Origin of the sequence: Psittacicella melopsittaci, from assembly GCF_003585925.1 — a bacterium.
Classification (GTDB): domain Bacteria; phylum Pseudomonadota; class Gammaproteobacteria; order Enterobacterales; family Psittacicellaceae; genus Psittacicella; species Psittacicella melopsittaci.
In genome coordinates this window covers 1-52,090 of sequence record NZ_NRJH01000031.1, presented here as the reverse complement: position 1 = coordinate 52,090, position 52,090 = coordinate 1, and the positions used below count along the sequence as shown (strand labels likewise).

General features: G+C 36.8%; 43 protein-coding genes and 3 pseudogenes. 22 read left to right on the top strand and 24 right to left on the bottom strand.

Features of this window, described 5'->3' with window-relative positions:
* Positions 1–746 precede the first annotated feature (746 nt).
* From CJP74_RS04085 to CJP74_RS04080, 3 genes and pseudogenes are all read right to left on the bottom strand, one after another.
* On the bottom strand, positions 747–2,210 hold the full coding sequence (locus CJP74_RS04085; protein WP_119496992.1) for a glycoside hydrolase family 32 protein: 1,464 nt from the start codon (positions 2,208–2,210) through the stop codon (positions 747–749).
* A 92-nt stretch (positions 2,211–2,302) separates the two neighbouring features.
* A pseudogene (locus CJP74_RS08235) lies at positions 2,303–2,752 on the bottom strand (PTS sugar transporter subunit IIA); the annotation flags it as partial.
* A 141-nt stretch (positions 2,753–2,893) separates the two neighbouring features.
* Positions 2,894–4,300: pseudogene (locus CJP74_RS04080) on the bottom strand (sucrose-specific PTS transporter subunit IIBC); the annotation flags it as partial.
* Positions 4,301–4,782: 482 nt separating this feature from the next.
* Here CJP74_RS04080 and CJP74_RS04075 point away from each other — a divergent pair.
* The 5 genes from CJP74_RS04075 to CJP74_RS04055 all read left to right on the top strand — a co-directional run bounded on the left by CJP74_RS04075 (position 4,783) and on the right by CJP74_RS04055 (position 9,671).
* Positions 4,783–5,892 (top strand): FAD:protein FMN transferase, encoded by a 1,110-nt coding sequence (locus CJP74_RS04075; RefSeq protein WP_119496990.1) that lies wholly within the window; start codon positions 4,783–4,785, stop codon positions 5,890–5,892.
* Positions 5,893–6,332: 440 nt separating this feature from the next.
* The gene (gene nqrM / locus CJP74_RS04070) at positions 6,333–6,632 is read left to right on the top strand and encodes a (Na+)-NQR maturation NqrM (protein ID WP_119496989.1); all 300 of its coding nucleotides are present in this window, start codon (positions 6,333–6,335) and stop codon (positions 6,630–6,632) included.
* 62 nt (positions 6,633–6,694) lie between these two features.
* Positions 6,695–7,870: a tRNA 2-thiouridine(34) synthase MnmA gene (mnmA, locus tag CJP74_RS04065; RefSeq protein WP_119496988.1), complete on the top strand. Its 1,176-nt coding sequence runs from the start codon at positions 6,695–6,697 to the stop codon at positions 7,868–7,870.
* A gap of 87 nt (positions 7,871–7,957) precedes the next feature.
* Entirely contained in the window at positions 7,958–8,848 is an 891-nt protein-coding gene (rapZ, locus tag CJP74_RS04060; protein WP_119496987.1) for an RNase adapter RapZ, read from the top strand.
* A gap of 112 nt (positions 8,849–8,960) precedes the next feature.
* Entirely contained in the window at positions 8,961–9,671 is a 711-nt protein-coding gene (locus CJP74_RS04055; RefSeq protein WP_119496986.1) for a LysE family translocator, read from the top strand.
* 111 nt (positions 9,672–9,782) lie between these two features.
* Here CJP74_RS04055 and CJP74_RS04050 read toward each other — a convergent pair whose 3' ends face one another.
* The 4 genes from CJP74_RS04050 to CJP74_RS04035 form a co-directional block, all read right to left on the bottom strand.
* Complete coding sequence (locus tag CJP74_RS04050) at positions 9,783–10,382, bottom strand: outer-membrane lipoprotein carrier protein LolA (protein WP_119496985.1); 600 nt, start codon at positions 10,380–10,382, stop codon at positions 9,783–9,785.
* A 10-nt stretch (positions 10,383–10,392) separates the two neighbouring features.
* The gene (gene bamD, locus CJP74_RS04045; protein ID WP_222986903.1) at positions 10,393–11,214 is read right to left on the bottom strand and encodes an outer membrane protein assembly factor BamD; all 822 of its coding nucleotides are present in this window, start codon (positions 11,212–11,214) and stop codon (positions 10,393–10,395) included.
* A 154-nt stretch (positions 11,215–11,368) separates the two neighbouring features.
* Positions 11,369–12,214 (bottom strand): metallophosphoesterase, encoded by an 846-nt coding sequence (locus CJP74_RS04040; protein ID WP_119496983.1) that lies wholly within the window; start codon positions 12,212–12,214, stop codon positions 11,369–11,371.
* 189 nt (positions 12,215–12,403) lie between these two features.
* Positions 12,404–13,270: a ribonuclease HII gene (locus CJP74_RS04035; protein ID WP_119496982.1), complete on the bottom strand. Its 867-nt coding sequence runs from the start codon at positions 13,268–13,270 to the stop codon at positions 12,404–12,406.
* Between the two features lie 139 nt (positions 13,271–13,409).
* Here CJP74_RS04035 and CJP74_RS04030 point away from each other — a divergent pair, with 139 nt between their 5' ends.
* The 5 genes from CJP74_RS04030 to CJP74_RS04010 all read left to right on the top strand — a co-directional run bounded on the left by CJP74_RS04030 (position 13,410) and on the right by CJP74_RS04010 (position 20,565).
* Positions 13,410–14,711 (top strand): glycosyltransferase family 8 protein, encoded by a 1,302-nt coding sequence (locus CJP74_RS04030; protein WP_119496981.1) that lies wholly within the window; start codon positions 13,410–13,412, stop codon positions 14,709–14,711.
* Positions 14,699–15,967: a glycosyltransferase family 8 protein gene (locus CJP74_RS04025; RefSeq protein WP_119496980.1), complete on the top strand. Its 1,269-nt coding sequence runs from the start codon at positions 14,699–14,701 to the stop codon at positions 15,965–15,967. The genes CJP74_RS04030 and CJP74_RS04025 overlap by 13 nt, the downstream gene beginning before the upstream one ends.
* 694 nt (positions 15,968–16,661) lie before the next feature.
* Entirely contained in the window at positions 16,662–17,873 is a 1,212-nt protein-coding gene (gene fruB, locus CJP74_RS04020) for a fused PTS fructose transporter subunit IIA/HPr protein (RefSeq protein ID WP_119496979.1), read from the top strand.
* A 19-nt stretch (positions 17,874–17,892) separates the two neighbouring features.
* Positions 17,893–18,831, top strand: coding sequence for a 1-phosphofructokinase (fruK, locus tag CJP74_RS04015; protein ID WP_119496978.1), 939 nt, complete (start codon positions 17,893–17,895; stop codon positions 18,829–18,831).
* Positions 18,832–18,900: 69 nt separating this feature from the next.
* On the top strand, positions 18,901–20,565 hold the full coding sequence (locus tag CJP74_RS04010; RefSeq protein ID WP_119496977.1) for a fructose-specific PTS transporter subunit EIIC: 1,665 nt from the start codon (positions 18,901–18,903) through the stop codon (positions 20,563–20,565).
* A gap of 189 nt (positions 20,566–20,754) precedes the next feature.
* Here the strand turns inward: CJP74_RS04010 and CJP74_RS04005 are convergent, their stop codons facing one another.
* Positions 20,755–22,101, bottom strand: a complete 1,347-nt coding sequence (locus CJP74_RS04005; protein ID WP_119496976.1) for a GntP family permease — start codon at positions 22,099–22,101, stop codon at positions 20,755–20,757.
* Positions 22,102–22,408: 307 nt separating this feature from the next.
* On the opposite strand from CJP74_RS04005, the gene CJP74_RS04000 reads away from it, so the two are divergent.
* Positions 22,409–22,972 carry a gluconokinase gene (locus CJP74_RS04000; RefSeq protein ID WP_119496975.1) on the top strand — a complete coding sequence of 188 codons (564 nt, stop codon included), beginning with the start codon at positions 22,409–22,411 and terminating at the stop codon, positions 22,970–22,972.
* A gap of 195 nt (positions 22,973–23,167) precedes the next feature.
* Here the strand turns inward: CJP74_RS04000 and tehB are convergent, their stop codons facing one another.
* The 6 genes from tehB to aspS form a co-directional block, all read right to left on the bottom strand.
* Positions 23,168–24,031: an SAM-dependent methyltransferase TehB gene (gene tehB, locus CJP74_RS03995; RefSeq protein ID WP_222986907.1), complete on the bottom strand. Its 864-nt coding sequence runs from the start codon at positions 24,029–24,031 to the stop codon at positions 23,168–23,170.
* Between the two features lie 133 nt (positions 24,032–24,164).
* Complete coding sequence (locus tag CJP74_RS03990; protein WP_119496973.1) at positions 24,165–24,878, bottom strand: hypothetical protein; 714 nt, start codon at positions 24,876–24,878, stop codon at positions 24,165–24,167.
* Between the two features lie 143 nt (positions 24,879–25,021).
* On the bottom strand, positions 25,022–25,774 hold the full coding sequence (ruvC, locus tag CJP74_RS03985; RefSeq protein WP_119496972.1) for a crossover junction endodeoxyribonuclease RuvC: 753 nt from the start codon (positions 25,772–25,774) through the stop codon (positions 25,022–25,024).
* Positions 25,775–25,832: 58 nt separating this feature from the next.
* Positions 25,833–26,489, bottom strand: a complete 657-nt coding sequence (locus CJP74_RS03980; RefSeq protein WP_119496971.1) for a hypothetical protein — start codon at positions 26,487–26,489, stop codon at positions 25,833–25,835.
* Positions 26,490–26,639: 150 nt separating this feature from the next.
* Positions 26,640–27,383 (bottom strand): YebC/PmpR family DNA-binding transcriptional regulator, encoded by a 744-nt coding sequence (locus tag CJP74_RS03975; RefSeq protein ID WP_119496970.1) that lies wholly within the window; start codon positions 27,381–27,383, stop codon positions 26,640–26,642.
* 25 nt (positions 27,384–27,408) lie between these two features.
* Positions 27,409–29,193, bottom strand: coding sequence for an aspartate--tRNA ligase (gene aspS / locus CJP74_RS03970; RefSeq protein WP_222986905.1), 1,785 nt, complete (start codon positions 29,191–29,193; stop codon positions 27,409–27,411).
* A 147-nt stretch (positions 29,194–29,340) separates the two neighbouring features.
* On the opposite strand from aspS, the gene cmoA reads away from it, so the two are divergent.
* The 4 genes from cmoA to CJP74_RS03945 all read left to right on the top strand — a co-directional run bounded on the left by cmoA (position 29,341) and on the right by CJP74_RS03945 (position 34,011).
* Complete coding sequence (cmoA, locus tag CJP74_RS03965) at positions 29,341–30,087, top strand: carboxy-S-adenosyl-L-methionine synthase CmoA (protein WP_119496968.1); 747 nt, start codon at positions 29,341–29,343, stop codon at positions 30,085–30,087.
* A gap of 551 nt (positions 30,088–30,638) precedes the next feature.
* Entirely contained in the window at positions 30,639–31,163 is a 525-nt protein-coding gene (locus tag CJP74_RS03960; RefSeq protein WP_119496967.1) for a DUF1440 domain-containing protein, read from the top strand.
* 445 nt (positions 31,164–31,608) lie between these two features.
* Positions 31,609–32,130 carry a DUF1440 domain-containing protein gene (locus CJP74_RS03955; protein ID WP_119496966.1) on the top strand — a complete coding sequence of 174 codons (522 nt, stop codon included), beginning with the start codon at positions 31,609–31,611 and terminating at the stop codon, positions 32,128–32,130.
* A 522-nt stretch (positions 32,131–32,652) separates the two neighbouring features.
* Positions 32,653–34,011 (top strand): MFS transporter, encoded by a 1,359-nt coding sequence (locus CJP74_RS03945; RefSeq protein WP_119496965.1) that lies wholly within the window; start codon positions 32,653–32,655, stop codon positions 34,009–34,011.
* Positions 34,012–34,351: 340 nt separating this feature from the next.
* On the opposite strand, the pseudogene bioB reads toward CJP74_RS03945, so the two are convergent.
* Both bioB and CJP74_RS03935 read right to left on the bottom strand, forming a co-directional pair.
* Positions 34,352–35,323 (bottom strand): annotated as a pseudogene (gene bioB / locus CJP74_RS03940) (biotin synthase BioB); the annotation flags it as partial.
* A 167-nt stretch (positions 35,324–35,490) separates the two neighbouring features.
* Positions 35,491–36,864: an L-serine ammonia-lyase gene (locus tag CJP74_RS03935; protein ID WP_119496963.1), complete on the bottom strand. Its 1,374-nt coding sequence runs from the start codon at positions 36,862–36,864 to the stop codon at positions 35,491–35,493.
* A 214-nt stretch (positions 36,865–37,078) separates the two neighbouring features.
* Here CJP74_RS03935 and CJP74_RS03930 point away from each other — a divergent pair, with 214 nt between their 5' ends.
* Positions 37,079–37,426: a zinc ribbon domain-containing protein YjdM gene (locus CJP74_RS03930; RefSeq protein WP_119496962.1), complete on the top strand. Its 348-nt coding sequence runs from the start codon at positions 37,079–37,081 to the stop codon at positions 37,424–37,426.
* A 197-nt stretch (positions 37,427–37,623) separates the two neighbouring features.
* Positions 37,624–38,226, top strand: a complete 603-nt coding sequence (locus CJP74_RS03925) for a GAF domain-containing protein (RefSeq protein WP_119496961.1) — start codon at positions 37,624–37,626, stop codon at positions 38,224–38,226.
* Between the two features lie 39 nt (positions 38,227–38,265).
* Here the strand turns inward: CJP74_RS03925 and CJP74_RS03920 are convergent, their stop codons facing one another.
* On the bottom strand, positions 38,266–38,874 hold the full coding sequence (locus CJP74_RS03920; protein ID WP_119496960.1) for a flavin reductase family protein: 609 nt from the start codon (positions 38,872–38,874) through the stop codon (positions 38,266–38,268).
* A 115-nt stretch (positions 38,875–38,989) separates the two neighbouring features.
* A complete protein-coding gene (locus tag CJP74_RS03915; RefSeq protein WP_119496959.1) occupies positions 38,990–39,568 on the bottom strand; it encodes a flavin reductase family protein in 579 nt (192 codons plus the stop codon).
* Between the two features lie 436 nt (positions 39,569–40,004).
* Between CJP74_RS03915 and CJP74_RS03910 the strand changes: the two genes are divergently transcribed.
* Positions 40,005–40,502, top strand: a complete 498-nt coding sequence (locus CJP74_RS03910) for a hypothetical protein (protein ID WP_119496958.1) — start codon at positions 40,005–40,007, stop codon at positions 40,500–40,502.
* A 557-nt stretch (positions 40,503–41,059) separates the two neighbouring features.
* Here the strand turns inward: CJP74_RS03910 and dksA are convergent.
* Complete coding sequence (gene dksA / locus CJP74_RS08315) at positions 41,060–42,028, bottom strand: RNA polymerase-binding protein DksA (RefSeq protein WP_345788751.1); 969 nt, start codon at positions 42,026–42,028, stop codon at positions 41,060–41,062.
* Between the two features lie 731 nt (positions 42,029–42,759).
* Here dksA and CJP74_RS03900 point away from each other — a divergent pair.
* Both CJP74_RS03900 and CJP74_RS03895 read left to right on the top strand, forming a co-directional pair.
* Positions 42,760–43,728 carry a TIGR03571 family LLM class oxidoreductase gene (locus CJP74_RS03900; protein WP_119496957.1) on the top strand — a complete coding sequence of 323 codons (969 nt, stop codon included), beginning with the start codon at positions 42,760–42,762 and terminating at the stop codon, positions 43,726–43,728.
* Between the two features lie 320 nt (positions 43,729–44,048).
* On the top strand, positions 44,049–45,017 hold the full coding sequence (locus tag CJP74_RS03895) for a TIGR03571 family LLM class oxidoreductase (RefSeq protein WP_119496956.1): 969 nt from the start codon (positions 44,049–44,051) through the stop codon (positions 45,015–45,017).
* Positions 45,018–45,082: 65 nt separating this feature from the next.
* Here CJP74_RS03895 and CJP74_RS03890 read toward each other — a convergent pair whose 3' ends face one another.
* The 5 genes from CJP74_RS03890 to CJP74_RS03870 form a co-directional block, all read right to left on the bottom strand.
* The gene (locus CJP74_RS03890; protein ID WP_119496955.1) at positions 45,083–46,045 is read right to left on the bottom strand and encodes a LysR family transcriptional regulator; all 963 of its coding nucleotides are present in this window, start codon (positions 46,043–46,045) and stop codon (positions 45,083–45,085) included.
* Positions 46,035–46,943, bottom strand: coding sequence for a tRNA (N6-threonylcarbamoyladenosine(37)-N6)-methyltransferase TrmO (gene tsaA, locus CJP74_RS03885; RefSeq protein WP_119496954.1), 909 nt, complete (start codon positions 46,941–46,943; stop codon positions 46,035–46,037). Before tsaA ends, CJP74_RS03890 begins: the two co-directional genes overlap by 11 nt.
* A 65-nt stretch (positions 46,944–47,008) precedes the next feature.
* Entirely contained in the window at positions 47,009–47,716 is a 708-nt protein-coding gene (locus CJP74_RS03880; protein WP_222986901.1) for a tetratricopeptide repeat protein, read from the bottom strand.
* A 623-nt stretch (positions 47,717–48,339) separates the two neighbouring features.
* Complete coding sequence (locus tag CJP74_RS03875) at positions 48,340–48,774, bottom strand: tetratricopeptide repeat protein (protein ID WP_119496952.1); 435 nt, start codon at positions 48,772–48,774, stop codon at positions 48,340–48,342.
* 13 nt (positions 48,775–48,787) lie between these two features.
* Entirely contained in the window at positions 48,788–49,213 is a 426-nt protein-coding gene (locus CJP74_RS03870; RefSeq protein ID WP_119496951.1) for a tetratricopeptide repeat protein, read from the bottom strand.
* A gap of 192 nt (positions 49,214–49,405) precedes the next feature.
* Between CJP74_RS03870 and CJP74_RS03865 the strand changes: the two genes are divergently transcribed.
* The gene (locus CJP74_RS03865) at positions 49,406–50,317 is read left to right on the top strand and encodes an ABC transporter substrate-binding protein (protein ID WP_119496950.1); all 912 of its coding nucleotides are present in this window, start codon (positions 49,406–49,408) and stop codon (positions 50,315–50,317) included.
* A gap of 72 nt (positions 50,318–50,389) precedes the next feature.
* A complete protein-coding gene (locus tag CJP74_RS03860; protein ID WP_119496949.1) occupies positions 50,390–51,334 on the top strand; it encodes an ABC transporter substrate-binding protein in 945 nt (314 codons plus the stop codon).
* Positions 51,335–52,090 lie beyond the last annotated feature (756 nt).

Here is a 52,090-nt window from a genome sequence, read left to right as displayed (position 1 = left end):
TGTGACGTAGATCACACTTTTTCTTACCTAAGCATTTACTCAAAAAACACTTTACTATTTTATCTCTAAAAATCAATTCTTTAAGCATTAATTAGGTGATAATTTGCCCTCAATAACCTTACTGCTGACTAGGTATTTTTAGCCTATATCTGCCATTTTTGATCAAAAATGATCAAAACCAGAGATTTTAGCCTTAAGACTCTAAATAAAAATATATTTTTTAGGAATTTTTTTGGTTTTTACTTAAATTAATGAAAAATAAATTAAATATTAGCCCCAGAAAATTAAATATTAGCCTGAGAAAAGAATAAAAATCTGTATTTCTGAGAATAGGAATAATAAAAAGGAAAGACAAAGAGGAAGGTAAAAGGCAAAGAGAAAGACGAAGGGAAAGGAAAAGAGGAAAAGACAAAGGAACAAGAGGAAGAAAAAACTAAAGTAAAGGAAAAGACAAAAGCAAAGGAACAAGAGGAAGAAAAAACTAAAGTAAAGGAAAAGACAAAAGCAAAGGAACAAAAGGAAGAAAAAACTAAAGTAAAGGAAAAGACAAAAGCAAAGGAACAAAAGGAAGAAAAAACTAAAGTAAAGGAAAAGATAAAAGCAAAGGAAACAAGAAAAAGAAAACTAAAGTAAAGGAGAAGAAATAAGAGTAGTAAAAATGATGAGAAAAGAGAAGAAAAGCCAAGACAAAAAAAAGAAATTCTCCGAATTTTAAATTAAAATTCGGAGAATACTAAATTAAAGTACTATTTTTCTTTTGTTACTTTAATATTACCTAATTGGTAAAGCTCAGCTTTTACAAAGTCACTTGAAAGAAGTTGTACACGTTGATTTTCTGCACTTGAGTATACACGGGTATTAAATACCACTTCCCCTGTATTAACAAAGATTTCAAGAGATGAAGTATCACTAAATACGTGTAAACGTTGCAGTTGTTTATCTAGCACCACTTTACGTTGTTCACGTCCTGCTCCAGCTTGTTCGCCCATATTTAAAGTTAGGGTTAAAGTTGCAGCATCATACTCTAAAGTTACATCGCTACGTAAAGCAAGACGAAGATCGCTTCCTTCTTGTGGAATTAGATCTAACTCATATACTGCAGTTGCAAAACCTTGGTGGAATTTAGCAGGAGTTAACGCTGCTTCTACAATAGAGGTTTGACGTAAGTTTTGTAACTCAGGTAAAGGACGTTGATCTAATACCCCATTGTTATTGTATAACACACGTGGGATAGATAGACAGTGTTGCCAACCTGCTTCTACTGTTGGGTTAGTATAAGGAATATCTGGTAAACCAAACCAACCGATTAGAATACGACGACCTTGCTCATCAACAAAAGTTTGTGGAGCATAGAAATCAAAACCAGCATCTAGCTCAATGAAATCACTAGTAAACTTGTAAGTTTTACCTTCTAAATCTATATCTAGAGTTTGATAACCACATTGGTAAATGTTGTTAAAACGCCAATCTTCGGCTTCCATGCCTTGTGGACAAGAGATTAAGAACCATTGACCGTCTAACTCAAAGAGATCTGGACATTCAAGCATATAGCCTAGTTTATGATCTACGTTAATACGCATGTGGAAATCCCAGTGCGTTAAATCGTCAGAAACATAAATTAAAGCTAAACCATGATTATTTACATCACGGGCGCCAAGGATCATATAGTAACGTCCTTGGTATTCCCATACTTTAGGATCACGCACATGACAAGTCATGTCTTCAGGATAGTCGGTGTTACGTAAAAGTACTTGCTTGCTAGTAAACTCTTTACCATCGCGTGAAGTTACGAGAATAGTATTGTGTTCACGACCAGCATAAATATAGTCATAGTCTTGGTCGCGGTGTTTTACATTCCCGGTGTAATAGAAGTAACCTACACCGTCTTTAACAAATGCCGAACCAGAATAAACACCGTCAGCATCTGCTGGGTTATCTGGATATAAAGCTGGCTCATATTCTTTAAAGTTGAGATAGTCTTTGGTAGAAACATGTCCCCAAAGTTTTTCACCCCCTTTGGCATTAAACGGACTATATTGGAAATAAATATGTACTTGTCCGTCTAAAACGCATAAACCATTAGGGTCATTTACCCAACCTTGTTCAGGTTGAATATGATAGTGTAAACGGTATGGATCTTGGGCTACGCTTTGACGCACCGCAAGAGACTCTTGGCTAGAATATTTTTGTAGGTAGTCTTTTTTCTGCATATTGTGTTTCTACGGGTTAATTTCGTATATTTTACCACAAACAAAAGAAAAGCCTAAGGAAAGTCATTTCCTCAGGCTTTTATAAAATTAAATTATTTTGCTAAAACCGTGAATGCAGGTTGATTCGCAGCACGTTGCCCTGTAGACACTTCTGTTACAGAGTACACTTGATCACCGTCATCATTTTCAAAGTTTGCAACTACCACTGGAGTTTCAGTTGATAGACCTTGAGATTTAATGAATGCTAAGTCAGCTTCTAATAAGAGTTGACCAGCTTTTACTTGATCACCTGTTTTAACATGAGCGGTAAAGCCTTTACCATTTAGAGAAACAGTATCAATACCTAAGTGTACAAGTAATTGAATACCATTATCTAATTCTAAAATGAGTGCATGTTTAGAAGGGAAGAGGCTTTGTACTTTACCTGCACGTGGTGCATATACTTTACCATCAGTTGGTTCTACTACTACCCCAGGACCCATAGCTAATGAAGCAAAACCTGGATCGCTAGCTTGGTCTAAAGGTTTAACATTACCTGCTAATGGAGAGTTAAGTACTACGTTTTCACCAGCTTTTAAAGCTACAGCTGCTGCTTTAACTACACGAGCTTGAGTTTCAGCTTGTTTAACTAAATCTACAGTTGCTTTCGCTTCTTCTTGTGCAGCTTGTTCTGCAGCTGCTTCTTTAGCTTCAGCACGTTTACCTAAAACTAAAGTTACTACAAATGCTACAACAATTGAAATTGCGATTGCTGTGAAGTATGAACCCCAATCTTGTGGTCTTACAGATACAAAGCCCACTAAACCAGCTGCCCCTAAAGCTACAGCTAAAGTTTTAGTAAATGCCATGAATGCAGAACCTAAAGCAGCACCACATAGAGCACCGATGAATGGGTATTTTAATTTAATGTTCACCCCGAACATTGCTGGTTCAGTAATACCTAGTAACGCTGAGATACCAGCTGAAGTACATAGAGATTTAACTTTAGTGTTACGGCTTGTAAATAATACCGCTAAAGTTGCAGCACCTTGTGCTACGTTTGAACATGCAGCAGTTACGAAAATGAATGTACCACCAGTAACAGCTACGTTAGCAATTAATTGAGTTTCTACTGCCACAAATGATTGGTGAAGACCAGTAATTACTAATGGAGCGTAGATAGCACCAAATAGACCACCACCAACAAAACCAAGTGAGTTATATAACCATGCTAAGCCAGCAGCTAAGTAGTCACCTGCATCACGTAGAACTGGACCTACGATAATGAAAGTAATTGCTGAAGTTACAATAATTGCAATTAATGGTGTAGTTAAGTTATCTAACCAGCTTGGCGTAATTGAACGTAAGAAGTTTTCAATTTTTGCAAGAATGTAAGTAACAGCAAGAATTGGTAATACTGTACCTTGGTAACCAACTTTATCAATGTGGAAACCAAAAATATCCCAGTAAGGAATAGCGTCAGCTGCAGTTTGACCTACTACATAAGCGTTTAGTAGATCTGGGTGCACCATGATCATACCCATAGCAGCACCTAAGAATGGGTTACCACCAAAAATACGGCTTGCTGAGAAAGCAATTAGTACTGGTAAGAAGATAAATGGCGCATTGGCAAAGCTGTTAATCATTGAAGCTATGCCGTCAATTCCTGGGTAACGAGATAATAACGAACTACCGTCAGCAAAGAATGAAGCTGTTAGTACGTTATATAACCCCATTAAAAGACCCCCAGCCACGATCGCTGGGATAATTGGTACGAAGATATCAGAAAGAACTTTTACAAAGCGTAATAATAAGTTCTTAGGTTGTTGTGCATCTTCGTCTACAGTAACATTGTTTTCTGAAAGACCAAGAATTTGTTGCATTTCCGCACATACAACGTTTACTGTACCTGCACCGATAATAATTTGGAATTGACCTTTAGCATTGAATGTACCTTTTACTAAGTCAATTTTATCTAATGCTTTTTCGTCAGCTAAGTCAGGATTTTTTAACACCATTCTTAAACGAGTTGCACAGTGAACTACCGAGATAATATTCTCTTTGCCACCTACTCCCGCAATTATGGCTTTAATATCTTTTTCATATTTCATGAAATACTTCCTAGAAACTAGAATTCTTTTAACTTCCCCGAGACAAATTCAATACCTGAATTTGAGAGAAAAATTAACTCCAAAAAAATTTCGGATGATCTATTAATTTTTGCCAATTAACTTTTCTCTAAAAAGTAGAATTTAAAAGCGGTTAAATTAACGTTAAAATGCAGAATTTTAACGCATGGCTTAATACTTAATATTATCTTAGATTTTGCAAAAAATTTCAAAGCTAAAAAGTAACTTTTTTCTACTTTTTTTCCTTTTTGTGACCTAGATCACATAAAAACAAATTTAGACCCCTAACTTAGCTAAGTTTTTCATAAATGGGCACAATTAAAGCAAATTTTTTGTTAAAAACTTAAGTTACGTTCTCTTTGGCGTTGATTTTTAGTAACAAAAGGAAATATTTTTTCTCTTAATTTGCCATTTGGGCTATAATAAAAAAAATTTTTTCCTCGCTAACTAGTTATCCAACAATTATGTCAAATCGTAAACGCATTATTGCCATTATTGTCTTTTTTATCTTTGCTGTAACGATAAAAAATCTCTTTTTTAGTAACTCTGAAACTGCACCTGCAACTAGCCCAGCAACAGCTGAGCAAGCTGAAAAAGTTACAGCAATCCAAATTTCAGGTAATGTTTTTGGTACTTCATACCACATTACTTTTAGACCAAATGAAGTAAATGAAACTCCAGAACAAATTCAAGAAGGCTTAACTAAATTCTTTAGCCAGTTTAATTCTGAGTTTTCAACTTATGATCCTAATTCTTTAATTTCGCGTTTTAATAAATTCGATCAAGCTGAACGCCCATTTCCAATCACTGCTGACTTTGCAGCCGTAATTAAAGCTGCCGATCGCATTCGCGAACAAACGCTAGGCTATGAAGAAATTACAGTTTACTCTTTAGTAAAAGCTTGGGGCTTTGGTCCAGGGCAAGCTCAAGAAAACCTTAGTGATGCTGATGTTAAACAAATGCTGCAACACGTAGGTCCAGACAAGTATAGCCTCATTGAAAATAGTAATAATACTTACGCTTTAGTAAAACATGACCCTAAAGTAGAAATTGACCTTTCTTCAATTGCCAAAGGTTATGCCGTTGACCTTGCTGCTAAATACCTTGCTGATCGTGGGGCAACTAACTTCCTTGTAGAAATTGGTGGGGAAATAGTTACTCGCGGAAACAATCCATCTAACAAACCTTGGCAAGTAGCTATAGAGCAACCTCGCGAAGATGCAGCTAACTCAGCAAATACTATTATCTCGCTAACTAATAAAGCTCTAGCAACTTCAGGGCACTACCGTAATTTCCGTTATGTTGACGGTAAACGTATTACCCATGAAATAGATCCATTTACTGGCTATTCTGTAACCCACGATACGGTTAGCCTCACGGTTATTGCCGATGACTGTATGACTGCCGATGGCTTTTCTACTGGCTTATATGTAATGGGAGCAGATAAGGCTCTTGAAGTAGCAGAGAAATTAAATCTAGCTATCTTTGTTATTCAGTATCAAGACGGTAAATTCATTACCCGTCAATCTTCGGCCTTTGCTAAAATGGTTGAAAGTGAAAAAACTGTGCAATAGCATAATTAAAAATCCTCATGTTTAACATGGGGATTTTTTTTATGGCAAAAAAAGTAAAAAGCTTATTAGTTAATTTTTGCGCATTTGATTTTTTTGTAGAAGAGGCGGATATATATTTTACTTTTACCTTTGAGATTTTGCTTTTGTGTTTGAGCTTTTGTGTTTGATCTTTTGCTTTTGAGCAATATCTCTTTTTCCTTTATTGTTAGTTATACCTTTCTCGGTTTTTCTTGTTCTTTGATTGTTCTTTGGTTGCCCTTTTTCTTAACTTAAATACCTAGCTTTTCTCGCTAACTAATACCTCAAACTAGGGATAAATAGTTTTTATAGTAAATCTTAAGAAAATAACGTATAATATACAGAGATCTATCCTATAAAAATTTGCTTAGAGGATATGTCTTTGCCATCTTATTATTAACATGATATAAAAAGAGGTATTCATGCTAGCAACCTTTGTTTTAACCCTAGTAATTCTCTTAGTTGTAGTTGCAGGGGCTTCAATTGGCGTTATGTTTAAGCGTAAACCAATTAAAGGCTCTTGTGGTGGCTTGGATGCTCTAGGTATAGCTAAAGCTTGTTCTTGTAAAGAACCTTGTTCAACCGCTCGTGAAGAGTTAGCTCGTAAAGCTTACAAAAATGACCCAGAGCGTCGTGAGCAAGTGCGTCAACAAGCACAAACTCAAGCTGACAGTGATTATGCTTCTGACCGTACAGGTGAGGGAGTATTTAAGGCAAAATAACCAACAGGGCAACTTAAAGTTGCCCTGTTGCCACTTTTTATATCGCAATTTTTTGACAAATTATGACAGAGATTAATAGTTTAATCGCGCATTTAAAAGCGCAAGCTAAACCAGAAAATGCCAACACTAAAGTAATTGTGGGTATGTCTGGTGGTGTAGACTCTTCGGTATCTGCTTATATCCTGCAACTGCAAGGCTATGATGTAGAAGGCGTTTTCATGAAAAACTGGGAAGAAGACGATGGTACCGAATATTGTACGGCAGCAGTCGATCTTGCAGATGCTCAAGCTGTAGCAGATCAACTTGGTATTAAGTTACATAAAATTAACTTTGCTGCTGAGTACTGGGACAATGTTTTTGAAAACTTTTTACAAGAATATGCTGCGGGGCGTACCCCAAACCCAGATATTCTCTGTAATAAAGAAATTAAATTTAAAGCCTTTCTTGACTATGCTCTCGAAGACTTAAATGCAGATCTTATAGCTACAGGTCACTATTGCCGTCGTGGCAGCAACCGTGATGGTAAGGCTACTTTATTACGTGGTCTCGATAATAATAAAGACCAAAGCTACTTCTTATATACTTTATCGCAAGATGTGCTAGCTAAAGTTCTTTTCCCAGTAGGTGAACTTGAAAAACCTCAAGTGCGTCTTATTGCCGAACACTTAAATCTGCGTACTGCCAAGAAAAAAGATTCAACAGGAATTTGTTTTATTGGCGAACGTAAATTTGCCGACTTCCTTTCAACTTATTTACCAGCAAAACGCGGAGAAATTCGTAACCTTGCTGACAACCAAGTGCTAGGTACGCACAATGGGGCTATGTACTATACGATTGGACAAAGAAAAGGTCTAGGCATCGGGGGAATCCAAGGACACCAAGATGCAGGTTGGTATGTAGCTAAAAAAGACGTAACTAATAATATTGTCTATGTGGTTGATTCAGATAAAGATCCAGCCTTATATGCTTCAGGTTGTACGGTAACCCAATTACATAGTACGAGCCTAAGTTATATGGACTTTATTGATCAAGAAACTGGACGCGTAAAAGAAGGTATTACTTGTAAAGTACGTTACCGCTCCCAAGATGTAACTTGTCATTTAAGTTATCTTGATGAGCAAACTCTGCAAGTTACTTTTGATGCCCCACAATGGGCAATTACTCCAGGTCAATCGGCAGTATTCTACTACGGCGAACGTTGCCTCGGTGGTGGAATCATTGACCAAATTATTGCCTAAGATAAGCTTAAGACCCAGCAAGTTTTGCTTGGGTCTTTTGTGTTATAATGAGCTTAATCATAAACTTGTGCATAAGGAACAATAAGAATGGACTTAATTGTTATTAGCGGACGTTCAGGAGCAGGTAAATCTGTAGTCCTTTCGGTACTCGAAGATCAAGGTTACTATTGTATAGACAATATCCCTGTAAAACTTCTCGATACAGTGGTAAACGCCTTAAACGAAACTACGCAAAAAGTAGCCATTAGTTTAGATATTCGTAATTTAAAGAGCCTTGTCTCTTTACAAGATATTAAAAAAGAACTCGACACTTTACGCCAAAAATGCAATACTACGGTGTTGTTTTTAGATTGTAATGCCGATGTTATTGTAAGTCGTTATGCCGATACGCGACGTAACCACCCACTTATGCAATCGGATAATCTTACCCTTGATGAAGCTATAGCACAAGAGTATGAACTCTTACAAGTTATTCGTGAAGGCTCAGATATCCAACTTAATACGACCAACTTAAATGTCCATGGTCTAGCAAGCCGAATTATCAATATTATTGAGCTCACCAGTAGCAATCACAGCCCAAGTGAATTCAAGCTGATTTTTAATAGCTTTGGCTTTAAAAAAGGACCGCCACCTTCAAGTAACTTTGTTTTTGATGTGCGCCATTTACCAAATCCTTACTGGGATAAAAAACTGGCAGTACAAACTGGTGAAGATCCAGATGTGCAAGAGTTTTTCACGCAATACAATGAACCTGCTTTAGAACTCGAACGCATTAAAACCTATTTAAATGGCTGGCTCGAAGCTGTAGATAAGTCTACTTCGCGTCGCTTTGTGACCATTTCTGTAGGCTGTACTGGGGGACAACACCGCAGCGTATATATTGCCGATCAACTGGCACGCTATTACGCTACTAAAGGTTTTGCAACCCAAGTGCACCACTTTTCTTTAGGGGTTACCCATTCGTTCAATTGTGCATAGACTAAAAACCTAGAGGCAAGACCTCTAGGTTTTTCATTTTTTCTTAGTGTTCACTTAATTCCGCAAATTATATAGTATAATCAAAAATACCTATTTGCTTTTTGAGGAATTTATGAGTTATGAAATTCTCGTTGCCTGGATAGTTATTTCCATAGTTGCAATAGCTTTACCAGGTCCAGACTTTGTCTACATAACTTCGGTTTCTTTAAGAAAACGTAGTTATGGCTTTTTTGGGGGCTTAGGCATTCAAGTAGGGATAAGTTTTCATTTACTTTTAACCTATATTGGGGCTATGACCTTTTTTACGCGCTATCCTTTAGTTTTCCGTGGAATCCAAATCCTCGGTGCCTTATTCTTAATTTACCTCGCGTGTAAAATTCTCCTTGGGGCAATACAAGAGTTAAAATATTTACGCACTTTAAAAAATCAAGGCGACCAAGCTGATCCTTCTTTATATAAACTTAGTCGCAAAGAGCAAGTATCTAATGCCGATTGTTTTAAAAAAGGATTTTTGGTTAATATCCTTAACCCTAAAGCTTTAGTATTTATTGTAAGTACCTTGCCTCAATTTCTTAGTACCAAAGCAAGTTTTTCTTTTAGTGAGCAATTTATTATCCTCGCCCTTACCCATATAGCTCTGGGCATTCTTTGGTGGAGCTTTTTGGCTTTAACGGTAAATTACCTTTCACGCCGTTTTGCTACCCCGAGCTTTAGAGCTAAATTAGAATTTGTTTCGGGCTTAATAATTTTACTTTTAGCTTTAGCTCTTTTAGTGCGAGTAGTGAGTGTAATTATTTCTGGGGATTACTCCTCTCTCATTTAAATAATTAATCAACCTAAGCCCTTCGCTTAGATGAGAAAACAAAAAAACCTCCGAATTTATAGTAAATTCGGAGGTTCTCTTTTTAGAGACATAGTCTCATGGCTAATTTTTTTACTTACGTACTACTAGAGTACTACTTGGGTAAGTAAGAGTAAAATCTTTTGCCCCTAGGCTAGTGGTACGATAGTTAGTAAAAGTATAAGTCGCTTTATTGCCATTTAGCTCTTGGTAGCTAAATTCAGTTAAAGCTCCATTGACAATACAAGCTTGTAAATACTTATAGTTTGCTTGCAATTGTGGGTCTACTACCTGGTAGCACGAGCCTTTTTTACTAACTTGAGCTTGTGCCCAAGCTTGCGAGGTATTGTCAAGAAGATAGACAAAAGGCATAGGTTGACTTTGCTCTAACTTCGAAATAGTTACTTGCTCAACAAAAGGATCATAGTAGGTAACTTCACCATTATATACCGTTACATAATTCTCAGTTGGACTGCTTGTATGTAAGTATAAATTAGTTGGTCTTTGTCCTTTAATTTCACCTTGTTGTTGATTTAATACCTTGCCTTTAGGGTCTGTAGCTACAAGCTTAAAGTTAGCCACAAAAGAAGTGTTATTGGCAAGGTAGTTTAATAACTCTTGCTTGGCATCAGCATGTGCCCAAGAACTAAAAGCTGTGAGCACAGCTAAGCCCGCAATTAGGCGTTTAGTCATAGCGACCACCTTATTTTGCTTGCTGTAAGAAGTCAGGTGCGTATGTAGGTAGAGTAGGTACTTTAGTAACTAGAGGACGAGTTTGTACCTCAGCTAAACGAGCTTTAATCGCTTCATACTCTTGTTGGTAACCTAAACCTAACTCTTGAGTTGCTTTATATAAAGTCTCTAGAGCTAAAGGAGCATAATGAGAATCAGCAAAGTTTACTAAAACTACATTAGCACGTTTATAAGCTGCTAGAGGGTTGTTGTATTTTAAGTAGAACTCAGCAATTTTATAGTTAGCTTCGGCAATTTTGTCAGCATAGTAATTGAAAAGTTCTTGCGCAAAATCTTTATATTGTGAATTTGGATAGTAATCGAGTAAGGTTCTTAAATCAGTTAAACCTGTTTCAATATCGGTAGTATCGTTATCCGCAATATTCATGTTAAATAATTTTTGGAAAAAGCCACGGTTAGCTTCAAATGATGATAACGCATGAATTAAAAGCATATAGTCACCGTAAGGCACTCCCGCTTTACTTGGGTAAGACTGGAAGTATTTATCTACTTGTGCCATAGATAAATCATAGTTACTGCGGACAAAATCATTATAAGCTTGTAATACATTTACTTGATTACGATATTGACCGAACGGATATTGTAATGAAAGTTGCGTTAAAACTTGTTCTGCATCTGAGTTTTTATTTCTTTGCAGGTCACTGATTGCTTTGGTGTAAAGTGTTTGTTCATTACCTGTAATGTAATTAACAGTTTGCTCTTTAGAAGCACAAGCTGCTAGAGCTACAGCTAAAACAATGCTTGAAACTAATTTAAGTTTTTTTAAAGCCATGTGATAGGAATTCCTGTTAGTACTAGAGAGGGCTCTAGCCGCAAAAATAATAAGACATACTTGGTACATTATACCATAAATTTATATATGCCAATTAGGGAAAATCAAGAGCAAAAAACCTCTTGCAAGTAAACTTACAAGAGGTTTTTATGCGTTAATATCCAGAAATATGGTTGTATTCTAACACTAGATCCAATCTTTTTAATTCTTGCTCTATGCCTTGGGCAGTTAAAGTCAAAATTCTATAGCCTGGACCTATAGGGTCGAGGGTAAAGTCATCTTGATTTGGTTTAAACTGCACACTAGTGGACGGCACCGAAAGAATTTGTACTTGTTGCTTTGCCTTGACAAAATCTTGATGAATATGACCATGGATAATTGCTTTTAAATTTGGGTAGGCTTGCACGCCTTGCCAGAAGTCGACAATGCCTCTAAATTTATGACTATCGAGCCAAGCACAATTAATTAAGGTCGGATTATGATGCATAACTAAAGCAACATTAACTTGACTGTGCTCTTGCAGATAAGCTTGAAGGGCTTCAAGCTGAGCTGGAGTAATACTCCCACCTACTTTATTTTCATGTTTTGAATTAAGTAAAAGTAAGTGCCAGTGGGCATTTAATACTACTGCCGTGATTCCTTTTTCTGCAATTAAAGCATAAGGGGCGTTAAAATCTAACTGAGAAAATAGAGTTAGATCATCATGATTTCCTGGACAGAGATATAGGGGAGTGTCCGGAAAATAGCGTTCGAGTTGTTGCTTAAAAATTGCATAAGCTTGTGCCATTTGCTCTAGATTGTGGTCAACATCATGCACTATATCACCCGAACAGATAATCCCGTCATACTTGTGTTGGGGTAAAGCTAAACTAGCTTTATAGGCATCCTCCAATACCGCAGCAAAATAATCTCCAGGAACTATCCCAGCAAATTGACTGCGTTGATCACTCAAAAGATGGTGGTCGGAAATATGTAGGAGCCGAAGTTTATCACTTTCCATAGATGTGCCTAAGTAGATTTGACAAGCATCCAATCAATCTCGGCTTCTCTTACGCAGAGTTGGGCAAAAAATTTAATTGAGAGCTTATTATTTGGGTTTTAATTACCTTAAATATAACATAATAGCAAGGAGAAAAAAGGACAAACATTTGATTTTGTGACTTAGGTCACACTTTTTTGCTTTAAAAGCCTAAGCTTTAGCTTTTTGACTCGCTAAACGCACTTGACGATAGTCTTGGCGATGTTGATCCGACGGACCATATTTAAAGAGCAATTCAACATGTTCGGCAGTAACATAGCCCTTGTGTTTGTCAACCTTGTAGTTGGCATATTGTGGCAGTTGACTCATCTCTTGCATTAAGAGATCACGATAATTTTTAGCTAAAATTGAAGCTACAGAAATTTCTCTTACTAGGGCATCACCTTTTACCACCGCCTGCTGAGTTAAGTCACCTAAATCAGGTAATTTTTGGTTACCGTCAATCAGGACAACAATTTGCGAGCGGATTTTGGCAAAATCAATCCCGTATTGCTGACAACGCTCTTCGAGTTGAGCAACTACTTGTAATACCGCACGCGACATGGCTGCCAAAGAAGCATGGAGAATATTCTTTTGGGCTATTTCAGCAACACTGCCCTCTTCTATAGCAAAAAGAATTTTTCCTTCTTGCCCTTGTGAGATAAACTCTTGATAAAGCGAGTGACGTTTTTTCTCGGAAATTTTCTTGGAATCTACCGATTTGGCAGCATAAGTAAGAAGATCTTTAGTGCGAGCTATATCCAGCTGTAACCCTAAGCTCTGGTAATAAGGGTTGATGTGCTCGCCTTGCTCTACTTGACGTTGTTGCTGTTGCATTTGCTGCCAACGCTGTGCCAAAGGTAAGGCTTGGAGTTGGTTAAGCGTAGCATAATCAACAAAGCCAATTAAGGCTGCTGCTGTAACTACTGGACCAAACATGCAACCACGCCCTGCCTCATCGGCACCTATAAGAATATACCCTTGTTGCTCTTGGGTAAATTTAGTTAAATCCTCGTGCTCGAGAGTACTTATAGTCATAAATTTTTTCTCTGTTAATTTTTTTTCTAAAGTTAAATTATAGCACTGCTACCTGAGGCAAAGACTTTTTGTTTTATAATAGAACTATCTTTGACTTTATCTGTCTAAAGAAAAAACTATCCCTTTTATTAAAATAACTATGCAAAGCCTATCTCTAGTTTATATCTGTGATAAAAACTATTACCTCCAACTTGTAACTTCCCTTGCTTCTTTACTAAAGAACAAAAAAAGTACTACAAGTTACACTATTTTTATTTTTTATCAAGATTTTAATCCCCAACAAATTGCTTGGCTCAAACACTTTATCCAAATGCATAACTGCATAGCACGCATGCGTCCTATGCCCCTCGAGCTCTTGCCTGAGCTTAAACTGGCTCGCCATGAGCAAGTATTACTTGCTTTACCGCAAATTTTTGCTCAACTCAATAGCGACCGCATTTTATATCTGGCAACAGATACTCTTGTCCTTGATGACCTGAGCGAGCTAGTAAGTTTAGATTTCCAAGACAAAGTATTTGCGGTAGTAAACGATTATCATATTTACCAAAAATATTTACTGCGTTTAAATGGTAGCCAACACCAAACTGTGCGAGGCTTTCTTGAAATTATTGCTCAAATTAAACAATTGCCTCTGCAAAGTGTTTTAGACTACTTTAATACTGGCGTAATTTTATTAAATCTGGCTAAATTACGTACACTCGAGCAACTAACTTTAGTTCCTCAAGATACCTCGGGGCTAGATTTTATGCAGCCAAGTCGAGCTTTATTAAATGTTTTTGCTCAACAACAAGGGGGAGCTTTATACCTTGCCCCAAGTTATAACTTGCACCAAGACTGTGCATGGCAAGTAAAAGAATTTAAGCCCGCGCGCGATAAATTAATGGTGAATATAAATTCTCTTGCTAGTCGTCTGGGAACTCAAGCTGTACCTGCGTACTTATGGCAAGCTCCAACGCCAAGCTCGCCTCGCCAAGCCAAGGCTTTAGAGGCAAGCAACGCCAGCGAGCAACCGAGTTTAACTTTTGCCCAAGAGCAAAGCCAACAAGATAACTCGCTTTTAGCTCTGCACGCGACAACCTATAATCGCTACCAAAATCAAGAGCTTCCTGCTCGGGCTCAAGCCACCAAGCCAAACTCAGAACAACAGGCAAGAGCTCAAGTAGCTATAGATTTACAAGAAAAAGAGCTTACTTACCAAGACTATACGCCACATTGGCATGAAATTAAAGAACGTTTACTTGCAAGTATTAATTACCGTGCCTATAGAGTGACGCCAAATCTTTTTACTTATCTTGATATGAGTAAAATCGAAGAGGTAAAAATTCTGCATTGCGTTGGCAGTAAGCCTTGGCATAATCCCCAAGCTAATACTTTAGCTACAACTTTATATCAGTTTTATTTAAAATACGCTAACCTTCCTTTAGCTCTATGTCCAAATTAACCATAGTTTTTACTTGTAATGAAAAATTCTTTGTGCATTTAACCACGGTAATTAGTTCTTTGCTGGCTAACCGCAAAAGCACTAAATACGAAATAGTGGTCTTAGGACGTAACTTTACTAAAGCCCAAAGTGATTGGCTAAAAAAGTTTGTTCGTGAACAAAGTCAAGGCGAGTGTTTTCTCAATCTCTTTGAAATGAGCTATGAACTCGACTCGCAAGGCTTAAGAAATATAGTTCTTTCGCGTTACTTTTCGATAGATTGTTTTTCGCGTCTCTATATTCCAAGTATTATTGATTTAAATCTGCTCGGCTCTGATCGCGTTCTCTATCTCGACTGTGATATGCTCGTGCTCGATGATCTGGGCTGTATGAATGAAATAGATTTTGAGGGCAAGTTCTTTGCTGTAGTCGGCGATTTTGATATACGAGATCGCTATCTTAGTATGCTCGTAGGCTGGAATAGTGAAAATGTTAACTACTACCGCAATCACTTTAGACATATTAAGAACCTCGGTCTGGATAGTATGCTCGATTACTTTAACTCAGGGATGGTACTCTTTAACTTAAAGGCTATCCATGAGTCTGGAGTAGATAAAGGCTTTTTAGTCCACTCTATGATCAAACGTCAGTATTTAACTTTCCCTGATCAGGATGTATTAAATATCGAAGGCAAAAGATATGGTGGGGTAAAATACTTACCTCTTCACTTTAATATGCCGCAATTTAAAACCTATTTTCGCCTTGATGATTTTTATAATCCAAACAATGATCACTTGTATTTTCCTCTCAATGACAAGGCATATCGTACCGGAACCGAACCTGTACCAGACTATTTACAATTCTTGCAGCCAGAAGAGCAAGAAATAGATCTAGGCTATGAAACCTTGCATGCGGAAAAACTTAGTGCGGCAGCCTCTTATTATCAAGCTGACTACCAAAGCGAGCTTCCTGAGCAAGTAGATGCTGATTATGTAAACTTCAAAGATCCGCATAATGTAACTATGAACAAAGAAGATTACACTAAGCATCTCGAGCAAATTCGTGAACTTGCTCAAGCTACGCTTGCAAGTTATTGTACTCTGGTACCTAGTGAACTCGAAGCTTTTATTGATCGCAGTAAACTTGAGAAAGTAAAAGTATTACACTTTATTGGTACTAAACCTTGGCAAGAGAAGAACTTTACGATTCCTTACCACCTCTATCACAAATACTTAAAGCAGGCACAAATTCCGCCTGAGTTAATCCCAAAAGATTAAGTCCTGGCTCAGGACTTAATCTTGTTTAATTTGCTTTTACCTTTTTGTTAGCTTGCTTTTTTGTTAGCTTGCTTTTTTGTTAGCTTGCTTTTTTGTTAGCTTGCTTTTTTGTTAGCTTGCTTTTTTGTTAGCTTGCTTTTTTGTTAGCTTGCTTTTTTCCTTGCCTCTAAGCTTGCTAACTTTCTTGAGCTAGATTTGCTATTTTGCCTCTATTTTCCTCTCTTAATTTTTCCTTGAGAAAAACTTTTCTTCCCCATTGCGAGTATCCCGCAAATATTATTTTTTCTTGTTAAAAATTTATTTAATTAATAACCCCTATAGCAACAGGGTCTTTAACCCTTGAGCACCATAAAAAACTGCCCATTTTATCGCATTTTTGCACTTTTATATTCCTTGCTTTTTTTGGGGTAATCTCGCCTTTCTGCTATAATAAGCAATTGTTAAAAGATGAAGTTTAAGGGGAGAAAGAGCTTTCTTAAACTCACCTTACTTTAAATTCTTAAGGTTTATCCGAACCAGCTTTCTCGCTAACCTAAAGTCTTTAGAGTTTTTATACCTTTAGGTAAGCAAAGAATAGAGCTAATAGACACGCTCTCTTTACTTAACTAAATTTGCTAGGTGCTTGGACTATCTCAAGCTTTCTTATTAATCATCTCTGTTCCGAGCAGAGTAATAAAACAACTAGGGATCATTCATGTTAAATATTAATGAAAATGATGTTTTATTAAATCAAAAAGCAGCTACCAAAGAAGAAGCTATTCGCATTGTTGCTAAACTTTTAGCTGATAACGGTCGTGTAGACCCAGGCTATGTTGACGGTATGATTGAACGTGAACAACAAACTTCAACATATCTAGACAATGGAGTGGCAATTCCACACGGTACAACTAAAACACGTAACCTTGTAAAAACTACAGGTGTTGCAGTAGTACAATTCCCTGAAGGGGTAGTATGGAATGACGAAGGTGATAAAACCTACGTTGCTTTTGGTATAGCAGCAAGTTCAAACGAACACTTACCTATTTTAAAAGCAATTACTAATATTATTGGTGAGGAAGAAGAAGCTGCAGCTTTAGCTAAGGCTACAAGTAAAGCTGAGTTAATTAAATTAATTAACGGCGATACTCAAGCTCCTGTAACTAATCTACCAATTACTTCAGCAGCCTTAGTTGATTTAAACGCGCAAGCAACAGAAATTACAGGTTTATTAGCCTTAAACGCAGCTAATCTTTTAGCGCAAGGTTATGCAACCCCAGAATACTTTACCAGTGCCTTTAAATTTGCTCCAATTCACTTAGGTTCGGGCTTATGGTTATCAAGTGCAACACAAGGTGCAAAAGCTAATGGTTTAGCTTTAGTTCGTCCTACTTCAGCAGTAACTTGCAATGGTAAACCAGTAAAAGCTCTAGTTAACCTTGTATTTACAGGGGCAGGTGATGCTAAGGCTCTAGCTACTTTAGTAAACCAAGCTACTACTTTAACTACTGCGGACTTAAATGGCGTTCTTGGCGTATTTGGTCTAAGTGCACCAACTTCAGCAACTCCAGCAGCTTCGCAAGCACCAAGCTTATCTAAAGTTCCAACTGTACCTACAGTTCCTGAAGTTCCAGCAGCACCAGCAGTTGAGCAAAACAGCGTAGTTGGTACTTTTGTAATTCACAATGATAACGGTTTACACGCTCGTCCTTCAACTGAATTAGTACGCGTATGTAAACAATTTAAATCTGAAATTACCGTAGAAAACTTAACTACAGGTTCAGCTCCAGTTAAAGCTAAATCTATGGTACGTGTAACAGGTCTAGGTGCAACTAAAGGTAGCGAACTTCGCTTTGTTGCTACAGGTGAAGACGCAGAACAAGCTATAGCTGCAATTGGTAAAGCTATTGCCGAAGGTTTAGGCGAATAATTTCAGGAGAATTTTTAACATGACTAAAGTAGCAACCATTACTTTAAACCCAGCTATGGACCTTGTAGGTCGTGTAGGGGAAATCGAAGTTGGTGAAGTAAACACTGTAGAAACTTTAGGTTTATACCCAGCTGGTAAAGGAATCAACGTTGCTAAAGTTTTAGCAGATTTAAAAGTACAAAGCACAGTTACTGGTTTTTTAGGTGCAGATAACAAAGGTGACTTTGAAGCTGAATTTGCTAAATATGGCATTGAAGACAAATTTGCTCGTGTTGCGGGGAAAACACGTGTAAATATTAAAGTTACTCAAGAAGACGGCGAAGTAACTGACTTAAACTTCCAAGGTTTTACAGTAACTCCAGCCGATTGGCAAGCTTTTGTGCAACAAACTCTTGAGCAATTAAAAGGCTTTGATTATGTTGCTGTTTGTGGTTCTTTACCACGTGGTGTAGAACTTGCAGATTTTAAAGCTTGGTTAGAACAATTAAATGCTTTAGGTTGCAAAGTTATTTTTGATAGCTCAAATAAAGCATTAGAAGTAGGTTTACAAGCTAACCCTTGGTTAATTAAACCTAACTGGAGAGAATTAGAAGTTTTAACACAAACTAAATTCGACTCTATTGAACAAGTTTTAGCAGCAGCACGCCAATTAAACGCTCAAGGTATTACTAATGTTGTAGTATCTATGGGAGCTAAAGGTTCATTATGGGTAACTAAAGATTTTGTTTACCAAGCTCAACCGCCAAAAATTACTAATGTAGTTTCAACAGTAGGGGCTGGTGACTCTATGGTTGCAGGCTTTATTTATAGCCTCGTAAATAACCTTGACCCTGAGCAAACTTTACGCTTTGCTTCGGCGATCTCTGCTTATGCAGTAACTCAAGGTAATGTTGGGGTAGAAAGCCTAGAAACTCTAGATCCTTTCCTAGCTCAAGTAACAGTAAGCAAAATTGCTTAAAAATTTGTTCCTTTTTTAACCCACCAAATTGCCTAGTTCCTTTAAGGAAGGCGGCAATAAGGAAGTACAATGAATATTTATCTAACAAAATCATCTGCTCTTCCCGTAGCTTACGAACTTCTGGCTAAAACTCTTCTGAGCCAAGCAGGACATCAATTAGTTGATGATGCCTTTGCTGCAGATTTACGTCTTAGCCTGGAAAACCAAGTTACTGACGCAAAAGTTAATGGTCTTGCTGTTGCAGTAGTTGACTTACAAAAACTAGCTGACAATACTCGTGCTACTCTTGAAGCAGCTAAACCTGTAGTAGTTAATACTGTAGAAAACGCTAAAGCTGCTACAGAAACTTCAGGAGTAAAAAATATCGTTGCCGTAACTGCATGTCCTACTGGGGTAGCGCATACTTTTATGTCAGCCGAAGCTATCGAAGCTTACTGTAAAAGTAAAGGCTGGAATATTAAAGTAGAAACTCGTGGACAACAGGGTGTAGGTAACCCATTATCTCCAGAAGAAGTGGCAGCTGCTGACCTAGTATTTGCAGCAACAGATATTGAAGTTGATTTAAGTAAATTTGAAGGTCGTCCTTTCTACCACACTTCAACTAAAGCAGCTCTAAAAAATACAGCGCAAGAATTTGAAAAGGCATTTGCTCAAGCAAAACCTTATCAGTCTAAAGTAGCTACTTCTAGCTCTAGCACCGAAACAGCTAAGAGCGAAGGGGGCTGGCAAGCAATTTACCGTCACTTAATGACAGGTGTATCTCACATGTTACCAATTACGGTAGCTGGGGGATTATTAATTGCTCTAAGCTTCTTATTTGGTCCTAATGCTTTCCAAGAAGAAGGTACTTTACCAGCAGCCCTAATGACCATTGGTGGTGGTTCAGCATTTGCAATTATGCTTGCTGTATTCTCAGGATATGTTGCTTACTCAATTGCAGACCGTCCAGGTTTAGCTTCAGGTTTAATTACAGGTTTCTTAGTAACTAACCTTGGAGCTGGTTTCCTAGGAGCAATTGTTACAGGTTTCTTATCAGGTTATGTAACTCTGTTCTTAAGCAGAAGTATTAAGTTACCACCTTCAATTACTTCATTAAAACCTATATTAATTCTTCCACTTCTATCTACTCTAATTGTAGGTTTACTAACTGTATACCTCATTGGACCTTATGTATCGGTAGTTTCTCAATCATTATCTGATTGGTTAACTTCGCTTCAAGGTGGTTCAGCATTAGTTCTAGGTCTAATCCTTGGAGCTATGATGTGTATTGATATGGGTGGTCCAATTAATAAGGCTGCTTATGTAGTATCTGTAGGTCTTATTTCACAAGGCGTAACTACTCCTATGGCTGCAGTAATGGCTGCAGGTATGGTGCCACCTATTGGTATGGCAATTGCAACTTGGATTGCTCGTCGTAAATTCACAGCTCCACAACGTGACTCAGGTAACGTAGCCTTTGTTTTAGGTCTATGCTTTATCTCTGAAGGTGCTATTCCATTTGCAGCTGCAGACCCATTACGTGTAATTGCTTCTTCGGCTCTAGGTGGTGCTATTGCTGGTGCTATCTCAATGCTAGCAGGCGTACAATTAAATGCACCACACGGTGGGGTATTAGTTGCATTTACAGTAAACCACGTATTAACTTACTTTGTGGCAATTGCTGTAGGTTCAATTGTAACTGGTGTGCTTTATGCTATTCTCAAAGCAGCACCAAAAGCAGAAGCAAAAGCTTAATATCAACAAACAAAAAAGAGAAGTCATCTGGCTTCTCTTTTTTTATGCCTTAAATTTCAAAGAAATTGCTCATTTTTTCTATTCCAAAAACAAAAATAATTTATTCTTGTAAATATCCCATAAAGTTTGTTTACGGGACTTTTTTTGGCAAAAAAAAGAGAAGCTCGGTGAGCCTCTCTTTTTTTATTTTTAGAAGAGCACGTAACCTATACATGCAACAATAAAACCTACGCCGCCAATTAGAGTTTCTAACACTGTCCAAGTTTTTAGTGTAGTCTTGGTATCTATCTCTAAAAAACGACTCATGAGCCAGAAACCTGAATCATTTACATGCGAAAGTACAGTTGCTCCTGAAGCTATGGCAATTACAATAAAGCATAGATCTAATTCACTTAAACCCGTAGCCGCTTGTACGGTTGGAGCGATTAAAGCAGCCGCTGTTGTTAAGGCAACCGTTGCCGAACCTTGGGCTACCCTAATTACCGTTGCAATAACAAAGGCTGCCACAATAATAGGTAAACCAGTATGAGCAAAAATATTTGCTAGTTCTTGCCCTATTCCCGAAGCTCTTAATACGCCCCCGAACATACCACCAGCACCAGTTACAATTACTACCGAACAAATTGGACCTAGAGCTTTTTCACAAATAGATTCAAGTTCAGATAAAGTACGGTGTTGTTTAAGGAGAACTAAAGCAACAATTAGCGTAATTAATAAAGCTATTGGCGTTTTACCAATTAAACGTAAGGTATCAACAAAAGTTGAAGGTTCAATTACTTTAGCTACCAGTAAAGTATTACAAACCGTCTCCAGCATAATTAATAAAATAGGTAAAACTAAAATAAAAATTACGCGGGCAAAAGATGGTGGAGTAATATTTTCTTGTTCTTGCCCAAGCACAGCATTTAAAAATGCTTGTGGTAAAGGAACATATACTCTTTTCCCTATCCATAAACTATAGAGATATGAAGCTATATACCAGGTTGGAATGGCACATACTAAACCAACTAGTACTAATAAACCTATGTTAGCTCCCAGTAAATCAGCCGACACCACTGGACCTGGATGCGGTGGTAAAAAGGCGTGCATTACCGCAAATGCCCCTACCGAAGGGAAAACATAGTAGAGCACTGAGCCGCCAAGACGTTTTGCGAGGCTGAAAATAATTGGTAGCATTACCACAACCCCAGCATCAAAGAAGATTGGGAAACCAAAAAGTAACGAAGCTATACCTATAGCAAAGCCTGCTCGTTTTTCTCCAAAGGTTTCTACTAGTGTATCCGAAAGTACACGTGCCCCGCCCGATACTTCAAGTAAACGACCTATCATTGCCCCTAAACCTACAAGCAGAGCTACCGAAGCTAAGGTCGAACCAAAGCCACTAAGTAAAGTTGGGATAATTTGATCGATACTAATTCCCGCAGCTAAAGCTGTAAAAAGGCTAACTATAGTTAGCGCCACAAACGGGTGCACTTTTAGTTTAATAATCAGAAGAAGTAAAACTAAAATTGCCACCACCATAATAGCAATTAACATACTAATTCCTTAAAGCGAAGATAAGATTGATAAGAAATTTTCTTTTAGAATTTATAAAAGTTTCTTTTTATATTTTGCTCCTTTGTCGAGCCCTTGTAAAATAAAAATCTCATTTATGTGATCTAGATCACATAAATGAAAAAAACTTTCTTTTTTGCTTGCCTTAATTTTTTTCTCGGGTATATAATTAAAAAAGAAAAAAGAACAATTTTAGGGATTTTTAACCCTTTTTATAAATAGTTATCGCTTAATTTGCTTTTACGATTTTTTACAAATTTTCTCAAATTAAGCACAAAGAGACGGAAATATGGCACAAAACCAAGTAGTAATCCTTATGGGAGTATCGAGCACTGGTAAAAGCTCAGTTGGTAAAGCTGTAGCAGATAATCTCGGGATAAAATTTATTGACGGGGATGATTTACATCCGCGAGCAAATATTATAAAAATGAGCTCAGGGCGTCCGCTCAATGATCTAGACAGGGCACCATGGCTCGAACGTATTCGTGATGCAGTTTTTTCTTTAGATAATAAACACGAAAGTGGCATTATTGTTTGTTCGGCACTAAAACAACAATACCGTGACTTTATTCGCGAAGGTAATCCACGGGTAAAATTTATTCACTTACACGGAGATTATGATCTTATTCTTGAACGCCTAAAACAAAGATCTGGGCACTTTATGAAAGCAAATATGCTGCAAAGTCAGTTTGCTACTTTAGAAATGCCAGTTAATGAAACTGATGTAGTTCAAGTTGAAGTAGATAAATCTCTTCCTGAAGTAGTGCAAGCATGCTGTCAAATTCTCCAAGGCTGGATAAATGCAGAGCCTCAAGAGAGTTGCTCTAGCTCTAGCCCTAACGCTCCCCTTTAAAAACGAGTGTCTTTTTAGCTTAAAGTCTTGGATATTTTTAGTTTAAGACTTGTATATTTTTAGTTTAAGACTTGTATATTTTTATTTTCTCTTAGGTATAAAAAAATTGAGTCCCCAGGCACATGCCTGAGGACTTTTTTATGGTTAATTTTTTTAATTAGGGTATGACTAATTACTAGTGATCAACTTAACCCATTATTGTGGTTTGCGAGCTAACATAGTAGCAAATTGTAATTGAATGCGATTACCAAAGGCATCAGTTTTATGTAAATGCCCAAGGTTTTCATTATACTCAACAAACTCCCAACCTTGATATAAGTCTTTTAGCTGATTGCTCGCAAAAGTAAATGGGAAAGGCATAGAGCAAGGGTACTCTGGCGTTGACATGGCTGCAACAATCAGGTTATAGCCGCCTGGGTTAGTATGCTCTTGCATATTAGCAATAATCTTTTCAATAGCCTCTGCCTGACAGAACATTAATACTACTGTAGATACGATAAAGTCATAGTTATCTGTGAGACTAGCGCTATTAATATCATACTCACGTGCACTAATCGGTAATTGCTCTTTGCTAGCAATATTTTGCACAAAGTTAAGAGATTCAAGATTGCGATCTAAACTCTCAACCGTAAAACCATTTAAAGCTAAATAGAGCGAGTTTCTTCCCCCACCACAACCTAAATCTAATGCCTTACCTGGTTTTACTACCTCTAAAGCTTTAACTACTTCAGAGTGAGCAGGGCTCAGGTTATATTTTTTTGCTGAGTACATTTGTGGCGTACACATAAAAGCTAACTGGCATTCGAGGTCATCAGTTAGAGCTTGAACCTTGTGCCACACTTGGGGTTCAATAATTTGTGGGGTATTTTCTGGCGTTAAATCAACTTGTGATAGTTCGTTACCTTGCTCATCTAAAAAGTAAAATCTTAATTTCCCCTTAAGTACCGTTAAACGAGCATAAGTATCTTCTTTGGTGTTGTGCTGTTCTTGGAACATCGCCGGTAAAGTTTGGGCGTTCCATACAGGCATTTGTTTATAAACTAATAGATTGTCTGGAATTGACATATTTCCTCCGGAAGTAATTAAGCAAAAAATTATATTTTCTCAAAAAGCAAAAGCTCTGCTTTTAATGCGAGCAAATTGCTCGTAAAAAAAGAGCCAGAGGTTTTATCCTCTGGCATAAAATTCATGATTATTTGATTAACCCTTGCTCTACTTTTTCCTCATAGGCAGTAGAAGCTTGCATAAATTTAATTAAAGCTAAGGCAATTAAGAAGTAAATTACTCCTGCCATAGCTCCGGCATAACCATAAAGTGAAACTGTGTAACGTAATCCTGGAGCATTATATAGGGAAAGATTTAACTCTTGCAGAACGCCCAGAGCTAGGGCAACACTAGCTGCCGAACCTAAAATCCCTATGCCTATATATTTAAGTAAAGGTTTACCCGTAATACTTGTTTGACTATAAAGAGGGGCTAAATAAAAAGCTGTCCAAGCAAAACCTAACAACGAAACTAAAGCATACCCCGAGTAAAAGTATTGCTTTAACTCGCCTTGCCCTGCAAAAACTGCATCTGAACTTTGCGTTAAAGTAAAGATTAACCAACCTGTTAAAGCTAACAAAATTAAGTTAATTAAGGCAAAGAAAAAGCGAGGTTTTAAGGTTTTGCGACGAAAATATAGAGCACAAACACTTATAGCCAGAGGAATAAATCCTAACATTACGCCCAGAAAAACTACACGCCAGAGAGTAGAATATTCTACATTAGCGACTGCGACAAAGAAAAGATTCCAACTTTGTCCTGAAAAACTTTGAAAAGAATTTGACCAAAGGATCAAACTAACTACTGCAACCACAAAGAGCAGGGCTGAAGTACGAAAAAATGGTTTTGTGTTCGTTTGCATAAAATATAGATAATGTTGTTTGTTATTGCGGGCTTAGTATAGCAAATTAAGCCCAAGCTTGCTCAAAAGAAAACCAATTTTACCCGAGTTCAACTAAAAATCAAGGGCTTAGAGCCATAATAGTTGCACTAAGTTTGTGGGAATCAGCTCCCTTTTTTCTCTTTGAGCAGTTGTTTAATTTTTTCTTCGAGCTTAGTGCGGTTAGTTGCCTTACCAGATTTAACACTAAAGCGTCCCGAGTTAATTTTTATATTACTAAATTGGGCTTGCTTGGTGTCTATACCTTCTAAGTTAGGATCACTTGCTTGGGTTAAATTGCCTTGTTGCTGGGCAATAGCTTCTAAATTAAGCGAGTTATTGAGCAAGCCTTGTTGGGTACGCTGATCAAAGAGCCCGAGTTGAGTTTGTTGTTTTTGGATTAGCAATCGGCTATTTAAAGTATGAGCATGAGATATAGCCAGAGCTAGAGCATCGGAAGCATCAAGTTTAGGTTTAACGCTGAGATTAAGTAAACGACAAACCATGCGATTTACTTGCTCTTTTTTGGCACTACCTATGCCCGTAACAAATTTTTTCGCTTGTCGAGCCGATAACTCAAAAATGGTTGCTCCGCCTAGACTCCCAGCTAAAATTGCAATTCCTCGTGCCATGCCGAGTTTAATTGCCGACTGGGGGTTTTGGGCAATAAATACTTGCTCAACCACCATGTGATCTGGATTATATTGGGCAATTACCTCTTGTAACTGAGCAAAAATAATGGGTAAGCGACTATTAATTTCGCTTCCCTTAACACTGATTACCCCTGAGGTTAAATAGGTTAACTTAGAACCCTTTTTTTCAATTATGCCATAGCCCGTATTAATGGAACCTGGGTCTAGGCCTAAAATAATGGTCATGGAATTCTCTCGTTTTTTGCTCTCTATTATAAAACAAAGGCAAAGAAATTTCTTTGCCTTAGTAGCTTCCTAAACGCCGACGCATACGAGGAAGAAAAACATTAATTAAAGTTTGGAAGCAAGCATAGGTTAAACTTGCAATCACAAAATAAGAAGCCCCTTGCCAAGTTAAAAGCTCTTGGCTTTGGCTATGATAAAACATTACTAGCGAGCTAAGAAAAATTGCTAAAGTAAGAAGAAAATTTCTCCCCCAAGCTAAAGAACGCGAACGACAAGGAAGATAGAATTTTTGTAAATACATACAAAGAACAAAAAGATAACCCAAGCCTAATGTCTCATAAACGCTAGTCAAAAAAACCTGCTCGGCATCCATGAGATAGCAACTCCAAGTAAAACTTACCGCAAAAGCAAGAAGAGAAAAAACCAAGAGCTTGACTCTGCCTCTACCTCGTTTAAGAGCCGCAAAAAGACTCGTTAAAACTAAAAACAAAAGCAAAGGACTCAAATAAAAACTTAAATGCAGCAAGCTTCCCCAGGTTACTACTTGCCAAAAACCAACAAGCTCGATTTTTTTACCTAAACTAGTAACATAAGGGTCTAAGACCCAAGAGAGTAAAAGGGTAAGTGCGGTGATAAATAAAACAAATAACATGCCTTTAAAGAGCTTAAAGTAGTTTAAGCTCGAAACGGCAAAAATATTACGTGCAAAGTGCATGACAATCCCAAGAAAGAGTTCGTTTTTTTCCCTCTTATTTTACGCTAAAAGCCCCGTAATTTGGGGCTTATTTACTCATTATGTGATCTAGATCACATTTTGTAAATAAAAAAAGAAGACCGGAGTCTTCTTTTTTTAGTAAAACTTAATTTACTCTAAAGCAGCAGCTACTTCATCTGAAATTTCCCCATTGTGGAAAACTTCTTGTACGTCATCAAGATCTTCAAGTGAATCAATTAATTTCACAAAAGTTGTTGCTGCTTCTACATCAAGTTCAATTTTGTTTGCTGGGATTTGAGCAATTTCAGCATTTGCTGGTTTTAAGCCTGCTGCTTCTAAAGCATCACGCACTTCGTTAAAGTTTTCCCATGGGCAGTAAACATCAACTGTACCGTCACCATAATCAACTATATCTTCACAACCAGCTTCTAAAGCAGGTTCCATTACCTCTTCTTCTGAAGAGTTTTCAAATGTAAATACCCCACGTTTAGTAAAGAGGTAAGCAACTGAACCATCAGTACCTAGGTTACCACCTAAGCGCGTAAACGCGTGACGTACTTCAGAAACTGTACGATTACGGTTATCCGTTAAGCACTCAACCATGATTGCTGTACCGCCTGGACCGTAACCTTCATAGATAATAGTATCCATGTTGGTTCCTTCACCGCCACCAGCACCACGTTCAACAGCACGATTGATTGTATCACGTGTCATGTTGTTCGAAAGTGCCTTGTCTACTGCTGTACGCAGACGAGGGTTAGAAGATACATCACCACCGCCTAGTTTAGCGGCAACTGTAATTTCACGAATTAATTTTGTAAAGATTTTACCACGTTTAGCATCTTGGGCTGCTTTTTTGTGTTTAATATTAGCCCACTTACTATGACCTGCCATACAATTTCTCTTTTAGATTGATTTATTACTTATCACGATGTACCTTGTACTCAGGTACTACATCGATAGCTACTTCTGCAAGTTGTTTGTCAGCAACATAAGAAGGAGCATTTGTCATTAAACAAGTTGCACTATTAGTTTTCGGGAAGGCAACTACATCACGAATATTTTCTGTTCCTGTTAAAAGCATAGCAATACGGTCAAAACCAAAAGCACAACCTGCATGAGGCGGAGCTCCGTATTTAAATGCATCTAATAAGAAACCGAATTTATCTTGTTGTTCTTCGGCATCAATACCAATTAAATCAAAGATTTTTGATTGCAGTTTTTGGTTATAGATACGTACTGAACCTGAAGATACTTCGTAACCGTTGATTACCATATCACAAGCATCGGCACGAATATCTAAAACTGGAGTATTTTCTAAGTACTCAACTGTACCCACAATTGGTGAGGTAAATGGGTGGTGAGCAGCAATTAGCGCACCTGACTCTTCATCAATTTCGTACATAGGGAAGTTGATTACCCATAATGGAGCAAAAGCTTCTAGATCAACAAGGTTTAGATCACGACCTAAACGAATACGTAAACCACCTGCAGCCTTAGTTGCTACATCCTTGTGATCAGCAAGAATAAATACTTGGTCATTGGTATCTAACTCAAGAGTTTGATTGAGGCTTGCATAAATTTCTGGAGTAATAAATTTAGCAATTGAACCTTTAACTTGAGCTGTTGCTGCATCTACTACGCTAAAGTGAGCTAGACCACCTAAACCTAATGAGTTTACATATTTAGTATACTCGTCGATTTTTTTACGGCTAAATTGCTCAGCAGCTTGAGGAACTTTAATTGCAATTACACGAGCTTTAGGGTCGTTAGCTGCTTTAGCTAAGAACTCTAAACCAACTTGAGTAAAGGCAGTGTTTACGTCTTTTAATAATAATGGGTTACGTAAATCAGGTTTATCCGAACCATAGTCACGCATTGCTTGGTCATAAGTTAAATGCGGGAACTTGGCAGGTAAGTCGTAATTTAATACTTCTTTCCAAAGGTTACGAATTAAGTTTTCTCCGATTTCACGTACTTCTTCGCCTGTTAAGAAAGTAGTTTCTAAGTCTACTTGGGTAAACTCTGGTTGACGGTCTGAACGTAAGTCTTCATCACGGAAACATTTTACAATTTGGAAGTAACGATCAAAACCAGACACCATTAATAATTGTTTATATAATTGTGGTGACTGAGGTAAGGCGTAGAATTTACCTTTGTTTACACGTGAAGGAACTAAGTAGTCACGAGCACCTTCTGGAGTAGCTTTTGATAATACAGGAGTTTCTACTTCAATAAAACCGTTATCTGATAAGAATTTACGGATTACTTGATAAGCCTTGTGACGCACAAAAAAGCGTTGTTGGTTTTCTGGACGACGTAAATCTAGGTAACGGTATTTAAGACGTAACTCTTCAGGTACTTCAGTATTGTAGTCTAAAGGTAATACGTCTGCTTCTGAGTAAACATGTACTTCAGTTGCTTCAATTTCAATTTCCCCAGTTTTCATTTTAGGGTTTACTTGATCATCAGGACGAGCACGTACTACACCTACAACACGAATGCATGATTCTGGACGTAAGTTAGATACCTTAGCAAAGAACTCTGCTTCAGGTTTAATAAATACTTGTACTGTACCTTCACGGTCACGTAAATTGATGAAACATAAACCACCAAAATTACGATTACGGTCAATCCAACCGTTTAATGTCACAGTTTGACCTACATATTCTTTGGTCACTGCACCACAATATAAACGCATTATAGCCTACCTTAATATTTGAAATTCTTTAGGATTTTTTTCTCGGAAAAAAATGTCTGCTACAATTATACCACAAGTGGGCATTTTTCTCAGTTAGCTACTTTGTCAACCTGTGCTATAATAATATGTTGCAGTAAATTTAGAAAAATTATGACAAAAGATAACATTTACGCTGAGCAAGATATTCCTGGTGACTTCCAATTTAATGATCTAGTAGCGGAAGTTTTTCCCGACATGATCCAACGCTCAGTACCAATTTATAATGCGATTCTCGAAAATATTCCTCTTCTCGGACATCGCTATATTCAAGATCAAACTAATGTGTATGATCTGGGTTGCTCTCTGGGTGCCATGACTTTTGCTGTACGTCAAAGCCTCCCGCTTAAACAAGGTGAGGTACCACAAGGCGTTAACTTTTACGCTGTGGACAATAGCGAAGCTATGATCCAAAGAGCTAAACTAAAACTTGCAGGCTATCAAAGTAACTATCCTACCCATTTTCTTTTAGACAATATTGAAAATGTAACTATTACTAATGCTAGCTTGGTTATTATGAACTTTGTCCTGCAGTTTTTTAAACCTGCAGAACGCTATGCCCAATTAGAGCGTATTTATGCTGGCTTAAACCCAGGTGGGGTGTTAATGCTTTCTGAAAAATTCATTAACCCAGATCCCCTTGCCGAAGAACAAATTTGTCAGTTGCACTGGGATTTTAAAGCAAAAAATGGTTACTCGCAATTAGAAATTGAACGTAAGCGTAATGCCATTGAAAATATTATGATTCTCGACACCTTGCCTGAGCATTTAGCTCGCTTAGAGCAAATTGGCTTTAAAGCAGTTATCTGGCAATTAGGTTTTAACTTCTGTTCAATTCTTGCTTTTAAACCGCAAGCTTAGATTTATTTCCCCAAGGACTTAGGTTCTTGGGGTATTTTTTTTGTTTGGTTTTTTTGTGCTTTTTTTGTTTGGATTTTAGTTGAGCACTAATTAAAATAATTAATCATTAGATATCACAGGAAAGCCGTTTTTTTTATGTCTGAATTTTAGTTGATCACTAATTTTAATAATTAACTGGTTTTTTTGTTTGGTTTTTTTGTTTGGTTTTTTTGTTTGGTTTTTTTGTTTGGTTTTTTTGAGTGGGGGCGGGCTTTTCGTTTTATTAATGAAATTATTTTTGCGGAGTATTAATGAGGGAGTCTTTTATTTATTTCTCTCTAAAAATCCGATTAATTCTCACACACTTTTCTAAGGTTATTAAAATTTTTTTAATTTTAGTGTCTATCGTTTCAATCTAGAAAAAGCCATATAAGTAACCCATTGGTAATGGCAAAACTTACCATTTGGTAAGATTTGCAAGCCTCTTTTTTTTCTAAAAATAAGTTATATAATCATTGCAACAACTTAATAATCATTTCTTTTTTATTTCAAACAACACAAGAAAAAACACTATGAACAACTTATTTATTCAAACAAAAAAATCACAACGTCGTTATCTTTTAGCATTTTTCATTGCAATCTTTGTAGGGATAATTGCAGCCTTTGTAAAAGGGGGCTGGACACAATTAATGCCAATGCAAGTTGCAGGTGAAACTCCAGCTCTGTTAAGCTTTTTAAAAGTATTTGGTATAGAATTTGCTGGTAAAACCTATACGGTTTTAGGTAACAATGTAAACTGGGTTATCCTAGGTACTCACATTGGCTTTTCTATTGTCTTAGCTGAAGTTTATGTAATTCTTGCTGAAATCTTCCCAAAAATTAGAATGGCTAAAGGTATAGCTTATGGTTGGATTTCAGGTCTAGCAGCTCACTACCTTGTATTCCCAATTTTAAGCATTCCTTACCAATTTACAGTTACAGGTTTAATCTCTGAATTAATTGGGGCAACTCTATTTGGTTGGATTCTTGAAGTACTTCGTGCTTACCTTCGTCAAGGAGCTACAGGTTACGCTAACGCTGAAGATATGCCAAATTAACAAGTAAACGCGTTGCTTTTCTCGGTCAAAAACTAAAAGTAAACTTGGTTATTTGGGGTAATACTTTAATTCAGGCTTAAAGTTAGTCTTACAAAACATAAAAAAACTTACCACAAAAATAAATAAACCATAGTCACACTTTAAAAAACCAATATAGGTTAATTATTTAACATAGTAAAAAACGATTCATATTTATTAAGTCTATTATTTTTAGGAGCCCTTTAGGGTTCCTTTTTTTATCTTGAGTTTATCGACAAAATCTTACACTTTTTACTCAAGAATAAAAATTTTTCTTTTCACTTCAACCCCGACAATATCAAAGAAAAATCTATTTAGAGATAGCTAAAGTACAATCTCACTCTTGCTTTTTTCTCCCCAAAAATACTACAATAAAGCGTCTTTTTGCTAATTAAAAAAATTTTAGAGAAGTCTAAGAAGGTTATTTATGAATTTATTTCAAATGACAAAACCTAGTCAACGTCGCTTTCTTTTAATGTTTGTAATTGCGATTGTTGCAGGTATTTTATCCGCATTCGTTAAAGATGGATGGGAATCTACTTTCCCGCCTCGTGGTGTACATGATGTTCCACCACCAGTATTATTCTTAGAAGTATTTGGTGTTGATGTTTCAACAAAAACTTACACTATTCTAGGTGTAACTGGTAACTGGGCAGCGACCTTAACTCACTTAGTATTCTCTATTGTAATGGCTGAAATCTACTGCCTTTTAGCTGAAGTTCTTCCTAAAGTAAGACTTCTTAAAGGTGCAGTATACGGTTATATTGCCGCTTTAAGTGCTCACTATGTGGTTTTACCTATGTTAGGTCTTCCACGTGAGTTCTCTATCCCTGGCTTTTTATCTGAGTTAGGTGGTACTTTCTTATGGATCTGGACTATTGAAGTGTTCCGTGCTTATATGCGTGAAGGTGCTACTGGCTATAAAAACGCTGAGGATATGCCAAGTTAGTTATAACAACAAAACACAAATCTGGAGGTCTGACGGCCTCCTTTTTTGTTATTTAAGCTTTATCATTTTTTTCTTTGGAGCTTTAGCATTTTTTTCTTCTTGCTTTCTTTTTTGCTTTATCATTTTTTTCTTCTTGCTTTTCTCTTTTTGCTTTCTTCTTTTTCTTCCTCTTTTTTTCCTCTTACTTTCTTCTTTTTCCTTCTTTTTTCCTCTTGCTTTCTCCTTTTTTTTCCCTCTTTTTTCCTCTCTTTTTTCCTATTTTTTTATCTTTATTCTTGCTTGTTCTTTTTTCTTTTTTTCGCTATACCCCTACATTTACTTAAGGGATTTATCTCAAGATTTATTAGGATTATCCGAACCTTATATAGTCTCAGCTTATTCTTAAGAACTTACTTTTGCAAATTGCCAGTTTTTCTAGTACAATATGCCACACTGTATTAAATTTAATTGCCTTAGCAATAAATTGGTAAAAAAGGCACGGTCAGCCAAAAGTGACTCCACAATTAAATATATAATTTCATTATGAAACTTTATAGATTTAAACAACACACTCTAAACAAACAACATCAAGATACAACTTTAGACCAACAACCTATTGGGCAAGCGTCACCAACCTATGGTGGAGTAGATTATGTTTCGCCTCACCAAATCCAACTCCAGAAGAAACTTGGGAGTAAAATTATTCTCTTACTAATTCTGGGAATCATTGCCGTATCGGCACCTGTAAGTAATGACGCTTTAATTCCTGCTATAGTAACACTTAAAGACTTCTTTGCTGTAAGCGTAGAACAAATTCAAGCCGTAATTCCTTATTTTGTCATAGGTCTAGGAATTGGGCAAGTAATTTGGGGACCAGTAATTGACCGCTTTGGGCGTAAGTCTGTTTTAAGTGGGCTTATAGTTGCGGCTATAGTAAGTAACTTTATTATTGTTAGTGTTACTAGCTATGAAGCTTTCTTAGGCATGCGCATAGTACAAGGTATTATTTACGTAGGCTTAGGGGTAATCCCTTCGGTAGTATTAAAAGACATCTACTCTCCACGTGAGTTCATTGTTTATAATGCTTACCTTACAACTTTATTTATGTTTGGTCCAGCATTAGCGCCTCTAATTGGTAGTTTAATGCTTAAATTTATTCCATGGCAAGGTATTTACCATGTGATCTCGGTTTTACTTTTAGTTGCGTTTTTAGCTTTTTTAAGATCAGTTCCTGAAACTATTGATCCTGAGAAAAAACAACCTTTCCATACGGTACGTATTCTGCGTAACTACTTAAGCATTCTTAAAAATCCACCGTCAGTGGCATTAATTATTGCCATTACTGCTTTAGAAATTGCAGGGATTGCCATTCCAACATTATTACCAGCAGTTCTAATTGTGGATTACAATATAGATCCAACTACAAGTTCGATCCTATTAGGAGTAAGTATTGCTTTCCTTATTGCGGGGATGATCGTAAACCAACAACTAGTACGTAAACAAGTTGCAATTAACACCGTTTGGAAAGTGTTTTCCCTACTCTTAATTGTAAGCGTTGCCTTTAACGTATTTCTTATTAGCACAGGTTTAATTAGCCATCATCTGCTGGTTATTAGCCTTGCGATCAATGGCTTTTTCTTTGGGGCTTTAAACGGAACCATGCATTCGGTTTACCTCATGCGTTATGAGCACATTACAGGTACTGCCTTAGCACTTCTTCTCTCAACTATGCTAATTCTTTCAGGAATTATCCTTGCTCCAATTACGCAATTACCACGTCTTGGTGGGTTAACTTTAGTTGCTTTAATTGGCGTAGCTGCTTTAACAGCAGGGATAATCAACCTTGTTTACCAAAAAGTATGGGGTATTGATGAGGACAAGGCTTCGCAAGCTGCTCATTAATCTTTCAATTTACATATAAAAAAAGAGTGATCAAAACGATCACTCTTTTTTATTATGCTCTTTATTTAAGAGCCTTTTTTTAGATTGTATAGTTTTTACTGACTATTTAATTCGATTTTTTTGTTAGCTAGGCTTAAGCCTTGTAGTAGCCAACTCCAGAATCATCTTTTTTATCACTTACACAACCACAGCCTGAACCACAACCACCTGAAGTTTGTTCTCCAGCAAAGTGAGCTGGGTGGCTATGCTCAAGAAACTCTTGCGTACCGTGTTCGGCAATATAGTCGGTCATTTCTTGTTCTTGCTGTTCTAAAATTGTCGCAAAATCAAGATCTGAACCTTCAGGTTTCATATCGAGTTTGTAAAGTAATTGAGCGTCAAAGTTGTTATCTGGGTTAGAGGTAGTTAAGAGTTTTTCACCGTAGAAAATACTATTAGCCCCAGCTAAGAAACACATAGCCTGCATAGATTCAGGCATTTGTTGTCTTCCTGCTGATAAACGTACATGCGAATTTGGCATGAGAATACGAGCAATAGCAATAGTACGAACAAACTCTGTCCAGTCTAAATCTTCGGCTTCAAAAAGAGGCGTACCTTCAACTTTTACTAGTTGGTTAATTGGTACTGACTCAGGTTGCGGATCTAAGTTTGCTAGACTCGCTAATAAACCTGCACGCTCTTTACGGCTTTCATTAAGACCGATAATACCGCCACAGCAAACTTTTAAGCCTGCCTCTCTTACTTTACCTAGAGTATTAATACGGTCATCAAATTTACGGGTGGTAATAATTTTTTCGTAATGCTCAGGAGCTGTATCTAGGTTGTGGTTATAGTAGTCTAGACCAGCTTCTTTAAGTTGTTCAGCTTGACCTTCTTCGAGAATACCAAAAGTACCACATACTTCCATACCTAAAGCTTTTACTTCGGCAATAGCTTCACGTAACATTGGCATGTGTCTTTCTTTTGGTCCACGCCATGCTGCTCCCATACAAAAACGTGTTGCCCCTTTAGCTTTAGCTAGTTTAGCTTTAGCAACTATTTCTTCTTTTGCTAAAAGTGCTTCGTTTTCTACTCCTGTATGATAACGAGCTGACTGCGGACAGTAAGTACAATCTTCAGGACAACCCCCAGTTTTAATCGAGAGAAGCGTGGAAAGCTGTACTTCTTGGGGATTAAAGTTTTCGCGGTGAATACGAGCTGCCTCGAAAACTAACTCTAAAAACGGAGTTTCAAATAGTTTTTCTACTTCACACACAGTCCAGTAGTCAGTTTGTTTGTGTGGAGTTAATTTAGTTATTTTGAGTTTTTGCATAATTTGTTATCACTTGCACAGAACCACCCTTGTCAAAAAAATACTTCTTGGACAAGTATAGGTTAATCAAAAAATTCTTTTTTTCTAGTCCTAAATTAAGTACCCATTATACCACAGGCAAGAAATTTGTTTGCTTTAGCAAAAAACGAAGGGATATCCCCTTCGTTTTAAGCACAAATATTAGTTACTTTAATCGCCAGACCACCCGTTGAGGTTTCACGATATTTAGCGTTCATATCTTTACCCGTTTCGTACATAGTCTCGATAACCTTATCAAGCGAAACACTTGGGTCATTAACACGACGTAAAGCCATACGGGCTGAGTTAACCGCTTTAGTTGAAGCTATAGCATTACGTTCAATACAAGGAACTTGTACTTGCCCTGCTACTGGATCACAAGTTAAACCCAGATTATGCTCCATGGCAATTTCGGCAGCAATAAATACTTGCTTAGGTGAACCGCCCATGATTTCAGCAAAGCCTGCAGCGGCCATAGAACAAGCTACACCCACTTCGCCTTGACAACCTACTTCGGCACCTGAAATCGAAGCATTCATTTTATAGAGAGAACCTACGAGCGAACATACAAGTAAATAACGTTCTACTATATCATCGGTTAAGTGACCGTAGAATTTACCATAATAAGCTAAAACTGCAGGAACTATACCACATGCCCCATTAGTTGGAGCTGTTACTACGCGACCGCCAGCAGCATTTTCTTCATTTACGGCAAAGGCATAGAGATTTAACCAATCCATAGCATAAAGCGGATCTGAGTGCTCTTTAAGAATATCTGCTTCAAGGAGTTTACGTAAGCCAGGAGCACGACGACGTACTTTAAGAGGTCCAGGTAATAAACCTTCGGTAAGCATGCCACGTTGCATACATTCTTGCATAGTTTGCCAAATGCGAGCACAGTATTGCTTTAGTTCGCTCTCTGAGCGTAAAGATAACTCATTTTTACGTGCTAAATACGAAAGCGAGTAACCCGTATTTTCGGTATGACGGAGTAGGTCTTCGGCTGATTTATAATCAAACGGAGCTTTAACTTGCGTATCATCGCTTGCCTCAAAGTCTTTGTCTGTTACCACAAAGCCACCACCAATTGAATAATAGGTTTCTTGGGCAATAACTTGACCTTGACTAAAAGCTCTTACCGTTAGAGCATTTTCGTGGCGAGGTAGAAATTCTTTACGAAAGTTTAAATCATTATCATAGCAAAAAGAAATTTCTTTGGCTCCTAACCACACTGGGAGCTTTTTACTCGATTTAACCAGATTCATGTATTCGGTAATGCGTTCTACTTCTACATTTTCTGGTAAGTAGCCCATTAAGCCCATAACTACTGCCACATCGGTTAAGTGCCCAGCTCCGGTTAGAGATAAAGAACCATAAATATCGATTTCTATGCGGTCAAGACTAGCAAGCTTTTGCTCTTCTACCAACTTTTGCATAAATTTATAGGTCGCCACCATAGGACCAACTGTGTGCGAAGACGAAGGTCCTACGCCTATTTTAAAGATGTCAAATATACTAATCATAAATAAAAAAAATTATTTTTATTGGGATATTTTTTTATCCGGTTATTATAGCAAAATCTACAAGCATGAGATACTACTCCTTGCCACAAATGAACTTTTAGCTGTAACTAAATGATAATCACTCTTAGAAATATTTTTGGCAAAATAGCAAATTTAGGCTATAATACCTAAGTCTTTGAATTTCAAATAATATCTTTTTAAAGGAAAATTTTACATGTCTGAACCAGTTATCCACTGTCCTAAATGTAATTCAGAATTTACATATTTTGATGGCGTACACCATGTATGCTCTATGTGTGCTGCCGAGTTTGATCCAGAACAAATTGCTGCGGAACAAGCTGCTGGCGAAAAAGTATGGAAAGATGCTTTTGGTAACATTTTAGAAAATGGTGATACCGTAACTTTAATTAAACCTTTAAAAGTTAAAGGAACTAATATTACTTTAAAACAAGGTACTAAAGTAAAAAATATTCGTTTAGTTGATGGTGACCATGATGTAGACTGTAAAATTGACGGTCAAGCTTTTGGTTTAAAATCAGAATTCCTGAAAAAATCTAACTAAAATACCTTGCACATTTATTCTAATAATGCTATAATAAAAGCCCACCTCAAGAAAAGGTGGCAGAATAATCCGAGTCATTCTAAATGATTCAAAAAAATGTGTAATGTATATGTATGTATAAAAGGAGCAAGCATAGCTTGCTCCTTTTTTTATGCTACAATAAAAGTATAAGCTATTAATTATTTTTGGGAGGGATTATGTCACTGACCCCACAATATCAAACTTTACTGCAACAAGTTAAAGCTCTTAGTGAAAATGATAATAATCTAGTGAGCATACTTAGTAATATCTCCGCTTTGCTTAATGAACACCTCCCGGATATTAATTGGGTAGGCTTTTATCTCTTGCAACAGGAAGAAAAAGTACTCTACCTCGGACCATTCCAGGGTAAGGCAGCATGTACGCGCATTCCTCTGGGAAGTGGTGTTTGTGGCACAGCCGCTAAAGAAAATAAAACCTTACGCGTTGCCAATGTGCACGAATTTGAGGGACACATAGCCTGTGATAGTGCTTCAAATTCAGAAATTGTGATTCCTATTAAAGTAGGGCACGATGTAGTTGGCGTTCTCGATATAGATAGTCCTAGCCTTGAGCGTTTTAGCGAGCAAGACCAGCAAGGGCTCGAAGCCATAGTACAAGTGCTTAACAAGCAACTGGAAACTCTTGATGCTGACAACTTTGCCGTGTACTATGAAACGCCAAATAACCTGAGCTATAAGTCAGCTAAGTACCTCAGCTTTGGTGTGACCATAGGGATAATTTTAGGCTTAATTTTCTCAGGCTTATTTTTACTCTTTTAAGATAATAAAAAAACCTCCAAGCTCATTGGAGGTTTTTTCTTATTCTTGTTCTTTTGGTGTAAGTTGAGTTAATTTACTTACATCATTTTTTACCACTAGGCTTTTGCCTGTAAGGTAAAATTGTCCCCCAGCGGTGTAGTGTAAAGGACGTAAGGCATCTGAAGCTCCTTCTAGTTCCCAGTGCCCAGCACGGAAAACCTTATCATCTGCCCAAGCACCAATAATTTTACCAAGGAACAGGTCATATTTACTTTGCATAGCCTCTTCTGGAATTACTTCACAAAGAAGCCAAGCTGCCGCGTTACTTACATAAGGCATATCCTTGCCTCCAGGAATTTCCACAAATTCCACGCGACTTTTTTCTAGCTTATCTGCTACTTCATTTTTACTCATAGAACCAAGAGCAAGAACCTTGCTTGCTTGTTGGGCTGTTGGTACTTGTAAAACAAAATAGCCTGATTTTTCAATAAGCTTGCGAGTATAAGAATGTGAATCAAGCACTAGGCTTACTTTATCAAAGTCGAGCATACATGCCCAAGCAGCAGCCATTACATTTCTATCATCGATATATTGGGCTGAAACTAGGGTAACTGGACCGTGATTGAGTAAACGGTATGCTTTTTCTAAAGGTACTGATTTTATCGACATAAATTTCTACATGTTGTTTGTGTCCGTTCATATTATAGCACTAAATTAGCTTGACCCCAAAACAACAAAAAAACCACTACCTTGTAATAGTATTACAAAGTAATGGCTTTTTGTATTATTCATCAATATCAGCTTGGATTAGTTTACCTGTAGTGTAGAATTGTCCACCTGCCACATAGTGCAGCGGTTGTTTATCCGTAGCACAATTTTCTAAATTCCAGTAGCCATTATCAAACACATCTTCATCAATCCACGCATCTTCAACACGTGCAATTAGCATGTTAGAGTGTTCTTCTAAATACTGATCTGGAATTAGGCGACAAAGTAGCCAGGCTACACAGCCGTGAAGCATAGGCATGCCCTGTGCTCCTTCTACAGTAAATAATTCTACGCCTGATTCAGCAAGTTTATTTGGGTTGTCTGCCAAAGATTGAGTACCTAAGCTCATCACCATATTAATTTGTGAAGCTACAGGTACTTGCACCATAAATAACCCACTTTTTTCAACTAGGACACGTGTATAAGCTCCACGGTTCATTACTAGTGAAATAGTTGCTGGATTGTACCCCATGGGACAAATCCAAGCTAATGGCATAGCATTAGTAATACCTTGATAGGTCGTAGAGACAATTACTAACGGGCCAATGTTAAGTAAACGGGCAGCACGATCAGAGTCAATAGAGAGAATTGCCATAATTATTCCTAATGGATTTGAGCTTTACCTTGCTCAACACTCAAACGATAATCAAAACATTTGCAAAATAAAAGTTTTCTGAATGCACTGAGTAAAACTTTTACTATTTCTTATATTTTACTCTTAATTGGCAAAAAATACCAATTGACAAAGAGTTTTATTAATCCTATTTTAAACAACAAACTAAGAATATTATACTATTTTTACCGAAAAATTAGTACTTTAGTTTAAATAAATAAAACTTTAGCTCCTAGCTTCTTGTCTAAATAACCGAGTATGATACTGGGCTATTAAACTATACTTAAGTTATTCTTTATACATTTATATAATATCCAAAATTTATCGGAGCGATTGACTTTTCTCATCTGAGTCCAGATTAGCACTTTAATTAATGATAATCGCTCTTACTTGATTTTTCGTTAAACTTTTACTCGCTATGAAATTAAAATACTTAACTCTATTTGCTCTTCCTCTTTTACTTGCAAGTTGTACTCCAAGCCAAGAACAAAACTACACCCAAACTACTGTTCCTCGCTATATTAACGGAACTTGGGTATATGCTGATGATCTAAGCTATCACCCTCGTGCCCGTATTGTTGCTGTTTCAGGGGTAAATACTCCAGAAAATCCTTGGTTAGGTAAAGTAATTAACAACCAACAAGTAGTTGGTCAAGTACATGGCAACCTAGTTGACTACTATTACCTTGACGTTAAACAAGGACAAGGCTTAGTTCTTGAAAGCAATAACCCAGAACTAGTTTTTGTGGTAGAAGGTAAAGAAAAGGATCCAACCCTTTATCCGCTTCTTTTAGCAAATCAAGTTAACCCTGTACAGGTTACCGAGCGCATTCGTATTGCGGTAATGGTACAAGACCTTAAGAAAACAACTGGTAAAGTGAACTATACTTTTACAATTAAAGTACAAGAGCAATAATTTACTTAAGTCCTCAAGGCAAAGCTTGGGGACTTTTAGTTTATTTAAAGGGCAAGTAAACTAACTAACAAAGCACATCTAGTAAACTAACTAACAGGCTAAAATAAATTTAGGCAAGCAACAAACTAAATCCTATCTCGTAACTGCCAACAAACTAAAACAACCAAAATAATTACAAAACCTAGAGAAAATATAAGAATAAAGGATATTCTCAATTAGCCTTACCATTTAAATTCTCTTACTTTTTCCCGAAAAACTCTATACTTTTGCCCTTTTCTCCCCTAATTTAGGCAAAAAATTTAAATTTTTTTGCTTGAAGGTATTCACTTTTAGGAGTTTGTGCGGTAAAATATAAACGTTTTTATTCATTCTGTTATCCAAGTCCAAGGTCAATTATTTATTCTTTGGGCTTTTTTTATGGCTAAAATTTGCTTTAGGTATCCCCTAGAGCCTTTTTTTATGCAAAAAAAAGAGTGAAACTTGCGTTTCACTCCTAAGTTGATTGACAAAAACCTTAAAATACAAATCCTGGCGGTTATCTCTTGAGAGAAAAAGACTTAACCTTTTTGTTGTCTTTCGTGGATTTCTGATTTAGATTTACAGTTAATGCATAATTCAGCTGTTGGTCTTGCTTCTAAACGACGCATACCAATTTCATCACCACATTTATCACAGTAACCAAAATCAGGATCGTTTTCAATACGAGTTAAAGTTTTATCTAATTTTAAAATTAGACGACGTTCACGGTCACGGTTACGTAAAGTAATCGCAAAATCTGACTCGTGATCAGCTTGGTCTACTTCATCAGCATAGTTGCCTTTTTCTTCACGCCATGCTTCTTTAGTTTCGTCTAATTGTTTTAATAAGTTTTCTTTAGTCGCAATAATAATATCTTTAATGTGTTGAAGTTGGCGTTTGTTCATATACTCTTCACCTTCTTCAAATACATAAGGTTTAATATTTAAAGCTTCTAAAGATTTAGCTGTTGACGCATATGATTTTTGGTCAATGTTTGATTCAACACGCACAATCTCACGTTCTGTATAAGGAACAATTTCCTTTTCTACTACCACGTCAACTAGATTGTCATTACGGTTGTCGCCGTATAAATCAAAGTTATCGTCAAAGCTTACATCATCATCTTCATCAAAGCTAGATGCTTTGCCTTCTGCCTCAGTATCATCAGAGAAGTCATCAAATTCTTCATCTGCCTCAAAATCAGCAAAGTTATCAAAGTTTTCTTCTGGATCAGCAACAACTTTTTCTTTTGGAGCTTCTTCACGACGTGGACGACCACGACCGCGTTTTTTCTCTGGTTCTTCAGTTGTTACTACTGCAGCTTCTACAACTGCCGCTGTTTCAGCTTTAGGTTTACGACCACGTTTTTTAGGTGCTGGTGTAGCATCTACTAATTCTACTTCCTCAGTTTTGCGAGATAGTTTCGTTGGTTTTGTTTCTGGAGCAGTGGCAGCTTGGTCTTTTCTTGGGCGACCACGTCCTCTTTTAGGTTGTTGTTCTAGTGTCATTTTTTATATCAACTTATAGGTCTTAGCCTGAACTAAGATAGTTTGTAAATAAGTAAAGGAATTAAAGGAAAATTTTGCCTTGTTATCACAAGTAAAAAATAATCCTTCTTTTTATTTCGTGCTAATTATACAAGCTTTGCCGCATAAAAGCTTAATTTATTTCTTTTTTTAGGAACTAATTTAGTTTTTTCCCTAAAAATCACTTCGCTTTTTCTTTATAAAACCCACCCCTTAATTAGGTTTTGCAGAATAAAAAACTTATCTAGCCCAAGGCTAAGATTTATTGTTTTTACTTACTTTAGCAAAGAAATATAGTCTATTAAAACTTGCTAATCTTCCTTTAAGGCTCAAGAAATAATAAAGCTGTTAAATAGCTAGTGCTAATTTTTATTATACAAATAACTTTAGCAAAATAGAAGGATAAATCACAAATATTTACCATATTTATGCATATTAACTTAATTATGCGCTTAAAGTTAATCTTTTCTCTTAGCTGTCCCTAAGAGGACTTTTTATTATACTCCACTTGTCAAGAGGGAAGAAAAATAATTATTTATCTTTCCTTTAGTGCAAACAAGGCTAGCTATTGTTATCTACTAAAAGCTTATATCACCCTACCTAAGTCACTGTTGCCCTTTAGGCTCCATATTGGCAAATTTCACTCGACAATATATCCGCTATAATAGAACTGTAATAAAAAATTAATCAATTTACACGCTAGGGAGCAAAACATGACAACGCAAAATCTACCTCAAACTTTAGCAACTAATCCTGCTTTTACGCGAGTTTTTCAAGCTAATAAACTAACTCTAGGCGTAATAGCTCCATTTAATGGTTATGCTACTCCTTTTCCTGATCTTTCCCAGCAAGAAAAACTTTTACAAATATTAGATCAATCTCCAGTAGCAGCTATATGGGTGCGTGATGTACCTTTTTATGATCCAAACTTTGGAGATGTTGGACAAGGAACTGATCCTTATGTAACTCTAGGCTGGTATAGTGCCTTAACCAAAAACCTCACGCTCGGCAGTGCAGGAATTATCACTACCTTAAGAAATCCGATTCACACTGCTAAATCTACGGCATCTCTTGATCTTCTTTCTCATGGTCGTTTTGTGCTGGGGATGGCTTCGGGAGATCGTCCAAAAGAATACGCTGCTTTTGGTAATAAATTTACCAATCGAGGACAAAGATATCGCGAAAGCTGGAATATAATCCGTCGTCTTTTTAGTGAGGAGTTTCCTCAATTTACGAGTGAAAACTATGGTAAATTCTCTGGAGATCTCGACTTTTATCCTAAACCAAAACATCACATTCCTATGCTTACCATTGGCCAGTCACGTCAAGATGTAGCTTGGATTGCCCAAAATGCCGATGCTTGGATTACCCATGGAATTATCAATGATCCAGCTAAAATTCAGGAAAATATTTCTACTCTAGCCGCTAGTGCACCTGATAAATGGACACCATTTGGTGTAGCTGCGTTCTTAGATCTCGATCAAGACGATGATGCTCCTCTGCTTATGGAACGTGTTTTTATGAAAGGGGGAAGTAAAGCTATAGTTAAAGCCTTAAAACAACTTGAAGCCTTAGGCGTTAACCATGTTACTTTTAACTTAAAATCAAGTCTAAGCATGGATCAAGAACAAACTTTACAACTCTTTCTTGAAAAAATAGCAGTGCATTTTCCCCACCATTAATTTAACTTATTTCCTTAAAAACAAGGTATTAACCTTTATTTCTCCAATAAAACTTTAATAAATTTTTTATCTTACTCGTAAATTTGCTTTCTCAAGCCAAGTCCCCTGCACTCAATCAAGTGCAGGGGACTTTTTAGCTTAAGGTTTATTTCTCAAAAAAGCAATTTTGATAAAGCATTTTTCTATTAGCTCTAGTTTATCGGACAAAGTTTTCTAATTAAGATGATTGTCGCCTAGAATTCACCATACTGCAGAAACCTATTCACCAGCAAAACCCTTATAATATACTTGCAAAACAACATCTAGTTAAGGAACAACTTATGACAAGAGCAAAACTACAACATAATTTAGAAAATAATCGTGCCTTTACTCGAGTTTTTCAACCTAATAAACTAACTGTAGGGATTATGGCTCCTTTTAGTGGCTATCTAACGCCATTTCCAGATCTTTCCCAACAAGAAAAACTCCTAAAAATGATCGATAATTCACCAATAGCGGCTATTTGGGCAAGAGATGTGCCTTTTTATGATCCAACCTTTGGTGATGTAGGGCAAGGTACTGATCCACTAGTTACTTTAGGTTGGTATACTGCCCTCACTAAAAATGTAACCCTCGGTAGTGCAGGTATAGTTACTACCCTACGTAATCCAATTCACACTGCTAAGGCAGCAGCTTCGTTAGATCTTCTTTCTTCAGGAAGATTTATACTCGGCTTAGCAACAGGAGATCGTCCTGCCGAATATGCTGCCTTTGGAGAAAAATTTGTTGATCGTTCCCAAAGATATCGTGAAACTTGGAATATTATCCAACGTATTCAACAAGAAAAATACCCGCAGTTTACTACTGAAAGTTACGGTAAATTCTCGGGTGATCTAGATTTTTACCCTAAACCAGAGCATCATATTCCGATGATAACCATTGGGCAAGCACGTCAAGATGTCGCTTGGATCGGACAAAACGCTGATGCTTGGTTAACCTACGGTTTATTTAATGAACCTGAAAGAATGCGTCAAACAATTAGATCCTTAGCTCAAGCAGCTCCACACAAATGGACACCATTTGGTACGGGTACTTTTCTTGAGCTCGAAGCTGATGATGACGCTCCTCTGCTTATGGGACCTGTTTATATAAAAACAGGGAGTAAAGCTTTAGTAAAAGTTTTACAAGATCTCGAAGAACTTGGCGTTAACCACATAGTGTTTAACTTAAAACCAACGCGCGATCTAAGCCAAGAACAAGCTCTAGAAAAAATTATTAATCTGGTTTCCGTGCATTTTCCCCATCATTAATTTAAATTAGTTTACTCCTTTAAATTTTAAGAGGCAGGATTTTTACCTGCCTCTTTTTTTATGGGTTAATTTTTTTGCTCGTATTTTTGCTTAAATTTTGCCCCACAAAGTAAAATATCACGCAAAGCCTTAAAGTCAGGATCTTCAAGAAGTAAATCTATTAAAGCCCTTACTTTTGGAGAAAGGTTATTGCGACTTGGATAAACTATGCGCATAGGAGAAGAAATAGGTTGGTATTGTGGTAAAACATTTACCAGTTGTCCACTTTGCAGATACTGGGCAACAAAGAATAACGGCATATAAAGAATTCCTTTATGTGCTAAACATAAATCCAGTAAAAAACTGGCATTGTCAGCATAATGCACTTTTTTTCCTTGTTGCGGAGAAAAGACTACTTCTTTTTCTTGCTTGTTTAAAAAACGCCAAGGAAGCACCCCACCATTGAACGAATTATAAGCTAGTAAGCTATGCTCTTTTAAGTCTTCGAGCTCATTAATCTTTTTCCCATGAGCAAGATATTGCGGAGTAGCTACAGCTATTTGATGATACTCGCCAAGGTAACGTGCAGATAATTGGTCACTGGCTGGAGTATTACCTATGCGAATTGCTACATCAAAACCTTCGGCAACTAAATCCACAAATCTATCCGAGTAAGAAAGTTCGATTTCTACTTGCGGATATAAATCAAGGTATTTGTTAATTAAACTATTGAGCAAGGGTTTACCTAAAAGCACAGGAGCGCTAATTCGCAAGCGTCCTGTTGGCGTAGATACGCGTTGTTGTAACGCCTCTTGGGCAAGTTGTAATTGCTCGAGAATTTGTTCACTATGGGAAAGAAATACCTTACCTTCGTCAGTTAAAGTTAAACTGCGAGTAGTTCTTTGCATTAATCGTACTTTAAGACTTTCTTCTAAGCGGGCAATACGTTTTCCCACTGCCGAACGCGTCAAGCCTAATTTTTGGGCAGTTTGACTAAAAGAACCCGTTTGGGCAGCATAAATAAAAGCTACTACATCATCAAGATTCATCTTTTTTCTCCACGCTTAAAAGTTTAATGTATCTTACTCCCTGGTCTTGGGCAAATAATCCTTGTTTGTGCTCTGCAGGTTCGTTTTGTGTGCGTTCGTGCCAACGTACTTCAAAGTTGGCAAAACTCATGCCAAACTCAAGTTCACACGCTTGTTTATAGGCAGGCTTAGGATTTAGCGCTATGAGCTTAAGAAGAATTTGGCTTAAATAAAAGACTTTAGCCAGTTGCTCGACCGATAACTTAAACTGCGAGGCAAACTCTTGTTCTAAAGCCTCCAGTTGCTCAGGGCTAAAGTAATCAAGACAAGCTAAAGAACTTTGCCCTAGAGGTAAAAGTAACTCGGGAGCAAATTCCCACACCACGCCAGGCACTTGTGGGAATAAACCTTGTCGTTCTAAAGGAGCTAAAAAAGTTTCTGGAGCTTGGACATAACCACTTTTTACCTCTTGTCCAGGTAAAGGACTATCGGCAAAGGGAATATAAGGTTTTATATCCACTATTGGCGTTTGATCTATTAGATCACAACCTTGAATAATTAGTTTAACCTTGCCCGAAGCTTCAATTTTTACTTGACGCAGTTGCACTAAAGACAAGCTCAGGTTATTTGGACGAAAAGAACTGCGACTTGCAAAAACGCCTACGCGTTGGTTCCCGCCCAGCCGAGGCGGACGTACCATTAAACGTTGGGCATTATTTGATTGCACATTAGCAGAAAAGATACCAATTAGCCATAAATGACTAAAGCCTGCTATTTGTTCAAGAGCTTGCGGATTATTATAAGGGGGAAGTAACTCTAACTCGCAAATTAAATCGGCAATGAGATTGCCTTGACGTGGAACGCTAAATTTGTCAGTTAGTAACGAATTAATCTTTCCTACAGGGGTGAGATGATACATAAAAGTTTTTATTTTATTATAGCAAAAATGCCTAGTCGGCAAGACTAGGCATTTTTGTTATTATATTATTCATCATCTGAGTCGTCTATTAAAAAGCGACTTACATCGGGTTGAGCAACAATTTGTGCTCGAGCATTTAAATTATTTAGAGCTTGTTGGGCTGGTAAATAACCATCATTGGCTGCTTTAAGGTAATACTCACGAGCTTTGTCCAAGTCTTTTGTGGTATTGCCTAGACCATACTCGTAAACACGCCCTAAAGCGGTTAAAGCAGGAGCTGCTAAAATATCTCCTTTGCGAGCTGAGATATTATACCAACGTAGGGCTTGACGCATGTCTTGGTTAACTCCTGTACCTGTTTCGTACATATAGCCTAACCAATATTGACCGATAACATCACCTCTTTGGGCAGCAAGGACAAAATAGCCAAAAGCTATGTCTGGGTTTTCTTTTACCCCTTGCCCTTTAAGGTACATTAAACCTATATAAGAGGCTGCTTTAGGATGACCACTTTGGTTGGCTTTGAAAAAGAGATTAAAAGCTTGGGCGTAGTCTCCTTGACGGTAGTAGATTAAGCCCTGCTCAAAGTTAGCGTCCTTAGCTTTACGGTTGGTTTGATTATTACTATCTCTCTCGGCATTAAGGATACGATTTAACTTAGTAATATCTTCATTAGTTACGCTTTGCTTTGCGACTTCGACACCCTCAGCGTAACTATAATTAATTACGCCCCAGCAAAATAATGCTGTAAGCATAATTAAATTTCTCAACATTATCATTTTTATCCTTAGATTACATTAAATATAACTAACTTTTTTAGATGCTAACTTTAGTAAAGTAACACCAATATGCAAATAAATATAATTATCTAATTGCCTAATTTATACGCCTACACAAGAGAAAAATCAAGCCTGAGCTTTATCAGAAAAGGCTCTTGCATTCTGATACTTTTATTTTAGCATAAAAAACAAAAACTTAGGTGAAAGCGAAATTAAGAAATAAATACTTTTTTTAAGGTTTTTCTCTTTTAATTTGCCTTTGTAGAGAAGCTAATTAAGCTCGATTTTTTCCTTTCTTAGCTAGGAAAGATATGAAAGTTCTTTGCTTGTTTTAGGTATTGGTTGGGTAATTTGTTTTATTAGTTCATTTTCTCTCGTTGAGGTGTTGGCTAGACAATTTGTTTTATTAGTTCTTTTTCTCTCGTTGAGGTGTTGATTAAGCAATTTGTTTTATTAGTTTTCTCGCTATTTTAGGGATTGGCTAGACAATTTGTTTTATGAGTTTTTTCTCTATTTTAAGTATCTATTAGACAATTTCTTTTGTTAAATTTACACTTTTTAAGCTACTTATTTTTTGCTCCCCAAAATAAAAAAGATGCTGCTTAAAGCAACATCTTTTAGTTTTTAGGTGCAAGCTCTTGCACACTTTTTTCTTTATCACAAATGTATTGATATAAGGCATCTGAGCCTGGATATTCACGGGCAGCTGCTTGGGTAGCATATTTGCGAGCTAGAGCATAATCTACTTCTACCCCACCTTTACCATGAGCATAGATATCAGCCAAACGATACATGGCTGCAGGATACTCTTTTTGGGCAGCTAAAGTATAAAACTCGATTGCCTTGTCCATAGATTTTAAGCCATTATAGCCAGTTTCATAATTGTAAGCTCGGTTATAAAGATCAATTACATCCGGAGGAAAAGGAAAAGGTTCTTGATCTTCTTTAAGAGCTTTTTGCGCTTTTTCTTCTTGCATTTGGCGTAGTTTTTTGTAAGAGTTGTAAAAAATCCCTACAATTAGTAAAACTACTAAAATATGTATCCAGCTCATTGCCTATATATCCTTATTTGAAACTTAACTTAACTTCAAGATCTTTTTTCAGATCAAGAATCGCTAAAGCAAACTTAGCTTTTTGGTGTCCTTGTTTTAAAGCTTTTTGATACCAAAAAGTAGCTTTTTCGCGGTTAATTCCATCGCGACGATGAGGATTAGCATAGTATTTGCCTAAGCGGTATTGGGCTTGGATATGTCCAAGGTTAGCCGCTTTTTGGTAATAATAACCTGCACGTTCTAAATCTAAATCCTCTTCAGGAGCATTAAACTCATAATAAAATGCGTAGTCAAAAATGGCTTGCGCATCCTTGTTGTCTGGAAGTTCTTCAGGAGCTTCAACCGCGCGTTGTAAACTTTTTAAACCTGCAAGAGTTGTAGGTTTTTTTTGACCATCGGCATTATCATTGGTGAGAAAACTTTTTATCTTATTTAACATATCTCTCCTTGATAAATCACTTGTCTGTGCAAGTTTTATTATACCAGTAACGGCAATTTTCCTAAAAATTATCTGCAAAAAAGAAAAAAAAGTGCTGAAATTTTATTGCGTATGCATATAATAAGAATAATTTTTATTTAGTATTAAACTAGATTTTTGCAAAAATAAACTATAATCACTCAAATTCATATTATGAAACTAACTAAAATTTTCGGTGCATGTGCATTAATTGCAACTCTAGGTATTAATGCAGCATTTGCCCAAGTAACAGTAAAAGATGCCAAAGGCAATAACTTTGTTTATGATGGCCAAGGTAAACGTGTAGTAGTACTAGAGTTTTCTTTTGCTGACGCCTTATCTAATGTAGACGTTAAAGCAATTGGGATTGCAGACGACGGCAATAGCAAACGTTTAATTCCGATTGTGGCAGAAAAACAAGCAGGTTATACTTCAGTTGGTATGCGTGCTCAACCTTCATTAGAAGCTATTGCAGCTTTAAAACCTGATCTAATTATTGCTGATGTAAACCGTCATAGCACTATCTATGATCAATTAAATCAAATAGCTCCGACAATTTTACTGAATTCTCTCTATGAAACCTATGAAGAGGACATAGAGAATGCGCAAAAAATTGCCGCTCTAGTTTATAAAGCACCTGAGTTTGATGCTCGTTTAAGTCAATATCGCCAGCAAATGGCAGAATATGCTAAACAAGCAAATTCTCAAGGTCTCCTAGCTACTTTTAATGCTAGCCGTGATAAACGTTTTGAAGTGTATACTGGTCAAACTTATCAAGGTGGAGTATTAAAAGCTCTTGGCTATAAAGTATTAAATAACGACCTAAACTCACCTACAGGACGTTATGATACTTCTTTAGAACAAGTAGTTAGCTTACAACCTCAAGTAATGTTTATTGCTAACTATGTGCCTGATTCAATTTCTAATGCCGTTTGGAAAAATAATCCTCTCTGGCAAGCTATTCCTGCAGTAAAAAATAACTATGTTTATGACGTAGATACTAATCTGTGGGCACGTGCTCGTGGCTTATATGCTTCTGAACTTATGGCACAAGAAGTTGTAAAAGTTACTTCAGGCAATAAATAATCCTTTTAGCCCTGCATAACTAGTTTAGTTATGCAGGTTTATCCACTCTAATAACTTTTTTCTCAAAAAGCTATGCGTAACTTTGTTTTAAAATTTATAACTTTAATTTTTGTAAGTTTTTCATTTGTATTCAGTAGTGCACAAGCAGTAACCGTTAAAGATGCTCGTGGTGAGTTCACTTATAACGGTAAAGCAGAGCGTATTGTGGTGCTAGAACTATCTTTTGCTGATATCTTAGCTCGTCTTGGTTTAAAACCAGTAGGTTTAGCTGACGATGGCATGCCAGAAAGATTTTTCCCTCATGTTTTAGAGCAATTAGGACCTTATACTAGTGTAGGAAAACGCTTACAACCTTCACTAGAAAAAATTGCCGAATTAAAACCAGATCTAATTATTGCTGATTTAGGACGTCACACTACTATTTACGAGCAATTAAATAAAATTGCTCCAACTCTAGTGTTAAACACAAGTGACAATACTTATAGTGAAGAATTAGAAAATGCGCAAATTATTGCTCAAGTAACTAATACTGCGGCAGTATGGGATAAAGAACTTGCGAAACACCAAGAGTTAATGAACAAATATAAAACGGAAATTAATGCTGACGGTCGTTTTGCGGTATTAATCTCTTCAAAACCTACCGCAATTGGTGTATCTAGTGCAACTTCTTTCCCTGGTTCAGTAATTGACTATTTAGGCTTCAAAACTGCAACTCGTGAAATGGCTGGTATTTCGCAAAACCGTTTTGATGTAGGTATCGAAACTTTAAATGTGTGGCAACCAGACATTATCTTTGTTGGTTTATATGCTCCAAATACTATTGTTGATAAATGGCGTGCAGATAAAAACCCACTTTGGTTAAACTTAAAAGCAGTACAAAACAACCTTGCTTGTAATGTAAATAACAATGACTGGGTAAGATCTCGTGGTCTTACAGCTGCCGAGCACATAGCTCAACAAATTGACAACTGTTTACATGGCATAGCTAATGAGCTTCCATTTAAAGAATCTAACTAAAATAAATAAGACTCAAGGTATGACCTTGAGTCTTAATTTTTGTCCATAAAAAAAGCCCCTGTCAAAAGAGGCAAAAAATAAAAATATCCTATATCTTTATCAAAAATTTGCTCAAGTCGTTACTCTCGGCAAATTAAAGATTACGATACAATTACTTGTATCACCTAAAGCTTTTTTGTGAGGAACAAAAAAACTTTGTCTCTATATTATACGACAATTTTATCCTTTTGCTATCTTAGGCAAATAATTTTCATAAGCTTCTCCGATAGGGAAAAGCTATTAATAAATATTTAAATTTTACCGCCTCACTAAAAATTAAGATTAAAAATCAATACACTTATCTATAGACTACTTTTATTTTAGCTCTTTATGAATAAGGAGAAATTACTTTATAATTTAGAAACATACCCATACATAATGTGTAAGAATTAAGCTTTTTTAAAAGCTTAATTTGGAGGAATTATTAAATATTTACTCAGTTATTTGTTTAGGGTAATTATCTGTTATGTTAAGTGTTTAGGGTAATTATCTGTTACGTTAAGTGTTTAGGGTAATTATCTGTTACGTTAAGTGTTTGGGGTAATTATCTGTTATGTTAAGTGCTTAGGGTAACTATCTGTTAAGTATTTAGGTTAAGTATTTAGGTTAAGTATTTAGGTTAAGTATTTAGGTTAAGTATTTAGGTTAAGTATTTAGGTTAAGTATTTAGGTTAAGTATTCAGGTTAAGTATTTAGGTTAAGTATTTAGGTTAAGTA

Bases quoted from the DNA above. Each gene is read 5' to 3' on its own strand.
- CJP74_RS04085 (WP_119496992.1), bottom strand. From the start codon at position 2,210: ATGCAGAAAAAAGACTACCTACAAAAATATTCTAGCCAAGAGTCTCTT.
- CJP74_RS04075 (WP_119496990.1), top strand. From the start codon at position 4,783: ATGTCAAATCGTAAACGCATTATTGCCATTATTGTCTTTTTTATCTTT.
- nqrM (WP_119496989.1), top strand. From the start codon at position 6,333: ATGCTAGCAACCTTTGTTTTAACCCTAGTAATTCTCTTAGTTGTAGTT.
- mnmA (WP_119496988.1), top strand. From the start codon at position 6,695: ATGACAGAGATTAATAGTTTAATCGCGCATTTAAAAGCGCAAGCTAAA.
- rapZ (WP_119496987.1), top strand. From the start codon at position 7,958: ATGGACTTAATTGTTATTAGCGGACGTTCAGGAGCAGGTAAATCTGTA.
- CJP74_RS04055 (WP_119496986.1), top strand. From the start codon at position 8,961: ATGAGTTATGAAATTCTCGTTGCCTGGATAGTTATTTCCATAGTTGCA.
- CJP74_RS04050 (WP_119496985.1), bottom strand. From the start codon at position 10,382: ATGACTAAACGCCTAATTGCGGGCTTAGCTGTGCTCACAGCTTTTAGT.
- bamD (WP_222986903.1), bottom strand. From the start codon at position 11,214: ATGGCTTTAAAAAAACTTAAATTAGTTTCAAGCATTGTTTTAGCTGTA.
- CJP74_RS04040 (WP_119496983.1), bottom strand. From the start codon at position 12,214: ATGGAAAGTGATAAACTTCGGCTCCTACATATTTCCGACCACCATCTT.
- CJP74_RS04035 (WP_119496982.1), bottom strand. From the start codon at position 13,270: ATGACTATAAGTACTCTCGAGCACGAGGATTTAACTAAATTTACCCAA.
- CJP74_RS04030 (WP_119496981.1), top strand. From the start codon at position 13,410: ATGCAAAGCCTATCTCTAGTTTATATCTGTGATAAAAACTATTACCTC.
- CJP74_RS04025 (WP_119496980.1), top strand. From the start codon at position 14,699: ATGTCCAAATTAACCATAGTTTTTACTTGTAATGAAAAATTCTTTGTG.
- fruB (WP_119496979.1), top strand. From the start codon at position 16,662: ATGTTAAATATTAATGAAAATGATGTTTTATTAAATCAAAAAGCAGCT.
- fruK (WP_119496978.1), top strand. From the start codon at position 17,893: ATGACTAAAGTAGCAACCATTACTTTAAACCCAGCTATGGACCTTGTA.
- CJP74_RS04010 (WP_119496977.1), top strand. From the start codon at position 18,901: ATGAATATTTATCTAACAAAATCATCTGCTCTTCCCGTAGCTTACGAA.
- CJP74_RS04005 (WP_119496976.1), bottom strand. From the start codon at position 22,101: ATGTTAATTGCTATTATGGTGGTGGCAATTTTAGTTTTACTTCTTCTG.
- CJP74_RS04000 (WP_119496975.1), top strand. From the start codon at position 22,409: ATGGCACAAAACCAAGTAGTAATCCTTATGGGAGTATCGAGCACTGGT.
- CJP74_RS03990 (WP_119496973.1), bottom strand. From the start codon at position 24,878: ATGCAAACGAACACAAAACCATTTTTTCGTACTTCAGCCCTGCTCTTT.
- ruvC (WP_119496972.1), bottom strand. From the start codon at position 25,774: ATGACCATTATTTTAGGCCTAGACCCAGGTTCCATTAATACGGGCTAT.
- CJP74_RS03980 (WP_119496971.1), bottom strand. From the start codon at position 26,489: ATGCACTTTGCACGTAATATTTTTGCCGTTTCGAGCTTAAACTACTTT.
- CJP74_RS03975 (WP_119496970.1), bottom strand. From the start codon at position 27,383: ATGGCAGGTCATAGTAAGTGGGCTAATATTAAACACAAAAAAGCAGCC.
- cmoA (WP_119496968.1), top strand. From the start codon at position 29,341: ATGACAAAAGATAACATTTACGCTGAGCAAGATATTCCTGGTGACTTC.
- CJP74_RS03960 (WP_119496967.1), top strand. From the start codon at position 30,639: ATGAACAACTTATTTATTCAAACAAAAAAATCACAACGTCGTTATCTT.
- CJP74_RS03955 (WP_119496966.1), top strand. From the start codon at position 31,609: ATGAATTTATTTCAAATGACAAAACCTAGTCAACGTCGCTTTCTTTTA.
- CJP74_RS03945 (WP_119496965.1), top strand. From the start codon at position 32,653: ATGAAACTTTATAGATTTAAACAACACACTCTAAACAAACAACATCAA.
- CJP74_RS03935 (WP_119496963.1), bottom strand. From the start codon at position 36,864: ATGATTAGTATATTTGACATCTTTAAAATAGGCGTAGGACCTTCGTCT.
- CJP74_RS03930 (WP_119496962.1), top strand. From the start codon at position 37,079: ATGTCTGAACCAGTTATCCACTGTCCTAAATGTAATTCAGAATTTACA.
- CJP74_RS03925 (WP_119496961.1), top strand. From the start codon at position 37,624: ATGTCACTGACCCCACAATATCAAACTTTACTGCAACAAGTTAAAGCT.
- CJP74_RS03920 (WP_119496960.1), bottom strand. From the start codon at position 38,874: ATGTCGATAAAATCAGTACCTTTAGAAAAAGCATACCGTTTACTCAAT.
- CJP74_RS03915 (WP_119496959.1), bottom strand. From the start codon at position 39,568: ATGGCAATTCTCTCTATTGACTCTGATCGTGCTGCCCGTTTACTTAAC.
- CJP74_RS03910 (WP_119496958.1), top strand. From the start codon at position 40,005: ATGAAATTAAAATACTTAACTCTATTTGCTCTTCCTCTTTTACTTGCA.
- dksA (WP_345788751.1), bottom strand. From the start codon at position 42,028: ATGACACTAGAACAACAACCTAAAAGAGGACGTGGTCGCCCAAGAAAA.
- CJP74_RS03900 (WP_119496957.1), top strand. From the start codon at position 42,760: ATGACAACGCAAAATCTACCTCAAACTTTAGCAACTAATCCTGCTTTT.
- CJP74_RS03895 (WP_119496956.1), top strand. From the start codon at position 44,049: ATGACAAGAGCAAAACTACAACATAATTTAGAAAATAATCGTGCCTTT.
- CJP74_RS03890 (WP_119496955.1), bottom strand. From the start codon at position 46,045: ATGAATCTTGATGATGTAGTAGCTTTTATTTATGCTGCCCAAACGGGT.
- tsaA (WP_119496954.1), bottom strand. From the start codon at position 46,943: ATGTATCATCTCACCCCTGTAGGAAAGATTAATTCGTTACTAACTGAC.
- CJP74_RS03880 (WP_222986901.1), bottom strand. From the start codon at position 47,716: ATGTTGAGAAATTTAATTATGCTTACAGCATTATTTTGCTGGGGCGTA.
- CJP74_RS03875 (WP_119496952.1), bottom strand. From the start codon at position 48,774: ATGAGCTGGATACATATTTTAGTAGTTTTACTAATTGTAGGGATTTTT.
- CJP74_RS03870 (WP_119496951.1), bottom strand. From the start codon at position 49,213: ATGTTAAATAAGATAAAAAGTTTTCTCACCAATGATAATGCCGATGGT.
- CJP74_RS03865 (WP_119496950.1), top strand. From the start codon at position 49,406: ATGAAACTAACTAAAATTTTCGGTGCATGTGCATTAATTGCAACTCTA.
- CJP74_RS03860 (WP_119496949.1), top strand. From the start codon at position 50,390: ATGCGTAACTTTGTTTTAAAATTTATAACTTTAATTTTTGTAAGTTTT.